45 protein-coding genes and 1 pseudogene (1 of these 46 running past the window's edge) are annotated in these 57,671 nt (G+C 42.4%); 37 read left to right on the plus strand and 9 right to left on the minus strand.

Going from position 1 to position 57,671, the window contains the following annotated elements; all coding sequences use genetic code 11:
- From R2Q85_RS18380 to R2Q85_RS18445, 14 genes and pseudogenes are all read left to right on the plus strand, one after another.
- Positions 1–481 (plus strand): annotated as a pseudogene (locus R2Q85_RS18380) (gfo/Idh/MocA family oxidoreductase); the annotation flags it as partial.
- 79 nt (positions 482–560) lie between these two features.
- Positions 561–2,108, plus strand: a complete 1,548-nt coding sequence (locus R2Q85_RS18385) for a sulfatase (protein ID WP_316813250.1) — start codon at positions 561–563, stop codon at positions 2,106–2,108.
- A 120-nt stretch (positions 2,109–2,228) separates the two neighbouring features.
- Positions 2,229–3,257, plus strand: a complete 1,029-nt coding sequence (locus R2Q85_RS18390) for a LacI family DNA-binding transcriptional regulator (protein ID WP_316813251.1) — start codon at positions 2,229–2,231, stop codon at positions 3,255–3,257.
- Between the two features lie 77 nt (positions 3,258–3,334).
- A complete protein-coding gene (locus R2Q85_RS18395) occupies positions 3,335–4,189 on the plus strand; it encodes a sugar phosphate isomerase/epimerase family protein (protein WP_316813252.1) in 855 nt (284 codons plus the stop codon).
- A 17-nt stretch (positions 4,190–4,206) separates the two neighbouring features.
- Complete coding sequence (locus tag R2Q85_RS18400) at positions 4,207–5,100, plus strand: glycerophosphodiester phosphodiesterase family protein (RefSeq protein ID WP_316813253.1); 894 nt, start codon at positions 4,207–4,209, stop codon at positions 5,098–5,100.
- A 4-nt stretch (positions 5,101–5,104) separates the two neighbouring features.
- Entirely contained in the window at positions 5,105–7,579 is a 2,475-nt protein-coding gene (locus tag R2Q85_RS18405) for a phosphocholine-specific phospholipase C (RefSeq protein ID WP_316813254.1), read from the plus strand.
- Between the two features lie 23 nt (positions 7,580–7,602).
- Positions 7,603–8,628, plus strand: a complete 1,026-nt coding sequence (locus tag R2Q85_RS18410) for a zinc-dependent alcohol dehydrogenase (RefSeq protein WP_316813255.1) — start codon at positions 7,603–7,605, stop codon at positions 8,626–8,628.
- A 29-nt stretch (positions 8,629–8,657) separates the two neighbouring features.
- Positions 8,658–9,713, plus strand: a complete 1,056-nt coding sequence (locus tag R2Q85_RS18415) for a substrate-binding domain-containing protein (protein WP_316813256.1) — start codon at positions 8,658–8,660, stop codon at positions 9,711–9,713.
- A gap of 28 nt (positions 9,714–9,741) precedes the next feature.
- Positions 9,742–11,250: a sugar ABC transporter ATP-binding protein gene (locus R2Q85_RS18420; RefSeq protein ID WP_316813257.1), complete on the plus strand. Its 1,509-nt coding sequence runs from the start codon at positions 9,742–9,744 to the stop codon at positions 11,248–11,250.
- 36 nt (positions 11,251–11,286) lie between these two features.
- Positions 11,287–12,231: an ABC transporter permease gene (locus R2Q85_RS18425; RefSeq protein WP_316813258.1), complete on the plus strand. Its 945-nt coding sequence runs from the start codon at positions 11,287–11,289 to the stop codon at positions 12,229–12,231.
- A gap of 12 nt (positions 12,232–12,243) precedes the next feature.
- Entirely contained in the window at positions 12,244–13,731 is a 1,488-nt protein-coding gene (locus R2Q85_RS18430) for a mannitol dehydrogenase family protein (RefSeq protein ID WP_316813259.1), read from the plus strand.
- 24 nt (positions 13,732–13,755) lie between these two features.
- Positions 13,756–14,664, plus strand: a complete 909-nt coding sequence (locus R2Q85_RS18435) for a carbohydrate kinase (RefSeq protein WP_316813260.1) — start codon at positions 13,756–13,758, stop codon at positions 14,662–14,664.
- 100 nt (positions 14,665–14,764) lie between these two features.
- A complete protein-coding gene (locus R2Q85_RS18440; RefSeq protein ID WP_316813261.1) occupies positions 14,765–18,145 on the plus strand; it encodes a TonB-dependent receptor in 3,381 nt (1,126 codons plus the stop codon).
- Between the two features lie 5 nt (positions 18,146–18,150).
- Positions 18,151–19,902: a RagB/SusD family nutrient uptake outer membrane protein gene (locus R2Q85_RS18445; RefSeq protein WP_316813262.1), complete on the plus strand. Its 1,752-nt coding sequence runs from the start codon at positions 18,151–18,153 to the stop codon at positions 19,900–19,902.
- Positions 19,903–20,005: 103 nt separating this feature from the next.
- Here the strand turns inward: R2Q85_RS18445 and R2Q85_RS18450 are convergent, their stop codons facing one another.
- Positions 20,006–20,707 (minus strand): FadR/GntR family transcriptional regulator, encoded by a 702-nt coding sequence (locus R2Q85_RS18450; protein ID WP_316813263.1) that lies wholly within the window; start codon positions 20,705–20,707, stop codon positions 20,006–20,008.
- Between the two features lie 173 nt (positions 20,708–20,880).
- Here R2Q85_RS18450 and R2Q85_RS18455 point away from each other — a divergent pair, with 173 nt between their 5' ends.
- The 9 genes from R2Q85_RS18455 to R2Q85_RS18495 all read left to right on the plus strand — a co-directional run bounded on the left by R2Q85_RS18455 (position 20,881) and on the right by R2Q85_RS18495 (position 35,487).
- Entirely contained in the window at positions 20,881–24,180 is a 3,300-nt protein-coding gene (locus tag R2Q85_RS18455; RefSeq protein WP_316813264.1) for a TonB-dependent receptor, read from the plus strand.
- Positions 24,181–24,201: 21 nt separating this feature from the next.
- Positions 24,202–25,770, plus strand: coding sequence for a SusD family outer membrane lipoprotein NanU (gene nanU, locus R2Q85_RS18460; RefSeq protein ID WP_316813265.1), 1,569 nt, complete (start codon positions 24,202–24,204; stop codon positions 25,768–25,770).
- 85 nt (positions 25,771–25,855) lie between these two features.
- Positions 25,856–26,800: a dihydrodipicolinate synthase family protein gene (locus R2Q85_RS18465; RefSeq protein ID WP_316813266.1), complete on the plus strand. Its 945-nt coding sequence runs from the start codon at positions 25,856–25,858 to the stop codon at positions 26,798–26,800.
- A gap of 35 nt (positions 26,801–26,835) precedes the next feature.
- Entirely contained in the window at positions 26,836–27,957 is a 1,122-nt protein-coding gene (locus R2Q85_RS18470; protein ID WP_316813267.1) for a kelch repeat-containing protein, read from the plus strand.
- 21 nt (positions 27,958–27,978) lie between these two features.
- Positions 27,979–29,229, plus strand: a complete 1,251-nt coding sequence (locus R2Q85_RS18475) for an MFS transporter (protein WP_316813268.1) — start codon at positions 27,979–27,981, stop codon at positions 29,227–29,229.
- A 10-nt stretch (positions 29,230–29,239) separates the two neighbouring features.
- Positions 29,240–30,811, plus strand: a complete 1,572-nt coding sequence (locus tag R2Q85_RS18480; protein ID WP_316813269.1) for a sialidase family protein — start codon at positions 29,240–29,242, stop codon at positions 30,809–30,811.
- A 14-nt stretch (positions 30,812–30,825) separates the two neighbouring features.
- Positions 30,826–32,307, plus strand: coding sequence for a sialate O-acetylesterase (locus tag R2Q85_RS18485; RefSeq protein WP_316813270.1), 1,482 nt, complete (start codon positions 30,826–30,828; stop codon positions 32,305–32,307).
- Positions 32,308–32,316: 9 nt separating this feature from the next.
- Entirely contained in the window at positions 32,317–33,522 is a 1,206-nt protein-coding gene (locus R2Q85_RS18490) for an AGE family epimerase/isomerase (protein WP_316813271.1), read from the plus strand.
- A gap of 6 nt (positions 33,523–33,528) precedes the next feature.
- Positions 33,529–35,487 (plus strand): beta-N-acetylhexosaminidase, encoded by a 1,959-nt coding sequence (locus R2Q85_RS18495; protein WP_316813272.1) that lies wholly within the window; start codon positions 33,529–33,531, stop codon positions 35,485–35,487.
- A 148-nt stretch (positions 35,488–35,635) separates the two neighbouring features.
- Here R2Q85_RS18495 and R2Q85_RS18500 read toward each other — a convergent pair whose 3' ends face one another.
- Together R2Q85_RS18500 and R2Q85_RS18505 are read right to left on the minus strand one after the other, a co-directional pair.
- On the minus strand, positions 35,636–37,123 hold the full coding sequence (locus tag R2Q85_RS18500; protein ID WP_316813273.1) for a glycine--tRNA ligase: 1,488 nt from the start codon (positions 37,121–37,123) through the stop codon (positions 35,636–35,638).
- A 19-nt stretch (positions 37,124–37,142) separates the two neighbouring features.
- Positions 37,143–38,489 (minus strand): peptidoglycan DD-metalloendopeptidase family protein, encoded by a 1,347-nt coding sequence (locus R2Q85_RS18505; RefSeq protein ID WP_316813274.1) that lies wholly within the window; start codon positions 38,487–38,489, stop codon positions 37,143–37,145.
- 111 nt (positions 38,490–38,600) lie between these two features.
- Between R2Q85_RS18505 and R2Q85_RS18510 the strand changes: the two genes are divergently transcribed.
- Both R2Q85_RS18510 and R2Q85_RS18515 read left to right on the plus strand, forming a co-directional pair.
- Complete coding sequence (locus tag R2Q85_RS18510; protein ID WP_316813275.1) at positions 38,601–39,308, plus strand: ATP-binding cassette domain-containing protein; 708 nt, start codon at positions 38,601–38,603, stop codon at positions 39,306–39,308.
- Positions 39,309–39,461: 153 nt separating this feature from the next.
- On the plus strand, positions 39,462–39,989 hold the full coding sequence (locus R2Q85_RS18515) for a hypothetical protein (RefSeq protein WP_316813276.1): 528 nt from the start codon (positions 39,462–39,464) through the stop codon (positions 39,987–39,989).
- A gap of 87 nt (positions 39,990–40,076) precedes the next feature.
- On the opposite strand, the gene R2Q85_RS18520 is transcribed toward R2Q85_RS18515, so the two are convergent.
- The gene (locus R2Q85_RS18520; protein ID WP_316813277.1) at positions 40,077–40,898 is read right to left on the minus strand and encodes a DUF3575 domain-containing protein; all 822 of its coding nucleotides are present in this window, start codon (positions 40,896–40,898) and stop codon (positions 40,077–40,079) included.
- A gap of 137 nt (positions 40,899–41,035) precedes the next feature.
- Here R2Q85_RS18520 and R2Q85_RS18525 point away from each other — a divergent pair, with 137 nt between their 5' ends.
- Positions 41,036–41,827: a LuxR family transcriptional regulator gene (locus R2Q85_RS18525; RefSeq protein WP_316813278.1), complete on the plus strand. Its 792-nt coding sequence runs from the start codon at positions 41,036–41,038 to the stop codon at positions 41,825–41,827.
- 20 nt (positions 41,828–41,847) lie between these two features.
- Here R2Q85_RS18525 and R2Q85_RS18530 read toward each other — a convergent pair whose 3' ends face one another.
- On the minus strand, positions 41,848–42,672 hold the full coding sequence (locus R2Q85_RS18530) for an alpha/beta hydrolase (RefSeq protein ID WP_316813279.1): 825 nt from the start codon (positions 42,670–42,672) through the stop codon (positions 41,848–41,850).
- A 216-nt stretch (positions 42,673–42,888) separates the two neighbouring features.
- Here R2Q85_RS18530 and R2Q85_RS18535 point away from each other — a divergent pair, with 216 nt between their 5' ends.
- The 7 genes from R2Q85_RS18535 (at position 42,889) to R2Q85_RS18565 (ending at position 50,030) form a co-directional block, all read left to right on the plus strand.
- Complete coding sequence (locus R2Q85_RS18535; RefSeq protein WP_316813280.1) at positions 42,889–43,407, plus strand: hypothetical protein; 519 nt, start codon at positions 42,889–42,891, stop codon at positions 43,405–43,407.
- Between the two features lie 56 nt (positions 43,408–43,463).
- Positions 43,464–44,837: a sulfatase gene (locus tag R2Q85_RS18540; protein WP_316813281.1), complete on the plus strand. Its 1,374-nt coding sequence runs from the start codon at positions 43,464–43,466 to the stop codon at positions 44,835–44,837.
- A 68-nt stretch (positions 44,838–44,905) separates the two neighbouring features.
- Positions 44,906–45,634, plus strand: a complete 729-nt coding sequence (gene gldF / locus R2Q85_RS18545) for a gliding motility-associated ABC transporter permease subunit GldF (RefSeq protein WP_316813282.1) — start codon at positions 44,906–44,908, stop codon at positions 45,632–45,634.
- Positions 45,628–47,307 carry a gliding motility-associated ABC transporter substrate-binding protein GldG gene (gene gldG, locus R2Q85_RS18550; RefSeq protein ID WP_316813283.1) on the plus strand — a complete coding sequence of 560 codons (1,680 nt, stop codon included), beginning with the start codon at positions 45,628–45,630 and terminating at the stop codon, positions 47,305–47,307. Before gldF ends, gldG begins: the two co-directional genes overlap by 7 nt.
- 35 nt (positions 47,308–47,342) lie before the next feature.
- The gene (gene dnaN / locus R2Q85_RS18555) at positions 47,343–48,467 is read left to right on the plus strand and encodes a DNA polymerase III subunit beta (protein ID WP_316813284.1); all 1,125 of its coding nucleotides are present in this window, start codon (positions 47,343–47,345) and stop codon (positions 48,465–48,467) included.
- Between the two features lie 81 nt (positions 48,468–48,548).
- On the plus strand, positions 48,549–49,238 hold the full coding sequence (locus R2Q85_RS18560) for a DUF4397 domain-containing protein (RefSeq protein WP_316813285.1): 690 nt from the start codon (positions 48,549–48,551) through the stop codon (positions 49,236–49,238).
- A 99-nt stretch (positions 49,239–49,337) separates the two neighbouring features.
- A complete protein-coding gene (locus R2Q85_RS18565) occupies positions 49,338–50,030 on the plus strand; it encodes a DedA family protein (RefSeq protein WP_316813286.1) in 693 nt (230 codons plus the stop codon).
- Here R2Q85_RS18565 and R2Q85_RS18570 read toward each other — a convergent pair.
- Genes R2Q85_RS18570 through R2Q85_RS18585 form a run of 4 tightly spaced genes read right to left on the minus strand, consistent with a single transcriptional unit; the run spans position 50,027 to position 55,346 of the window.
- Positions 50,027–50,974, minus strand: a complete 948-nt coding sequence (locus R2Q85_RS18570; RefSeq protein ID WP_316813287.1) for a zinc dependent phospholipase C family protein — start codon at positions 50,972–50,974, stop codon at positions 50,027–50,029. The genes R2Q85_RS18565 and R2Q85_RS18570 overlap by 4 nt on opposite strands.
- A gap of 39 nt (positions 50,975–51,013) precedes the next feature.
- Positions 51,014–52,870 carry a Fe-S protein assembly chaperone HscA gene (hscA, locus tag R2Q85_RS18575; RefSeq protein WP_316813288.1) on the minus strand — a complete coding sequence of 619 codons (1,857 nt, stop codon included), beginning with the start codon at positions 52,868–52,870 and terminating at the stop codon, positions 51,014–51,016.
- A gap of 56 nt (positions 52,871–52,926) precedes the next feature.
- Positions 52,927–54,012, minus strand: a complete 1,086-nt coding sequence (locus R2Q85_RS18580) for a DUF3810 domain-containing protein (protein WP_316813289.1) — start codon at positions 54,010–54,012, stop codon at positions 52,927–52,929.
- The gene (locus R2Q85_RS18585) at positions 54,012–55,346 is read right to left on the minus strand and encodes a dihydroorotase (RefSeq protein ID WP_316813290.1); all 1,335 of its coding nucleotides are present in this window, start codon (positions 55,344–55,346) and stop codon (positions 54,012–54,014) included. The genes R2Q85_RS18580 and R2Q85_RS18585 overlap by 1 nt, the downstream gene beginning before the upstream one ends.
- Before the next feature lie 102 nt (positions 55,347–55,448).
- On the opposite strand from R2Q85_RS18585, the gene R2Q85_RS18590 reads away from it, so the two are divergent.
- The 4 genes in view from R2Q85_RS18590 to R2Q85_RS18605 are tightly spaced (at most 43 nt apart) and all read left to right on the plus strand, a layout consistent with a single transcriptional unit that may run on beyond the window.
- Positions 55,449–56,771 carry a DEAD/DEAH box helicase gene (locus R2Q85_RS18590; protein WP_316813291.1) on the plus strand — a complete coding sequence of 441 codons (1,323 nt, stop codon included), beginning with the start codon at positions 55,449–55,451 and terminating at the stop codon, positions 56,769–56,771.
- Positions 56,772–56,790: 19 nt separating this feature from the next.
- Complete coding sequence (locus tag R2Q85_RS18595) at positions 56,791–57,060, plus strand: hypothetical protein (RefSeq protein ID WP_316813292.1); 270 nt, start codon at positions 56,791–56,793, stop codon at positions 57,058–57,060.
- 43 nt (positions 57,061–57,103) lie between these two features.
- Positions 57,104–57,439, plus strand: a complete 336-nt coding sequence (gldC, locus tag R2Q85_RS18600) for a gliding motility protein GldC (RefSeq protein WP_316813293.1) — start codon at positions 57,104–57,106, stop codon at positions 57,437–57,439.
- Positions 57,440–57,442: 3 nt separating this feature from the next.
- Positions 57,443–57,671, plus strand: partial view of a hypothetical protein gene (locus R2Q85_RS18605; RefSeq protein WP_316813294.1) — the 5' portion only. The gene runs 185 nt beyond the window's last position; the window shows 229 of its 414 coding nt (coding positions 1–229); it begins with the start codon at positions 57,443–57,445; its stop codon lies beyond the right edge, outside the window.

Consider the following 57,671-nt stretch of genomic DNA (forward strand, 5'->3'; position numbering starts at 1 on the left):
CGATGTAACCACAACGATGATCAATTGTGCCAATGGGGAGACAGTTTTGTTAAGTCATGATACGCACTTGCCACGGCCTTATTCATTGGGATTTAGAGTACAGGGAACTGGTGGGATCTGGATGGATGTAAACAAATCTATTTATATCGAAAAACAGGCTAAAAACCATGATGCGTGGGAACCGGTGAATGCATGGTTTGAAAAATACGATCACCCGTTATGGAAAAAATATGAAAAAGAAGCTGTTGGTGCCGGACATGGTGGTATGGACTGGTTCGTATTTAATGGTTTTATACAGGCGGTAAAACAGAAAAAACAAACTCCTATTGATGTATATGATTCTGTAACGATGAGCGTAATTACACCGTTATCTACTAAATCTTTAAAAGAAGGCAACATGCCTCAGCAATTTCCTGATTTTACCAAAGGGAAATGGAAGGACAGGAAGCAGACATTTGCCTTAGGTGATAGTGGATTTTAATTCACATTGAACTGATTGCTTTTACCCCTTTTAAAAGCTAAATTAGCTATGGAAATTATACATTCAGAAAAATAATCAAATGAAATTCATAAAGAGGCTGTTTTTCGTGCTGGTCGTACATTTCGGTATTTACGCGACTATACAGGCTCAGCACAAAAAAGCAACGGTAAAAAAGCCGAATATAATTGTTATCGTTTCTGATGATCACGCCTTTCAGGCCATCAGCGCTTATGGAAATAAACTGGTGCAAACACCCAGTATTGACCGTATTGCTAAAGAAGGGGCTATATTTAATAAGGCCTACGTAACCAACTCCATCTGCGGTCCAAGCAGGGCTGTGATCCTTACCGGAAAATACAGTCATATCAATGGATTTAAAGATAATGTTTCTGCTGATTTTGACCACAATCAGGACAATTTTGCAAAGCATCTGCAGGCGGGCGGCTATCAAACCGCCTGGATTGGAAAATTACATCTTGGCAGTAAGCTCCAGGGCTTTGATTATTATAGTGTTGTGCCCGGTCAGGGACAATATTATAATCCTGATTTTATCGGCATAGATGGAAAAACTACCCGTAAAGAAGGATATATTACGAACATCATTGAGGATGATGCTGAACAATGGCTGGATTCAAGGGATACTTCAAAACCATTCTGCCTGGTTGTAGGCCATAAAGCTACCCACCGGACCTGGCTGCCTGATACTACAGATATGGGGAGGTATGATCAGGTTCAGTTTCCATTGCCCGCAAATTTTTACGATGATTATAAAAACAGGGAGGCAGCAAGACTTCAGGACATGAGCATTGATAAAACCATGCTGATGGGCTATGATTTAAAAATGCTTTCTTACAGCAAAAACGGTGAGGGCGCAGTAAATAGGATGAACCCTGCACAACGCGCTAAATTTGATGCGTATTATCAACCAATCGAAGCAGATTTAAAAACAAGAAATCTATCTGGAAAAGCATTGGTGGAATGGAAATACCAACGCTATATGAAAGATTATATGAATACTGCTGCGGCATTGGACCGGAATATTGGCCGGATGCTGAATTATCTTGACCAGCATCATTTAACAGAAAATACCCTGGTAATTTATCTTTCAGACCAGGGTTTCTATCTTGGAGAGCATGGCTGGTTTGACAAGCGATTTATGTACGAGGAGTCATTTAGAACACCAATGGTAATGAGGTACCCGGGAGTGATTAAACCCGGAACCCGATCCGATAATTTTGTAATGAACCTGGATATTGCGCCAACCTTACTGGAGGCTGCAAAGCTGAAAGTGCCATTGGAAATGCAGGGTAAATCAATCCTTAGACCATTTAAAGATAAAACTGTTAAAGGGCGGGATGTCATGTTTTATCATTACTATGAAAATGGAGAACATTCGGTATCGCCCCATTTTGGAATCAGAACCAAAAGATATAAGCTGATCCGTTTCTATAAAAAGGTTGAAGGTTGGGAACTCTACGACTTGCAGAATGACCCCAGGGAAATGAACAACATTTATGGTAAAAAAGGTTATGACGAAATTACCAGGAAGCTTGTTAAAGAACTGGATAGCCAGATCAATAAATTCGGAGATAAGGAAGCCAGGGAAATTTTAGATCACAGGCGTTAAAACAATACCGGATTTAGATGTAATGACAAGTTTTTCGATTATTTTAATATTTATTTTGTTATTTAATCGATTAAACATACCTTAGTCTTCTTATTTATTTTAACTCTAACCAGGTAGCTGATGAAAAGGAAAGTATCAATGAAAGATATCGCTCAAAAACTAGGCGTATCTACTGCATTGGTTTCCTATGTACTAAATAATCAACTTGAAGACAGGATAAATAAAGAAACTGCCGAAAAGATCAGACAACTTGCTGAAGCGCTTAATTATCAGCCAAATCATATCGCGAAAAGTCTGAAAAACAATAAAACCAACACCATTGGTCTTATTGTAGCAGATATATCTAATCCTTTTTCAGCAAATATCGCGAGGATCATTGAGGATGAAGCAAAAAAAAGCAAGTATACGGTGATATTTGGAAGTGCTGATGAGAGTTATAAAAAGTCCCAGGATCTCATCAATGTTTTGTTAAGCAGACAAGTGGATGGCTTTATCATTGCACCAGCTGAAAATTCAGAAAAACAATTGCTTTTATTGAAAAAACAAGGTGTTCCTTTCGTGTTGATAGACAGATATTTCCCTGAACTTGATGTTGATCGTGTCATCTTAAATAATTATAAGGCTGCGTATGATGCAGTTACTCATTTGATCTCAAATGGGTACCGAAGAATTGGAATGATAAACTTTAATACCGGACTTTTCCATTTGCAGGAACGGGTGCGTGGATACAAGGAAGCCTTGGCGCAATTTAAAGCTGAAGACCTGGATGAAAATTTTAGGACGGTCGATGAAAAGGCAATTAAAACTGAAGTTAAATTACGTATAGATGAATTGCTGAATAAAAGCGAAGCCATAGATGCTTTGTTTTTTGGCTCTAATAATCTGGCTATTGAAGGGTTGGCTTATCTGCAAAGCTTAAAAATAAAAGTACCTGATGAGTTGGCTATTGTCTGTTTTGATGAAGATAATGCTTACAATTTATTTCATTGTCCGTTAAGCTATGTTAAGCAACCATTATATGAAATAGGAAGGACCTCGGTTGAAATGTTACTGAAAGCTATCGCTGAGGGAAGTAAAAATACAAATGTGGTTTTGGACGCGGCATTAATGATTCATGAATCATCTATGGCTGTACCTGAAATAAGTTAAAAAAAAATAAACAATTTGTTTAAACGATTAAACCATCGATAAACAATAGAGATAATTAACCATTTATAACTATAAGTATGATTAGGTTTGGAGCTTCCATGCTTTCATGGATTTCGCGATGGACACCGGAAAACGGCCGGTATGCCATACAAAAAACAGCTGCCTGCGGATTTGATCTGCTGGAAATATCACTGCCGGCTACTTTAGAACTGGATGTTAAAATGATAAAGGAAGACCTGATGGCCCATGGACTTGATGCTACCTACTCATTGATACTGCCGGCTGATCATCACCTTCCAATACATCCTGATAAGGCTTTGCGCTTAATTTGCAATTCGATAGATTTTGTTGAGGAAATGGGTGGGAATTACCTTGGAGGCGTGCTTTATTCCGCTATCGGATGTTTTACAGGCGCGCCTCGAAACGCTGGCGAGATTGAAGTGCTGAGGGATGTTTTAAAATCAGTAGGAGGTTATGCGTTTAGCAGGAGAATCACCATTGGAATTGAACCCATCAACAGGTACGAGACGTATCTCTTAACCTCAGCCAGAGAAGTGATAGAATTGATCGCTGAAATTGACTGCCCTGCTCTGGGATTGATGTTAGATACCTTTCACATGAATATCGAAGAAAATGGTTTCTACGATCCCGTAATCGCTGCAGGCGGGCAGCTTAAATATATCCACATGACGGAAAGTGACAGAGGAATGCTCGGCGAAGGAAATGTGCAATGGGATGATTTTTTCAGGGCTCTGGCTAAAATTAATTATTCAGGCGACCTGGTCCTTGAAAATTTTTCTTCGGCAGTACCGGGGATGTCTGCGCTGACATCACTTTGGCGTCCTTCAAAATATAATGCAGAATCTCTGGCTGTGGGCAGCCTTAAATTCATGAAAAGTAAGATAGCAGCACATTTTTCACAAAACCATTAAACTAATCATCTGTAACAATGAATGTAAAAAATATTTTTTCAGCAATCCTGTTCACGGCTTTATCGCTAGGTATTTCGCAGGTTTCAACAGCTCAAAAATTAAATAAGGTTGTAGTCAAAAATTTAAAGGAACTGCAACAATACTTTACCTATAAAAAAGACAATCCGATAATAATTAGCGGGCACCGTGGGGGTATGATGCCTGGTTTTCCCGAAAACTGTATCGAGTCTTGCGAAAAAACGCTCTCATTAATGCCGTCTTTTTTTGAGATTGACCCACGTTTAACAAAAGATAGCGTAATTGTACTGATGCATGATGAAACAATTGACAGAACTACAAATGGGAAAGGAAAGGTTGCTGATCATACCTATGCCGAACTTCAGACCTTTTTCCTGAAAGACAGAGATAAGAAAATGACCAGTTATAAGATACCAACCCTTATGGCGATGCTGAAATGGGGAAAAGATAAGACCATTTTTAATTTTGACAACAAGCAGATACCATGGGAAATCTATTCAAAGCTGCTTAAGGAAACAAATTATGCAAACATCATACTAAGTGTACGGAGTTTGAAAGAGGCGTTGTTTTATTTTGAACGAAATGATAACGTTATGTTTTGCGTCGGCATTAACAATATGGATGATTACAATGCTTATCAAAATTCTGGCATTCCATGGAACAGGATTATGGCTTATGTGGGTTATTCCATGGAACCCGATCAACAGGAAGTGTACAAATTGCTGCACAATAATGGAGTGATGTGTATGATTGCTGTGGGTCCAACAAAGGACAGGGCAAAAACAGATCAACAGCGAAAAAAAGGTTACCTTGAAGAGCTGGCAAAGAAACCGGATATTGTAGAGACAGATTATCCGTCTTTATTTCTGGGATTGAACTTGTCCAAAAATTAGAAAGATGAATTCCAGAAGAGATTTTTTAAAAAAAGCAATGCTTTTGTCTGGCGGCGCTGGTTTAGCAATGGTGCTTCCGTCTTCTATTGAACGTGCTTTAGCCATTAATCCTACTTTAGGGAGCACCTTTTTGGATGCAGAACATATTGTTATTCTGATGCAGGAAAACAGATCTTTCGATCATTGTTTCGGAACTTTAAGTGGCGTAAGGGGGCTTAACGATCCCAGGGCGATTTTCCTTCCAGATAAAAAGCCTGTATGGATGCAGACCAATGCCATCGGAGAAACTCATGTTCCTTTTCGTTTAAACCTTCAGGAAACTAAAGTAACCTGGATAGGTGACTTGCCCCATTCCAGGTCAAATCAGGTAGACGCCTATAATGCAGGTAAATATGATAAATGGCTGGATGTAAAAAAATCCAGTAACAAAAAATATGAAAATATACCTTTAACGCTCGGACAGTACACACGGGAGGATCTTCCTTTTCATTACGCAATGGCTGATGCCTTTACCATTTGCGACCAGAATTACAGTTCTGCGATGACCAGCACAACACCTAACAGATCTTTTTTCTGGACTGGTAAAGTTACGCATGCAGTAGATGGAACAGACAAGGCCCATATTCGGAATACTGATTTTAGCCTCGCCGGAAATCCCTGGACTACTTTTCCTGAATTGCTGGAAGAAAACAATATCTCCTGGAAGTTTTATCAGAACGCTTTAAGCTGCGGAGGCGGTTTTGCCAATACAGAAAGAGCCTGGCTGGCTAACTTTGGGGGGAATGTGCTGGAATTTTTTGCTGCGTATCAGGTAAAATTTACAGCTAAATACGTGGAAGGCCTGCAAAAAAGAATGATTGAACTACCGGAATTGATTGCTAAACTACAGCAGGAAAAGGTTTCCAGCACCGTAGTTCAGAAAAGAATTTTAGCGAATATCCAAAATAAACAGGCTGCTCTGGACAGTGCGAAATCCGAATACACAAGGTGGAGCAAAGAAAGTTTTGATCAGTTACCTGATAAAACCAAAGAACTGTATGTTAAAGCCTTTGTGGTGAACGATGGGGATCCGGATTACCGTTCCATAACAACCCTGCAATATAATTATCAGGGCAGTGAGAATGAAACGGAACTGCCGAAAGGGGACATTCTGCATCGTTTCCGGGCAGATGTAAAGGCAAATCAATTACCTACAGTTTCCTGGCTCGCAAGCCCTCAGAATTTTTCTGACCATCCCAGCGCTCCCTGGTATGGTGCATGGTATGTATCTGAGGTGATGGATATTTTAACAGAAAATCCAGAGGTCTGGAAAAAGACCATTTTCATTTTAACCTACGATGAAAATGATGGTTATTTTGATCATATTCCTCCATTTTCCATTCCAGATAACCGTAAACCGGAAACCGGAAAATGTTCTGCGGGTATAGATACAGAATCAGAGCATGTACGGCTCAACAATGAATTAAAACAAGGCGTATCTGTTAAAGAAGCTAGAGAAGCGCCAATAGGCTTGGGCTTTAGGGTTCCAATGCTCATTGCCTCTCCATGGACAAGGGGTGGGAAGGTATGCTCTGAAGTATTTGATCACACCTCAACTTTGCAATTCCTGGAAACTTTTATGAACCTAAAGTTTGGAAAGAAAATCCATTTGGACAATATCAGTAAGTGGAGAAGAACCATTTGCGGCGATCTGACATCCGTATTTACGCCTTACAATGACAAACCACTCGAAAAATTGCCATTTATAAACAGAAATATCTTTGTAGAGAACATATACAATGCAAAGTTTAAACAAGACCCTGCAGCGGCCAAGGCGATGCTCAAACAGGAGCCGGGAGTCCGAAAGTCCTGCGCATTGCCGTATGAACTTAACGTAAATGGTCAGTTAAGTGAAAATAAAAAGGAATTCGTGATAGATTTTGGTGCTGGAAAAGAATTTTTTAAAGCACGCGCTGCGGGAAGTCCGTTTACGGTCTACGCACCAGTCGCTTATCAGAACGAACTGGGAAATGGTTATGAAGTTTGTCGCAACTGGTGGTTCGCGGTGATACCTGGAGATCAGATTAAATATTCATGGCCCATCAATGCCTTTGCAAATCAGCAATATCATCTTCGGGTAAACGGACCCAATGGATTTTACAGGGAATTTTTGGGGAATGCTAAAAATCCGGAACTGCATATCACTTGCAAACCTGAAGTGAATGATAAAAATATGCCATCAGGCAACCTGGTGCTGGAAATGGCCAATCTTTCATCAGAAATCTATTCTCTTCATATTGAAGATCAGGGTTACGACAAGAACTCCTACAGGATTGATTTAAAACCCAAGGCTGGAAAGAAACTGGTTTTAGAACTCAAAAATAGTTGCAACTGGTACGATTTTACAGTTAAAACTTTGGGTTTTCCTGACTTTATGCAAGGTTTTGCTGGACGGATCGAGAGCGGAGAAGAAGGTTACAGCGATCCAAGAATGGCTTAATATATAGAAATTAAATGATCGAAATGAAACAATACTTAATGACAGAGCCCGGAAAGATTGAAACTCTGGATGTGGCAGTTCCCGGAGATTTAAAAGATAATGAGGTTTTATTGGAAATACAAAGAATAGGCATCTGTGGGTCGGATATTCATGTTTATCATGGCAAACATCCTTTTACTTCCTATCCTGTGGTTCAGGGGCATGAATATAGTGGCAAAGTGATTAAAGTTGGCAATGCCGTTACAAAGGTAAAACCGGGGATGAAGGCGACCGCAAGGCCGCAATTGGTTTGTGGCCAATGTAATCCTTGCAAAAGGGGGCAGTACAATGTATGTCAGCAACTTAAAGTACAAGGCTTTCAGGCACCCGGTTGTGCGTCAGAATATTTTATTGTTACAGAAGAGCGAATTCTGCCCCTGCCTGAGGAGCTGAGCTATGAACAGGGAGCCCTGGTTGAGCCCGCAGCTGTTGCAGCCCATGCTACAAACAGAGTAGCTGATCTGACTGGTAAAAACGTTGTGGTTTCAGGTGCTGGTACCATTGGCAACCTTGTGGCCCAATTTGCAGTAGCAAGAGGTGCTGCTAAAGTATTAATTACTGATTTTAGTGATTTTAGATTAGGTATTGCCGGTATATGTGGTGTCCATGAGGTCGCTAATTTAAAAACCGAAAAGTTTTCGGATGCCGTTTCGCGTACTTTCGGTGCAGCCGGTTTTCAGATAGGCTTTGAGGCCGTTGGCGCACAAAGTGCATTAAACGCCCTTGTTGGAAATATAGAAAATGGCGGATCTATAGTAATTATTGGTGTGTATGAACAGCATCCGGTTGTAGATATGGGATTTGTAGGAGAACACGAGCTGAACCTTTTTGGAAGCATGATGTATAAACAGGAAGATTACGTAGAAGCTATTAAATACATCGCTGAAAACAGGATCAATACATCAGCACTGATCACCAATCATTTCCCGGCTGAGGGATTTTTAGCTGCTTACAAAATGATTGATCAGGAAGCCGACAAAGTTTTGAAAGTGATGATTGACATGAAATAATAAAATAAACAATACTAAACAAAACCATTATGAATACGAACAAATTTAAAAAATGCAGTAAAAATCATACTTACAATTGTATGTTTTTAGCGGTTCTGGTGATGCTGCTTACTGTAACCGGCTGCAACTCTAAGAAGGCCGAAACTAATGGACAACAAAACCAAACAGCCGATGTTGAAAGTAAAACTGACTTATCAAACATCAAAGTTGGTTATTGTACACCGTCACTCAATGCGCCGTTTTATGTTGCTTTATCACAATCCATTCAAAAAAATGCAGAAGGTTACGGCATGAAATTCATCTCCGTTGATGGACAGGGCGATATCGCAAAACAAGTAACAGCAGTAGAAGACCTTATTGCCAAGGGGGTGCAGGTATTGATCATTAATCCATTAGATCCAAAGGCACTTATACCAGCTATTAATGCTGCAGCAAAATCAGGTATTCCAGTATTTGTGGTAGACAGCTTTATTGAGGATAAGGCAGATTATATTACTTCTGTTTTAGCTAATAACCAAGGTAACGGAGATTTAGTAGGTGAGTGGGTAGTCAATAAGATAGGCAATACCAAAATCAAAGCAGCCATAATTTCTGGTGCACAAGGCAATCCGGTAGGTATGGAAAAACGCCTTGGATTTATCCGTGGTTTAGCAGAGACCCAATTGAGAAAACAAGGAAATACAGATTTTCAGATCGTTGCACAAGGCTGGGGCAACTGGTCCAATAGCGGGGGCTTGAAAGCAATGGAGGATATTCTGGTAGCACACCCGGATGTTAATGTACTGCTGGCAGAAAATGATGCCATGGCTATGGGTGCACAAAAAGCCATTAACGAAGCAGGAAAATCTGCAAATATACTTGTTGCGGCATTCGATGGACAAAAAGAAGCACTTGAACTGATCAGGGATGGGAAATTTGGTGCCACTGCGTTGAATAGCCCATCAGAACTTGGAAAACTGGTAGTGCAGTCAGCAGTAAAACATTTAAATGGAGAAAAACACCAGGCGAAAACCATATATACACCAGCTAAATTGATTACTAAAGAAAGTGTTGGGCAGTTTTATGATCCAAAAGCGATATTTTAAAGATGATGGCATTCAAATTTAGTTGGTTATGATGGGGAATCAAAGCGCTATAAAAAGTGTTGAATTGAAGAATATTTCCAAATCATTTGGAGGAATCACTGCTTTAAAAGACGTGACTTTGAAAGCTTTGCCAGGAGAAATCCATGCATTGATGGGGGAGAATGGTGCCGGGAAATCTACCTTGATGAAAATTCTTTCCGGTGCCTATCAGATGGATAATGGAAAAATTCTGATAAACGGCGAAGAAGCGTTAATCAGGAATACGCATGACAGCAAACAGCTGGGCATTGGGATTATATATCAGGAGTTTTCTTTGGTCCCTGAACTTTCAGTGGCCGAGAATGTATTTTTAAACCAGTTGAATAGAAATGGGTCCTGGCTAAAGTTGAGCAAAATGAAGCGTGAAGCTTTGGCTTTAATTGAAGGTATTGGGTTCAGCATTGATCCGGGCCTTAAAGTCTTTAACCTGAGCATTGCCCAGCAACAAATTGTAGAGATTGCCAAAGCCCTTTCCGATAATGTAAAGGTGCTGATACTGGACGAGCCTTCAGCGGTATTGGGGCTGGCGGAAGTTCAAAAATTATTTGAGACCTTACAAAAGCTAAAAAAAGAAGGCGTTGCTATCATTTACATCTCACATCACTTGAGTGAAATATTTCAGATTGCAGATAGGGTGACTGTATTAAAAGACGGTACTTCCAGTGAAAGCCTACTGGTGTCACAAACGGATAAAGCGACCATTATTAATATGATGCTTGGCCGCTCCTTAAATGCCATGTTCCCGGTCCGGAACCATTCCATTGGAGCGGAAATTCTCCAGGTAAAATCCGTTTGCAGTGCTGAAAAAGTAAATAATGTATCTTTTGTGGTCCGTAAAGGAGAAGTGCTGGGCATAGCCGGCCTGGTAGGTAGCGGAAGAACGGAGACGGTCAGGGCCATATTTGCTGCGGACAAAAAAAAATCAGGCTCAGTATATGTTGCTGATCGTAAAACTACATTTAAATCACCCAGGGATGCCGTAAAGCAAGGTTTGGGGATGGTACCTGAAGACAGAAAACAGCATGGGGTCATTCTTTCCCTTTCCATTAAGGATAACATCAACTTAACAAATTTATCGGCAGTGTCTAATGCATTTGGCTTTATTCATCAAGGAAAAGAAAATTCGGTTGCTGATGAAATGATTCAAAAACTAAAAATTAAAGCGCCGGGAAGTAACGTGCAAACCGGGAAGTTAAGCGGAGGGAATCAGCAAAAAGTGGCCCTGGCCAAATGGCTCAATCGTGATTGCACTATTATGATTATTGACGAGCCTACCCGCGGTGTTGATGTTGGTGCCAAAGTTGAAATCTACAACATCATCAATGAACTCTCTGCCGATGGTGTAGCCAGCATAATTATATCTTCTGAAACGGCTGAGCTCATGGGAATTTGTGACCGGATCCTGGTGATGAGAGAAGGACAAATCCAGGGGCTGCTGGATAAGGAAGATTTCAGCGAAGAAGTTATACTTCGGCTCTCCATCGGAGCATCACATTGAGCAATTCATATAACCGAAATATAAAAACATTATAAAATGAGCACCAGTTTAAAAAATCCACTTCATCTAATCATAAAATATAATACACTCGTCATCTTTCTCCTCATGCTGATTGTTTCTGCATTGGTGTCAGATGCGTTTTTTACCGCGAACAATCTAGCAAATTTAATCCGTCAGGTTGCACCAGTCGGCATCATCAGCATGGGCATGTTACTTGTCATCTTAACGGGAGGAATAGATCTTTCGGTGGGCTCGGTTGTAGCCATGGTAGGCGTATTGAGCGCTTTATTTACCCACATGATGCCATTGCCGCTGGCCATTGTTGCGTCTTTAGCTTGCGGGATAATGGTGGGTAGCCTATCCGGCTATCTGGTTTCCTTCCAAAAGATGGCTCCATTCATAGCTACACTTGCTTTAATGACGATTGTGAGGGGGCTTGGTTTTATTTTTTCAAAAGGAGCACCGGTTATGGTTGCTGAAAATGCAACGGCATTAACAGATTTTGGAAGTGAAAACCTACTGGGCATCCCCAATCCTGCAGTAATTCTTTTTGTCGTTTTTGCAGCTACATCTGTTCTGTTAAAATACAATGTATTTGGCCGTGTGCTCATCGCACTTGGCAGTAACGAAGAAGCTGTACGTTTGTCAGGTTTGAAAGTTTCTGTCTATAAATTCTCAGTATATGCCATCACCGGAGGCCTGGCTGCTATTGCAGGCCTCATCAGTACCGCAAGAACATCAGTAGGTTCACCAAATTTAGGTGTCGGGCTGGAGTTAGATGTGATCGCTACTGTTGTTATAGGTGGTACCAGTCTTGCAGGTGGCAGAGGATCAGCAATTAATACTTTTCTTGGCGTGCTCATCGTAGGAATGATGGGAAATGTCATGAATCTTTTAGATATCGCAGCATATTCACAGCAGGTGATCAAAGGTCTGATCATCATCTTCGCCGTACTGCTGCAAAGATTTCAGGATAAATAAACAGGAATGAATATGGATAATATTATAGAATTAAATGCATTAAATCTTTCTTCAGTCCCTGAAAATGTAAAAATCCCTACGTATGACCGTTCCAAGGTAAAAACCGGAATTGTACACGTTGGAATAGGAGGATTTCACAGGGCACACCAGGCTTATTATACGGATGAGCTGCTTCAAAGTCATGGGGCTGATGACTGGGGTATTTGCGGGATTGCCCTGCTCGAAACCGATAAGAAAATATATGATGTACTGGCCAGGCAAGATGGTTTATATACCTTAATGATAACCGAACAAGACGGTCGCAAGCATGCAAGGGTGATAGGGTCTATCGTGGAGTATCTGTTTGCCCCCCTCAACCCAGCTGCTGTGATCAAAAAGATGGCAGACCCGGGGGTCAGGATCATTACGCTTACCATTACAGAAGGAGGGTATAATTTCCATCCCGACAGCGGCGAATTTATGGCTGATACTGCAGGAATTCAGTGGGATCTTTATAATCCTGAACAGCCAAAAACCATTTTCGGATACCTTACCCAGGCTTTAAAGTTGCGGAAAGAAAATGGAACAGGAGTACTAACGCTTCAGTCATGCGACAACATACAACACAATGGTGCCGTCTTAAAAAAAATGCTCATGGCCTATATCGCGCTGGCCGAGCCCGAACTCAGTGGCTGGGTACAAAAGCATGTTTCATTTCCGAACAGCATGGTAGACAGGATCACACCTGTAACAGCAATTGCTGATATAGCAAGTCTTAGCGAAAATTTTTCGATCGCTGACGAATGGCCGGTGGTTTGTGAACCCTTTTGTCAATGGATCATAGCAGACGATTTTATTGCCGGCAGACCTGCATGGGAAAAGGTCGGTGCACAATTTGTAGATGAAGTTGATCCCTATGAGAAAATGAAAATCAGATTGGTGAACGGCGGACATGTCTCACTGGGCTTTACCGGCTATTTAAATGGTTATCGTTTTGTAAATGAAACCATTTCAGATGATTTGTATTATAATTTTGTGCGCGGTTTTTTAGATAAGGAAGCAAGTCCGGTTTTAGATCCGGTTCCAGGTATTGATATCGAAGTATACAAAACCATACTTATGCAAAGATTTGCCAATCCACATATCCAGGATCAACTGACGCGTATTTTCTCGGAAAGCTCAGCAAAGATTCCCAAATTTATCATTCCTACACTACTTGAACAACTCGAAAATGGAGGTGAAATCAGGAAGTGCGTATTGATGATTGCCTCCTGGTGCAGGTACCTGGAACTGGCGGATACTGAAGGTTATGCTGATGAGGTACAGGATGAAATGCGTTCCACTTTGATCGCGAACGCAAAAGCATCCTTGGAATCCGACGAACTCGCCTTTATTAAAATGGATAATATTTTTGGAAATCTGGTCAGTTATACACGTTTCACCGAATTGTATCTTTCCGTTATCAGGGGCTTGCGGTCTTCCGGTATAGTAAAGATGATAGAGACACTGGATAAATACTAAACGCTCAAATCACCATTTGTAAACATGAACAATAATCAGAAAAAAGATATTAATGTAATTTGCTTCGGAGAAGTTTTATGGGATAACCTTCCATCCGGAAGGAAACCGGGAGGAGCTCCGATGAATGTCGCTTATCACCTCAATAAACTGGGTATTAAAGGCACGCTGATCAGCCGGGTTGGAGATGATCAGGACGGACGGGATTTAATTGATGTATTAGCCGGTTTAGCAATTGATGTGCAGTACTGTCAGGTTGACCGGTTGAACAAAACTTCTACAGTTGAGGTTAACATTACGGCTACGCATGAAGCAGAATATGATATTGTGTTTCCGGTAGCCTGGGATTTTATGGAACACCATGCATCATTTGATGTATTGGTGGAGCAGTCAGATGCCATCGTATTTGGCAGTTTAGCCAGCCGGAATGAAGTCACGAGAAATACTTTATTACAACTGATCGATCGTTCCCGATACCGTGTTTTGGATGTCAATCTCAGAGCACCACATTATAACAAGAACATTATGGAGCCCTTGCTGGGCATGGCAAATCTGCTTAAACTGAATACTCAGGAACTGTTTCTGCTCACTGATTGGTATCATAGTGGCCCGCTTACTGAAAAAGAGCGGGTTAAATTACTGCAGTCAAAATTTAAGATTGACGAAATACTGGTAACAAAAGGGGGGGAAGGTTCAGTATTCTATCATCAAAATGAAGTTTACCATCAATCTGCTTTTGCTGTAGAAGTTAAAGATACAGTTGGCAGTGGAGATTCATTTCTGGCTGCTTTTCTTGCAAAACGTCTGAGCGGATTTTCTATAGTGGAAAGTTTAAGTTTTGCTTCCTGTGTTGCTGGATTTATCACCACCAAAAATGGCGCATGCCCAAATTATCAGGTCGCTGAACTGGAAAGTTTCAATTACCTGCCCGGATGAGCTCATTCAACATAGCCATAAGCACCTAGTTAAGGCTTTCTTTTGAATAAATGTTTAAACGATTAAACAAATAGTTAACCATTATAAACCAAATAAAATTATGAAGTTAAGTGTACTGACAAACATTTGGAATCCAGGGATTAACCGGCCTCCTAAATGTAAAAACTCGTTCGCTTTCCGCGGACCACTCTTTCAAAGCAAAAAGACCAAGCTGTACCTGGCTATTCTTGTACTTGCAATTCCTAATGATGTTTTCGCAAGTCCGGATTGGTCTTTACGAATGGAAAGCAGTTCTGTAATTATTGAATTGCAGCAACAAACCATTTCGGGGCAGGTGGTAGATGCAGAAAACAAACCCTTACCTGGTGCGACAATCCGGGTATTAAACACCAATATCGGTGCAGTTGCCGATGGTAACGGACGTTTTTCCATAGCTGCAAAAGCCGGCCAGACCCTGGTCATCAGTTATTCTGGTTTTGAAAGCCAGAATATTATAGTTGGCAACACTTCAACATTAAAAGTTACATTGGCCGTTTCCTCTTCTAAATTAGACGAGGTTGTAGTGGTCGGTTATGGCTCACAAAAAAGAGCTAATATTACAGGTGCAGTGAGCACGGTATCCGCAAAAGACCTTGAAGGTCGTGTCACGCCTAATGCCGTAAAATCATTACAAGGTATGATGCCTGGTGTGAATGTGTTGCCTGGTGATGGTAAACCCTCCAGAGGTGCTGTTCCGGTTATTCGTGGTGTTTCCAACAGTATAGGTTCTGGTGGTAGTGCACTGGTGTTGATCGATGGTGCTGAAGGTAGTCTGGATGCAGTGAATCCGGCAGATATCGAAACCATTTCCGTATTGAAAGATGCATCCTCAGCAGCAGTATATGGTGCCAGAGGCGCGTTTGGGGTAATTTTGGTTACCACAAAAAAAGCTGGCCAGTCAGATATACGGATCAATTATAATGGCAGTATGTCCAGCAATTCAAGAACAGTAGTTCCCGATGTGGTGACAGATGGATTAACCTGGACAAATGCCTTTTTGAAATCCTACAGGGGTGCACTTGGTGTTGATCCGAATGGCATCAACAATGTGTTTAGATTTAACAATGCCTGGTATGAAGAATTGCAGCGCAGGGCAGCAGATCCTACTTTAGACCGGGTAAGAGTAAATTCTTCAGGTCAGTATGAATATTTTGGAAATACAGACTGGGATAAAATCATTTACAAAAAGAACAATGGCTCGCAACAGCATAACCTCAATGTTTCAGGTGGTAATGATAAAGCAAACTTCTATTTATCGGGGAGGTTATTTGACCAGGATGGGATTTATAATGCAGGTAATGAAAACTTCAGGCAGTATAACATCAGGGCCAAGGGCGAGCTGAAAGTAAAACCGTGGCTTACCATAGGCAATAACCTGGATGTATCCAAAGAAAAGTTCCATCAGCCAATGGTGATGTACGACAGGCAGCTGATCCCAAGACAGGTAGAGCAGCAGGCCTATCCGGTAACCCTTGAAAAAAATCCTGATGGGACCTGGACGGAAGCTTCTGTATATATCGGTTGGGCAGGTTTTGTAGAAGGCACTTCTTACCAGTTAAATAATGAGAATACCATTCGAAACCGTACCAATGTAGATGTACGCATACTTCCTGATGTATTGACATTAAGGGGTGATTTTACTTATGCCATGACCAGGGCAGATCGTGACCGTGTAGAAAATATGTACCAGTTTAATAACGGTCCGGCTATTACCGGTACCCGCAATACTTATAGCTCACTTGAGAACTGGAGGTACGATACGGATTATATCGCTACGAACTTGACTTTAGACTACACTCCTAATATTGGTGCCGACCATTATATGAAAGTAATGGTGGGTGGTAACATGGAGGATAAGACCTATAAGACTCAGCAAACCTACAGAAGGGGGTTATTGTATCCTGAGCTGCCTAGCTTCTCGCTAATGGACGGGACATTTTATACCACTGCTGGTGGAGGATATGAGTGGGGCTTTCTGGGTGCTTTCTTTCGTGCCAATTACAGTTACAAAAGCAAATATTTATTGGAGCTTAGCGGACGTTATGATGGAACTTCGAAATTCCCAACTGATCAGCAATGGGGCTTTTTCCCTTCTGCATCACTGGGTTGGAACATCTCAAAAGAAAATTTCCTGAAAGATGCTACATGGATCAACCAGCTTAAACTGAGGGGCTCCATTGGAAGTCTTGGTAATGGATTGGTAGATCCATATTCTTATCTTTCTACATTGGACATCAAAAAAACCACGGTTGTTATCAATGGATCTCAGCAAAGTTATACAGGAGTGCCAAACCTGGTTCCTACCGGCCTTACCTGGGAAAAATCAACTACCTATAATGCAGGGCTGGATTTCAATGCCTTCAATAACAGACTGGAATTTGTTTTCGAATACTACCAGAAATATACGACAGATATGTATACTGTTGGACCAAACCTACCGGCCGCTTTGGGCTCGGCTTCTCCTAAAGGAAATAACGCCGACATGAAAACTAAGGGATGGGAATTGACCTTGGGTTGGTCAGATTCGTTTGATGTAGGAGGTAAACCATTCAGATGGGGGGTTAAAGGTCTCCTTTGGGATAATGAAACGACCATCACCAAGTTTTATAACCAAACGGGGCTGATCAATGGTACAGCAGCTGCGCCAGTTTATTATGAAGGACAAAAGTTAGGCGAAATCTGGGGTTTCAGAGTATTGGGCTTATTTAAAGACCAGGCTGATATCAACAGTCATGTAGATCAAACCTTCTTTAACTTGTCAAATACCCGTATTTCTATGCCTGGAGATTTGAAATTTGCAGATATCAATGGTGATGGTAAGATAGATCGTGGTAATCAAACCCTAAATAACCATGGTGACCTCGAAATCATAGGAAATACTACTCCGCGTTTCCAGTATGGTATCAACCTGAATGCAAACTGGAACAATTTTGGCATCAGTGCATTTTTACAAGGCGTTGGTAAGCGCAATTGGTATCCGGCAGTTGAATCAGGGTATTTCTGGGGCCAATACAACCGTCCTTATGCATTCTTGCTTAAGGAGCATACCGGTGATAATATCTGGACAGAAGAAAACCAAAATTCCAATGCTTACTGGCCAAGATACCGGGCTTATTTAGCCAACAGGACCGTAGGTCCGATGTCACTGCCCAATGATCGGTTTATGCAGGACATTTCTTATCTAAGGGTAAAGAACATCACTGTTAATTATAGTATGCCTCAAACAGTGAGTAAAAAACTCGGTTTACAGGTCATTAAGTTGTACGTCACAGGAGAAAATCTATTTACTTTCTCTAATTTATTTAAAGTAAATAAAAACTTTGATCCGGAAGTCATCGGAGCCGGGGATGCCGATTTCAGGACCGAGTCCGGCGTTGATGGTGATGGCTATGGCTATCCTATGCTTAAAACAATAACTTTTGGTCTTAACTTAACTCTATAACGAAAATGAAGACATTTAAATATTTATTATTGTTATCGATTACGGTAATGGTAACCAGTTCTTGTAAAAAGGTGCTGGAAAAAGACCCCTTTGACAAGATCAATGCGGACAACTTCTTTAAAACCGAAAAAGATCTGGAGTTGTATAGCAATGGCTTTATCCAAAATAATATTCCTGCAAATGACGACATCACCTTTGGGGATAACTTTGCTGATAATGTGGCCACTACGGCTTCAACTACATTTTTAGCAGGCGCGTTTACTCCTGACGATCAGGGTGGGTGGTCCATTACCGTTTGGCAACGTTTAAGAAATATCAATTATTTCTTAGAAAACTTTTCTAAAGCAAAAGTAAACGATGCCGTTAAAAATCATTATGAAGGTGTAGGCCGTTTCTGGCGTGCATGGTTCTATTTTGATATGGTGAAAACTTTTGGTGATGTTCCCTGGTATGATAAAACGATAGATCCTACCAATCCGGACCTCTACAAAGGACGTGATAAACGAGAAGTCGTCATTGATAATATTTTAGCCGACCTGACCTTTGCTGCTGCCAATTGCAATGCTACAAAAAGCCCTAGCTCCAGTACCGTTACCAAATGGGTAGCACTGGCATTTAAAAGCAGGGTAGCGTTATTTGAAGGAACCTATAGAAAATACCATACTGAATTGGGTTTACAAAGCAGTGCAACAGCTTTATTGAATGAAGCAGCAACATCTGCCAGGGCTGTAATGGACCAGAACCAGTATTCTCTGGTAAACGTCACTGCAGATGTACAAACGCAATACAGGAACCTGTTCATCAGTGAGGCACCTAAAACCCAGGAAGTCATCTTGTCCAATGTGTTTAGCGATGCCTTATCGAGATGGCACAATGCTACCTGGATTTTTAATTCTGCATCTGCGGGAGTACGGACTTCATTAACTAAACAGTTTATCAATACCTATTTGAAGCTGGATGGCAGCAGGTTTACCGATCAGGCAAATTATAACCAGATTATCTTTAGCGATGAAGTTCAAAACAGGGATTACAGACTCAAGCAAACTATCAAAACTCCCGGCCATACCCGTACCGTATCTGGTGTTGCCAATACCCCAAGTGCGCCTAATTTTGCTGTTACACTTACCGGATACCAGATCATTAAATGGAGTTTAGATAATGATAGGCATGATGGAAGTGCCAACAGCTACAACTCCATTTCGGTAATCCGCTATGGCGAAGTTTTACTGAATTATGCAGAAGCAAAAGCTGAACTGGGTCAAATGGATGAAACGGTATGGAATGCAACCATTCGGTTGTTAAGGCAGAGGGCAGGTGTAAATGGTGCTTCACCTGCTACATATGATCCATATCTGGCTGCCTTATATTTAAACCAGACCACTGATAAATGGATTCTTGAGGTGAGACGCGAACGTGGAATTGAGCTGGTGATGGAAGATTTTCGTTATGACGACATCATGCGTTGGAAACTTGGTGAAATGTTAACCAAACCATGGCTGGGTATTTATATACCGCAACTGGATCAGCAAATGGACCTGAACCTGGATAGTAAACCTGACTTGGTGGTAACCAATAATGCTGCTTATCCTTCAGGTGCTTATTATAAAATTGTACTGAGTAATACCTATCGCTTAAACCCCGATAAAAATTTAGAATGGGTAGTAAATAGGACTTGGGCTGATAAAAAATATCTGAGACCAATACCAAGAGCTGCGAATGTGGAGAACCCTGCTTTGGGACAAAATAAAGACTGGTAAAGAAAAAGGGAGTGGTATTTAAATATCACTCCCTTTTTTCTTCATGATCGTTAAATCATTATAATATAAAAATTAGACTATCGACGATTTAGTTAACCATGTGCTAATCAAACAACCTGGCAAAATGGTTTTCCAGGTGGTTTCGCATGGCATTCCTGAAGAGTTCCGGAGAACCATTTTCAAGGATATCCACCAAACCTTTATGCGACACAAATTTGTGTATCTGTGTCTGTTTTTTAAGTAAGCCGCTGTTATGAACATAGTCAAATACCGGTAACAACATTTTTTGAAATGTCTTTAGTGTTTCATTGCCAGTAATTTCATAAAGTTTTCCATGAAATTCGATTTCATGGTCAGTATGAAAAATATAGTTCTGCGAAGTATCAGGTTCGTTTTTTACAATTTCCTTAAGTTCTTCTATATCTTCTTTTGTAATCCGTTGGAAAAGGAAATCGGCCATTCCAATTTCAAGGGCAAGCCTGATCTCAAATATTCCTTTCAGCGTATCCTGATCAAGCACATGAGGATTCATGGTTTTACTCATGATGCCAAAAATATCAGGACTGGTGATGACAGACCCTTTTTTCTTCTTGGTTTCTATCAGTCCCATCATTCTTAAACGCAATATGGCCTCCCTGGTAACGGTTCTGCTTACACCCAATGTTTTAGACAAATCCAATTCGGTAGGGATGACATCTCCTACTTTAAGTTTTCTATCCTGAAGAAGCTGTACCAGGTTTGCTTCTACTTTGTCAACCAGAGAGCTCGTATCTAGTGGCTGAAATGGTTCGGTAATGCTTTCCATTATTATGTATGATAATATATTTGTGTGTCGGAAATTGTTTATACAAACAAATATAATGGTATATAAGTAAATAGGCTAAAAAAAATGTAAAAATTTCTTGCATTATAGAAATAAAAGTTAGTACCTTAGATTTATTATGTTATACATAATACTTAACCTAACCAATAAAAAATATGAAACAATTTTATCTTAAAGTAATTGTTTTGCTATTATCGCTGCTAACAACAGGGGCATATGCACAAAACAAAAGGGTAACCGGAACAGTTTCCGGCGAAGATGATGGACTTTCCATTCCCAGCGTAAGCGTGGTGCTGAAAGGAACCAAATTGGGAACACAAACCGATATCAACGGTAAGTTCAGTTTAGATGTTAGCGCAAATGATGTGCTTGTTTTTACCTATGTAGGTTATTTAACACAGGAGGTCAAAATAGGAAACAACACGAATTTAAAGGTAGTGCTAAGATCCTCAGCTGCTAATCTTGATGAAGTAGTTGTAATAGGTTATGGCACACAAAATCGACGTAACGTCACCAGTTCTATTGCCAAATTAGATAAGGAAGTGCTTGCCAATGCACCAAGAGCCAATCTTGGTACCGCCTTACAAGGGTCAATCCCTGGTGTACAGGTGTCAACCAGAAGCGGGCAGCCAGGAGCAGGGCCTGCAATTACCTTGCGGGGAGGAGCGAGTATCAACAGTCCTGGAGGACCACTTGTTATCGTTGATGGGGTAATTCGTGATTATAATGATATTTCTTCCGAGAATATCGAATCCATCGAAGTATTAAAAGATGCTTCTGCCACAGCTATTTATGGTGCAAGGGCAAATAACGGGGTAATTTTAATTACCACAAAAACCGGTAAGGCGGGGATTGCCCAGATTTCTTACAAGTTTACGGGCGGGTACAATCAAAGACGGGAAGGTTATCAATACATGGGGGCAAAAGATTATATCTACTACACGCGTTTAGGCTACCTCAATGCCGCAAGGACACTTGCCCAGGTAAACAGTTCCAGAGGGCTGGGCTTGTTAACTGGGGCGGCTGATCTGGCTAGCTTTGACATCAGATCATACATTTCTGGAACTACTCAGCTTCCCGTGGGCTGGGACATTTTAGATGATCCTTACGGAGGACAAATCATGTTTAAAGATCACGGGGGTGAGGTGGAAGATGTAGTGTTCAGAAATACATATACCAAAGACCATTACATTAATGCGAGTGGAGGAAACGAAAAAGGAAAATATTTTGCCGCTTTTGATGCTTATAACGAGGATGGGGTGATTGTCGGCTCTAAATATAAACGCTATACCGGCGACATCAACGGTTCTTATAAAGTAAAGCCAAGTGTAGAAGTAGCTGGTGGGGTAACCCTTTCTACTTCATCCCAGATTGGAGTAATCGGATCTGAAGTAAATTCCATATACAGAAGTCTGGCCATCTGGCCTACTTTCAACCCCTGGCTTGATGAAGCAAAAACACAGCCTAATCCTGGAAATGGTACAAATGACGGTAATCCTTTGTATTGGCTGGGCAGGTTAGACAGAACGAATGAGGTTAATAAAGTGGTCGTAAATGGATCCGTTAAATGGGATATTATTCCCGGACTCTATTTCAAGGGTACAGGGAATGCTTATCTTTTTGACAGGTTGGACCAGTCTTTTCAAAAATCTACGCAATTGTATACCAATATTTTTGCGAATCCCCAAACCATTAGCAGTAGTACCAGGGATGCCATTAATCTTAGGAGAAGGGAGTTTCAAACTCAATTTAATGGTATCCTGAACTACAATAAAGAATTTGGGAAACACAATTTGAATGCTATGGTGGGCGCCGAAACGTTTACGAACAAAATGTTAAATGCGCAACTGTATGGTCAGAATGCACCAACAGATGAAATCCCGACTATAAATGCTTCTACTGTTTTTCCAGTAACCGTTGCTGGTAATAGAGCTAATTATAGTGACAGGTCTCAATTCCGCATCAATTCTGTATTGAGCAGGCTGGCCTACGATTATGAGCAGAGATATTTATTTACGGCAGTTTTTAGGGCGGATGGTGTTTCCAGTTTACCCCAGGGAAACCAATGGGGTTATTTCCCGGGTGTTTCTGCAGGATGGAATGTGCATAGGGAAGAGTTTTTTCAAAAATCAGGTTTAAAAAATTACATATCAACGTTAAAACCGAGAATAAGTTATGGTGTAAACGGAAATATTGCTGGTTTAGGCAGGTATGATGTTCAGGGAGTTTACAGCTCGCCGGCAAATTACGACGGAGTTGGTGGATTCAACCACGCCCAACTTCCCAATGAGGATTTAAGGTGGGAAAAAAGTGCAACCATTGATCTGGGTCTGGATATGGGTTTATTAAATGATCGGATCACGGTATTGTTTGATTACTACAGCCGTAAAACCTCAGACCTGTTAACAAATCTTGATTTACCTGCCTACATTGGCTATCCGCCATTAAAAACAAATCTTGGTACCTTACAAAACAGAGGTTATGAAATGGCTGTGAATGCCCGGGTGCTAAACACTGCCGGGGGATTTACCCTTAACCTGGGAGCCAATGCCAGTTTTGTAAAGAGTAAAGTGCTCAAACTTCCATTTAATGGCAATGAAAATAACAGACAGGGTGGCCTTCAGGTATTTGATCCGGCTACGGGTCAAGTCGTCTGGGTTGGAGGTATTCAGGAAGGTAAACCTCTGGGTGATATTTATGGATTTAGACAAGTATCTATTTTCAGAGATGCCGATGAAGTATCGAGAGTTGCCGGTAATAGGACCGATTTAATCGCCAACATTACAGGTCCAAATCTACCAATCGGAAGTGGTGGACGGATTACCCCCGGAGATGTGAACTGGCAAGATGTAAACGGCGATAACATCATTGATTCCAGAGATCAGGTTTACCTGGGTAGTATGGTTCCTAAATGGACAGGAGGCTTTAATGCAAATGCATCTTATAAAGGGATTTCTCTGTATACGAGGTTTGAATTTGCAACAGGACATACCATTTATAATGATTTGGTAGCAAGAACCATGGGTAACTACCAGGGAACATTTAACTATATCGAATTAATGAAACAATCCTGGACACCTCAAAACCCTGATACAGATATTCCAAAAGTATATTTTGCCGATCAGGTTGTAGGTTCAAAACAAAATTACACCAGGGCAAACAATGCTGCAACGGTTGTTAATGGTAACAATTCAAGGTTCTATGAAAAAGGAGATTACCTGGCTTTAAGGGAAATTACCCTTTCCTACACTTTACCCAAAAACCTGATAGCGAAGAGCAAGATCCTTTCAAATACAAGGGTATATGCTACCGGAAGCAATTTGCTTTACCTGAGCAAGTTTAGTGGCCCATCTCCGGAGGCCCCAACGGATGCCAATAACAATATTACTGGTGTATATCTCGGAGCATATCCAACTCCAAGAACATTTGTATTCGGTCTCGAGGTTTCATTTTAACAAAACAAAGGCTAAAGAATCATGAAAAAGAATTATAAAAACTTTATAGCAATGTCACTATTGCTTGCAGTAGCCATGGGTTCCTGCAAAAAAGATCTGGCGCTAACGCCTATCAGTACCCTTAGCGATGACAGTTACTGGAAAAATACGGATCAGTATGATGCGTTCGTGTCTGGTATACACAGCCGGTTTCGTAGTCATAACGGAAACTTTATATTCCTGGGGGAGCTGCGCTCGGATATCTATGGCAATGACCCTGGTACAACTGGTTCCTTTACAGGAGAAGCTTCACAAGGGCTGGAAAGGATGTGGCTGCATACTTTAAACCTGGATATTCCCGGAGTAAGTACTTATGGAACATTTTATACAAATATCAATCAGCTTAACCTTTTGATCAATAAACTTAATACAGGAAGCGTTGTGCCGGAGGCTACCAAAAAATACTATCTGGGCATTGCTTATGGCATGCGTGCTTACTATTATTTTCAGCTCTATGAAAGCTGGGGTAAAACAGTAATACAGTCAGATTTTATTGATGCTGGAAATCTGGACTTGTTTAACCTGGCCAAAGCATCTTCATCAGCAGATGAAGTGATTAAATTTGTAAAAGACGATATTGACAAATCAGTTGAAAATTTTGGTACGGATTATTCGATAAGGAGAAATAAAGCCTATTGGTCAAAATCAGCAACTTTAATGCTGAAGGCAGAAGTTTATTTATGGACTGCTCACCGCACAGGGGGCGCTGCCGATGCAAATATTGCCAAAACCGCATTGAACGATATCAAAACCAATGTTCCTGCATTGGGTTTGGTTACCACATCCTCCAATCCTTTAAACACGCCCTATGCCGATGTTTTTGGTACAACGAAAGGTAATAAGGAAATGATTATGGCTTGCCGGTATCAGCTCAACGAAGCGGAAATGTCTTTTATTCCGAGTTCGTTTACGCCACAGACAGGTTTAATTGCTAACTTTTATGATTCCTTAGCAAACAGGAAATTTAATGTGGTTTCTGAAAACTACGGAGGACTGTTACGTGCGCCGGTAAAAATTGCCACCTACCGAAAATTTAATGAAAAAGATACCCGAAGGGATGCTTCGATACAAGCTGCATATTCGCTTCCAAGCCCGGGTACCTATAAAATTGCAGGCTGTTTTCTGAAAAAATATCAGGGACAGCAGGATGCAGGAGTTAGAAGGTATACTAATGATTATCCCATCTATCGTTATGCGGATTTATTGCTTCTGCTGGCAGAAGCAAAAGAAATTTTAGGAGAAAGTCCGGCTGCTGAGATTAATGACGTAAGGGCAAGAGCCTATGGTGTCAATTACAGTTTAGCCCTGCAGGGATTTCCAAACCAGGCGGGTGACGGAAACATTAAAGCTGCAATTTTGAGGGAACGTTTGTTTGAGTTTATTGGCGAAGGTAAGCGTTGGAACGACCTGAGAAGAATGGGGGACAGTTTCGTATACGCAAATACTGCACTTCCTTCTTCAGAAGCCTATAAATTGCTTTGGCCGGTTGACAGGACTACATTGACCAATAACCGGGCTTTGACGCAAACAGACGGCTATCCGCAATTCTAACTATTTTTTGATTAATCAGTGGCGGTGAAAAACTGCTGCTGATTAAAATTCCAAACTGGATTTTACCAGTAATTATATACACAACATGACAATACAAAAACTAGAAGGCTTAATTGCCGCACCATTTACACCGATGGATGAAAATGGGGAATTAAATACATCCTTAATACCAGCTTACTACCAGTTTTTAAAATCAAACCGCGTTACAGGCGCCTTCATCTGTGGTTCTACCGGCGAAGGCGTATCCATGACTAATGCAGAAAAGAAGAAAGTAGCTGCGAAATGGGCAGAATGTACATCGGAAGATCAGGACTTTAAAGTAATGATGTTACTGGGGGGTACAAGTATTGCCGATTGTAAAGACCTTGCCCTGTATGCCAGCGAGATTGGCTTATATGCGGTATCTTTTACCTCTCCTTTTTACTTTAAGCCGGCCAATGCAGAGGTACTGGCGTATGCTTGCGCCGAGGTCGCTGCAGTAGTACCTCATATGCCTTTTTACTATTATCACATTCCGGTTTTAACAGGTGGCAACTATGCCATGTATGACCTGCTGAAAGCTGTTGATGATAAAATTATGAATTTTGCAGGTATTAAATATACGCATGAAGATTTTATGGATTTTCAAAGCTGCATGAGCTTTAAAGACGGTAAATATGATATGCTTTGGGGGCGTGACGAAAATATGCTCTCTGCATTGGTATTGGGAGCAAAAGGTGCAGTAGGCAGCACCTTCAATTATGCTGCACCACTTTATTACGAGATGATTGATGCTTTTCACAAAAACAATCTTCCAGAAGCGCGTGCACTGCAGCAAAAAGCAATAGATATGATCCGGCTTTTAGGTAAATATGGCGGTATCTCTGTAGGCAAGGGATACATGAAACTGGTCAACCTGGATTGTGGCGAATTCAGACTGCCGGTAAAAAATATGAATGTATCACAGTTTGAATTGTTTAAAAAAGACGTGGAAGCCCTGGGTTTTCATAACTTTAAGTCGATCGCCGCTGGCGTCAGCACTTCACAATAAATAAAATGTACAGACCTTTCCTATTCTTTTATATCATGTTAATTACAAACCCTGTTTTTGCGCAAAGAACTGAAGTTACCCGTGTGGAGTGGGCCGAGATCGCCCGGCTGGAGGATGTGAATGGGAAACCTTCTTTAGGTTTTGCAGGAGCAGTTAATGCCGTTAATAATCAGGTGTTGATTGTGGCAGGAGGGGCAAATTTTCCGGATAAAAAGCCATGGGATGGTGGGAAAAAGCAATATTCGAACGAGATCCATGTACTCCAGCGCGCCGGAAAGAACTTTGTTTGGAACAAGAATAATGTGGCCCATTTAACGGAGCCGATTGCCTACTGTGGCAATACTTCAACTCCTGCCGGAATTGTTTATGCCGGCGGAGAAAATGATAAGGGATTGTCTAACAAAGCCTATCTTTTAAATTGGGATGTAGTTATGAACCAAGTGCTGATAAAGCAATTGCCGGACCTGCCGGTTGCACTTACCAATATTGCCTTAACGAGTATAGGAAATGTGGTATATGCAGTCGGAGGAGACAGCAAACAGGAATCTTCGGCTTCTTTTTTTAGCCTGGACCTGGACGATCAGCATCCCAAATGGCTGGCTTTACCTAAACTACCTGTTCCTTTGGCCAACGCCGTTGTCGTGGCACAAAATGCCGGTATTTATGTAATTGGTGGAAGATCAAAAACTGCATCAGGCATCAGCGAGCTGCGGAACAGTACTTTTTTCTACAACCTGGACAAAAAGTCCTGGAAATCCTGTGCAGCGATAAACGATGGAAAAAATACGACCAATTTCTCTGCAGGAGCAGGTGTTGCCATAGCTGATCATTTCATTTTAATCACAGGTGGTGATAACGGGAAGGTATTCCATCAAATAGAACAATATATTCTGCAAATTTCCCAGACCAGAACGGCGGAAGAAAAATCCAGACTGATTAAGGCGAAGAACAAACTGAGCACCCATCACAAGGGTTTTTACAGAGGGATGCTGTTGTACCATACACTGGAAAACACCTGGACTAAAATTGGCGACCTGCCTTTTGCAGCACAGGTAACCACCACTGCAACCCTCTGGGATGGGAAGATTATCCTTTCCAGCGGAGAAGTAAAACCTGGTGTTCGTACATCCGCTATCAGATCAGGCAGAATTGAGTAATTTTATTAGAAAGAAAAAGAGATGATGAATACTAAAAGATATGCCTGGGTTGTTGTAGGATTACTTTGGGGGGTAGCCTTGCTGAATTACATGGACCGGCAAATGCTGTCTACCATGAAACCTGCAATGCAGATAGACATTGCAGAATTGCAATCGGCTACCAATTTTGGATACCTGATGGCCATCTTTTTGTGGATCTACGGTTTCATGAGCCCTGTTTCGGGCATCATCGCCGATAAGTTTAACCGGAAATGGCTCATTGTGGGCAGTTTGTTTGTATGGTCGGTAGTCACCTACCTGATGGGCTATGCCACCACTTTTAACCAGCTCTACTGGCTGCGGGCTTTAATGGGCGTAAGCGAGGCCTTGTATATTCCGGCTGGTCTGTCTTTAATTGCCGATTTTCACTCCCCAAAAACCAGGTCGCTCGCCATTGGTGTCCACATGACCGGATTGTATATGGGACAGGCCCTGGGCGGTTTCGGCGCCACTATTGCCGATCAGTTTTCCTGGCAGGCTACCTTTCATTCTTTTGGTATTGTAGGTGTTGTTTATGCCCTGGTACTGATCGTTTTTCTCCGCGAAAAAAAGGGATCGGATCAAGATCGCTTAAATACTGATAGCTTTGTGGTAAAGCCTTCTGTACTTAAGGGATTGGGCTTATTGTTTACCAATATATCTTTCTGGATCATCCTGCTTTATTTCGCGGTACCCAGCTTGCCGGGATGGGCGGCAAAAAACTGGTTGCCTACCTTATTTGCAGAAAATTTAAAGATCCCCATGGCTACCGCCGGCCCCCTTTCTACCATTACCATAGCCGCATCTTCTTTTTTAGGAGTGATCACCGGAGGTATTTTATCAGACAAATGGGTCCAGAAAAACATCAAGGGGCGGATTTACACTAGTGCAATAGGCCTGGCCCTAACCATTCCATCCCTGCTGTTGCTGGGTTTTGGACATTCGCTTTTACATGTGGTAGGTGCTGCCGTATGTTTTGGTGTAGGCTTTGGTATGTTCGATGCCAACAATATGCCCATCCTGTGTCAGTTTGTTTCTGCAAAGTACAGGGCTACGGCTTATGGACTGATGAACATGACCGGTGTGTTTTCCGGGGCCTATATTACCAATCTGCTCGGAAAATCATCTGATGCAGGCCACCTTGGAAAAGATTTTGCCATGCTGGCGGGCATTGTCCTGGTTGCCTTAATTATCCAGCTTTATTTCCTGCGTCCCAAAGTGAATGACTTTGTCGATGCCGGTTCAACACATTAATTTAAAGAAAATGAATAACAGAAAAATATTTAACCATTTTATCCTGTTCATCTTTATAGCAGCTGCGTTAGCCTGCTCAGATAAAATTTACAAAGCCCGAGGCACTGGCGGCATAAGCATTACTGCCGAACCAACCGTTAATCCTATCTTTAAAAGAATGGAAGTTAATCCGTATCTGCGTCTGGCAATTGATATCCCACCAGGCAGCGAGGCGATAGCATTCCGGCAATTTAAAGGCAATATAGAAACAACAGGATTACAAGATATCGCAAAGCTGGAACTTTACCAGGGAGACGATCAGCAGGAACTTTCAAAAAATAAATTGCTGGGGAGTACAATACCCTCAGCAAATCAGTTTAGCATTACGCTTGGCACGACTTTAACACCAGGAAAACACAGCTTATGGCTAAGTGTAACTTTAAAAGACAATGCTGATATTGATCATCAGCTGCGAATCAAAGCTGATCAATTGACCGACGCATCAGGCCTGATCTATAAAGTCGCGCAAAACCAGGTCAGTTCAAGATACCTGGGCATTGCACTGCGCAAGCCCAATGACGAAAATGTACATACTTACCGCATCCCGGGTATGGTCACCACAGACAAAGGAACTTTAATTTCCGTTTACGATATCCGTTATGACAATGACAGAGATCTCCCGGGCAATATTGATGTCGGAATGAGTAGAAGTACCGACGGAGGTAAAACCTGGGATGCCATGAGAAATATTATGGATATGGGTGGACCGGCAGATAACAGTGGTTCCGGTGATCCTTCGATTTTATTTGACCCTGTCACTAAAACCATATGGGTTTCAGCTCTATGGAGTAAAGGGAACCGGTCTATTGCAGGCTCAGGGCCTGGTTTAAGTCCTGAAGAAACCGGGCAGTTCCTGGTTAGCAGCAGTAAGGATGACGGACTAACCTGGACCAAACCCTACAGCATCACCAACCAGGTTAAAAATCCGGAATGGCGCTTGTTTTTCCCTGGTCCGGGCAATGGAATAGCCATGACAGACGGGAAAATTGTTTTCCCGGCCCAATACTGGGATGCCGCAAAAATGCCGCATTCCACTTTAATCTATAGCGATGACCATGGTAAAAGCTGGAGAGGCGCTGTTGGTGCAAAATCAAATACCACAGAGGCCCAGCTTGTAGAAACAACTCCAGGAACTTTAATGCTGAACATGAGAGACAACAGGGGTAAGTTCAGGAGCGTAGCCACCACAAAAGATATGGGACAAAGCTGGATGGAACATGTAACGTCCTATAGCGCCTTAGCCGACCCGGTTTGTATGGCCAGTTTAATAAAGGCCAATGTAAAATTTAAGGGTGTATCAAAGGATGTCCTGTTTTTCAGCAATTTGAATATTTCAACGCCACCCAGGGCACATACTACCATTAAAGCTAGTCTGGATTTAGGAGAAACCTGGCAACCTTTAAATCTATTATACCTTGACGAACGTAAATCATACGGCTATTCCGCACTTACTAAAATAGATGACCAAACCCTGGGCTTGCTATATGAAGGCGTCAGGAGTTTGCTGTTTGTTAAAATTCCGGTTAAAGATATCATCAAGTAAATTTGTTATAAGCCATGTTTAAAAGGGTTGTCCTTATTTTTTTGTTGGTATTTGTACAACAGTTTACATTTGCCCAATCTGTAAAACTTGCAGCTGTATTTACAGATCATATGGTACTGCAAAGGGATAAGCCTGTAACCATTTACGGAAGGGCGAACGCAAATGCTGCTGTTGAAGCAACTTTTAACCAGATAACACTGCACACTACAGCCAATCCGGAAGGAAAATGGGCTTTGGTTTTTCCAAAAATGCCTCATGGTGGGCCATACCAGCTCCAGGTACAATCCAGGCAATCTGATATCATTTTAAAAGACATCCTGATTGGTGATGTCTGGTTATGTTCCGGACAGTCTAACATGGAATTTCCATTAAACCAGTCTGCAACCGGTATGGCAGAACTGGCGCAGCTGAAAGAGAACCCCCTGCTCCGGATCATGAAATTTAAAAACGCCGCAGAAACCAACAATCAGGGATGGGATTCATTAACACTGGCCAGGGTTAACAATTTTGACTATTTTGAAGGGGAATGGTTGCCTGTCAACAGCCATACAGCAAAAACATTTTCCGCTGTAGCTTATTATTTTGGTAAAAACATAACTGCAGAAACACAGGTTCCGGTTGGATTGATCCAGATGGCTGTAGGCGGCTCGCCCATAGAATCCTGGATAGACGGGGCTGTGCTGCTGCAAGATCCGCAAGTTTCAGGTATATTAACCGGCTGGCGCACATCAGCCATGCTTCAGGATTGGGTAAGGGACCGTACCGATGTTAATTTAAAGCATGCCAGGAGCCCTGACCAGCACCATCCTTTCGAACCCGGTTACAATTACCAGGCAGGAATTGCTGCACTCACAGCCTTTCCGATAAAGGGAGTAATCTGGTACCAGGGCGAGAGCAACGCACAGGATGCAGCGCAATATGAAAAGACTTTCCCGGTACTGGTAAATAGCTGGAGAAAACAATGGGCTGATGATTTCCCTTTTTATTACGTGCAGTTGTCCAGTCTCGACAGGCCATTGTGGCCGGAATTCAGGGATGCACAGCGCAGGCTTCAGTTAAACATTCCAAATACAGGTATGGCGGTAAGTCTGGACCTTGGAGATTCCCTGGACGTTCATCCGAAGCGGAAAAAAGAAGTTGGCGAACGCCTTGCCTTATTGGCATTAAAAGATACTTACCATCAAGCGGTAAAGGCTAACGGCCCTATGGTGTCAACAGCAACACTAAAGCACAATGAGATTGTCATTAGTTTTAAAGAAAACGACAAGCTCTTTACCAGGGATCAAATGTCATTGAAGGGTTTTGAACTGCTTACCGCAAAAGGAAAACGTTTAAAACCAGTAAACGCTACAATTGTGAATAACCAGGTTTTATTAAGCATCCCCAAAGGGCAGCAAATAAAAAAAGTATGGTATGCCTGGCAGCCCTTTACCCGTGCCAATCTGGTTAATAAAGCTGGACTGCCCGCTTCGACATTTTCCATTTCCTTACCATAAAAAATTAAAATGAGCTATACATCACAAGATTTAGAACAACTTAAGGCCTATTACAGCAATCAGTTATTAAATGATACCGTCCCATTTTGGTTCCCAAGATCTATAGATAAGGAATATGGAGGGTATTTACTCATGCGTGACCAGGATGGAAGCCTGATAGATGACGACAAGGCGGTCTGGATACAAGGCCGTGCGGCCTGGCTCTTGTCAACTTTATACAACACTGTTGAAAAAAAACAAGAATGGCTGGACGGCGCCAGATCAGGCATAGATTTTTTAAATAAATATTGTTTTGATACCGACGGGCAGATGTTTTTCCATGTTACCCGTGATGGTCAACCCATCCGTAAGCGCCGCTATTATTTTTCAGAAACCTTTGCGGTAATTGCCAATGCAGCATATGCCAAAGCCAGCGGGGATGAGGCTGCGGCTAAACAAGCCCGTTACCTCTTTGGCAAATGTATTGAATATTCCACCAATCCGGGATTATTACCTCCTAAATATACCGGTACCAGGCCCGCTAAAGGGATTGGGGTGCCCATGATCATGATGAATACGGCACAGCAACTCCGGGAAACAATAGGTGATCCGCGTTGTGATGAATGGATCGATAAATGGATCAATGAAATTGAAACCTATTTTGTAAAGGATGATATCAGGTGTGTAATGGAACAGGTTGCTCCCGATGGGAGTATCATTGACCACATCGATGGCCGTACCTTAAACCCCGGACATGCCATTGAAGGGGCCTGGTTTATCCTTCACGAAGCAAAATACAGGAACGATGATCCCAGGTTAATTAAACTCGGCTGCAAAATGCTGGATTACATGTGGGAACGCGGCTGGGATAAAGAGCATGGCGGGATTTTATATTTCCGGGATGTGTACAACAAGCCTGTGCAGGAATACTGGCAGGATATGAAATTCTGGTGGCCGCATAATGAAGTCATTATCGCAACGCTACTGGCTTATACCATAACAGGAGAGGAGAAGTATGCACAATGGCACAAACTGGTACACGAGTATGCTTATCAGCATTTTCACGACGCGGCAAACGGAGAGTGGTTCGGCTACCTGCACAAAGATGGAAGTCTCGCACAACGTGCAAAAGGCAATTTATTTAAAGGGCCTTTTCATTTACCCAGACAGGAGTGGTATTGTATGACTTTGTTAAATGAATATTTACAGCAATCTGCTGCCGATACAGCTCAATAAGCAAAGATGATGATTAAAAAACTGCTTGTCCTTTTCTTGCTTTATACTGTTGTGGTAAAAGCGCAATTGCCTTCAAAGGGATACAACAATATCATCCCTTTGCCACAAGAACTGCAGTTTAATACCGGACAGTTTAACCTTAAAAACTGTAAGGCAATTGTTGTTGAAGATAAAAGCTTAGCTAAGGAAGCACTGTGGTTACAATTGTACCTGAAAAATTTAGGGTTTAATGTGCCTGTAAAGAACTACAGGGGAGCTGATGCTATCGTATTGCAATTGGGTAAAATAAAGGCAGCCGTAAATTCAAATGAGGCTTATGATTTAGGGGTAACTACAAAGAAGATAACTTTAACCGCGCAGTGTGATATAGGTATACATTACGGGATAGAAACCTTAAAGCTGTTGGCAGGTAAAAGCCATCATGTAAATGCCTGCCAAATTACCGATTGGCCTGCTTTTGCCTGGAGAGGCTATATGATTGATGCCGGCCGGAACTTCATGCCAATGCACTTGTTAAAACAACAGATTGATGTCATGTCCAGATACAAACTGAATGTTTTTCATTTTCATTTTACCGAAGACATTGCATGGCGTCTGGAAAGTAAATTATATCCTCAGTTGACCAGTCCGGAAACCATGCTGCGCAACAAAGGCAGGTTTTATACAGAAGCAGATCTGAAAGAACTGATCAGTTACTGCAAAGACAGGCACATCACCCTGGTACCTGAAATAGATATGCCCGGGCATAGTGCAGCTTTTAAAAGGGCCATGAAAACAGACATGCAAAGCGATAGCGGACTGGCCATCGTAAAAAATATCATCAGGGAATTTTGCAGCACTTATGATGTGCCTTATCTGCATATCGGGGCCGATGAAGTCAAAATCACCAATAAGAACTTTTTGCCGGAGGTAACCAGTCTGATAGAAAGTTTAGGGAAACAGGTAATCGGATGGGAACCGGGAGGTAATTTTACAGAAAGTACCGTCCGGCAGTTGTGGATGGAGGGCGCTACTAAAATAAGCAGCAATAAAAATATCAAATATATCGATTCCAGGCATCTTTATTTAAACCATATGGATCCTTTGGAAAGTGTGGCCAGCATCTTTAACAGAAAGATCTGTAATCTGGATATAGGCAATGACGCCGCATTGGGTGGCATTATTTGTACCTGGCCCGACAGAAGGGTGAATCAACCCGAAGATGTATTGTTACAGAACCCTGTTTATCCCGCGATGCTGGCTTTTGCTGAAAGAAGCTGGAAGGGTGGAGGTACAGCGGGCTGGCTCGCAAACATTGGTGCACCGGATACCAAAGCAGCAAAGTCATTTGCGGAATTCGAAAACAGGCTGCTCCAGCACAAAGCTTTATACTTTGCCAGACTGCCCTTCCCTTATGTAAAGCAATCAGATTTGCAATGGAAGCTTTACGGACCTTTCAAAAACGGGGGCGTGTTAACCAAAGTTTTTGCACCGGAAAATCAAAATTTTAATATACAAAAGGAGCCTGGTAATTTAAATGCGCTTGGCGGAACGCTAATTTTAAGGCATTGGTGGACACCCCTGGTGAAAGGTTTGCTGGACAGTCCTGAGGAAAATACCACCTGGTATGCCACAACCCGCATTTGGAGCGATAAGGATCAACAACAGGATTTCTGGATCGGTTTCAATAACCTTTCCCGTTCTTACTCCTCAGATTCGCCTAAGGCCGGAACCTGGGATAACCGGAACAGTCAGGTATTTGTGAATGGCCAGCTGATTCCAGCCCCAGTCTGGAAACAGGCAGGATTAAAAGGTGATATGGAGGAGCCTTTAACTGATGAAGGGTATGAGTACCGTGAGCCTACAAAGATCCTGCTAAAAAAGGGATGGAACAAGGTGATCGTTAAACTGCCCATTGGCTCATTTAAAGGAGCCGACTGGAAAAATCCTGATAAATGGATGTTTACTTTTGTTCCATATCTGTAATCAAGATCCACTGCATTTTGCATCCCTGCTTAATCAATCCCCCTCTGCACCCGGCTTGACAGAAAAATTACCTTCTCAGAGAAGACATAGGAATAATTTGCGCTTCTTCAGCGCAACTTTTTCCAGTCTTCGACGAGAACGGTTATTTTTACTCTTTACGAAGCAAATTCTTCCAGCTCGTTTTACTCGCAATAATTTCATCAAGGTGTTTGATCTCAATGCGTTGCTGCTCCATCGTATCCCGGTGGCGGATGGTAACCGTATCGTCCTCTAAGGTCTGATGATCTATCGTCACACAAAATGGCGTACCAATTGCATCCTGGCGGCGGTAACGCTTGCCAATCGCATCTTTTTCTTCATAAATGCAGTTGAAATCCAGTTTCATGTTATCCATTATGGTTTGTGCTTTTTCAGGCAAGCCATCTTTTTTCGTCAGCGGAAAAATGGCCACTTTATAAGGAGCCAGGCAAGGATGTAAACGCAACAAAGTCCTGCTGTCCTGTTTATCGGCAGTACTCAGGTCTTCCTCTTCAAATGCATTGATCATCGTCAAAAGGAACATGCGGTCCAAACCTATGGAAGTCTCAATCACATACGGAACATAGTTGCCATAAGGTTTACCAGTTTCATCCAGATCATTGTCAAAATACTGCATTTTCTTGCCAGAGTATTCCTGGTGCTGGGAAAGATCGAAATCCGTGCGGCTATGGATGCCCTCTACCTCTTTGAATCCAAACGGGAACTCAAACTCTATATCCGTAGCAGCATTGGCATAATGTGCCAGTTTCACATGGTCATGGTAACGGTATTTTTCGGCCGGGGTACCCAGGGCCTTGTGCCATTTCAGGCGTGCTTCTTTCCAGTAAGCAAACCATTTCTGGTCTTCACCCGGACGCACAAAGAACTGCATCTCCATCTGTTCAAACTCGCGCATGCGCATGATGAACTGACGGGCAATCACCTCATTTCTAAAAGCTTTACCAATCTGTGCAATCCCGAAGGGAATTTTCATCCGTCCAGATTTTTGTACATTCAGAAAGTTGACGAAAATACCCTGTGCCGTTTCCGGACGCAGGTAAACGGCTTCAGAACCCTCAGCCATGGCTCCAAACTGGGTACTGAACATCAGGTTAAACTGGCGTACCTCTGTCCAGTTTTTTGTACCACTAACAGGACAGGCAATCTCATGCTGTTCTATCAGCGTTTTCAATGTCTGCAGATCTTCTGCTTTCAGTGCCTCGTCCATATCCACCTGCAACTTCGCCGCTTTCTCTGTTTTGCCGTCTTTTTCGTAACGGGCTATTTTGTCTTCCAATAACTGATCAGCACGATAACGTTTTTTAGAATCTTTATTATCGATCATCGGATCATTAAAGCCATCCACATGGCCACTGGCTTTCCATACCTTAGGATGCATAAATATAGCAGAATCGATGCCCACAATGTTTTCATGCATCTGGACCATGGATTTCCACCAATAAGTTTTCAGGTTGTTTTTCAGTTCAGCACCCAACTGCCCGTAATCGTATACAGCACTCAGTCCATCATATATTTCGCTGCTTTGAAATACAAAACCATATTCCTTAGCATGTGATATTACATTTTTAAATTGCTCGTCGTTAGTATTCTTTGCCATAATGATGCAAAGATATAAGTTAACGGCTTAAATTCAACTCCTTTATCCAGCCAGTTTGTTTATCCCCATCGGCAATCAGCAGGTAATTTTCAAAATGGCCTAATATATCAACCATTTTGCCCATTGAAAGTGCAGTTTTAATCGCTGCAAGGCTGTCTGGTCTGTCGTAAACATTTTGCGCAGGACTTGTTATTTTCAGTTTGCGCAGCGGACTGGCCAGGCTGGAAATTTGTTTGCCAGGTATAAAGCCAGTATACCCATTGGGCAATTGCACGGTATACCAACTGCTGTTAACCGCAGTCACCTGTATTATGGTGCCGGCTTTTACTATTGCCGATTCTGATGAATTACTTTCAGGCCCTGCGAAAACGGAGGTTTTACCTATACTTCGCACCGTGTCATTAAGATAATTTATAGAAGCAGTTATTGCGGGGAGCGGCCTGATAGCGGTATTAACGAAAGGGTATGGGTCAATTGCGCCATCCGATGTATAGATTCCAAAATGCAGGTGTGGTGGCGTGCTGTGGGCATTGCCGGTATTCCCCATTAAACCCAGCGTATCACCCGGCAGCACCTGCTGGCCCTCAATAGCCAGTTGTTCATCCAGATGTGCGTAGTATAAAGTGTAATCTTTTCCGATGGGTCGGAGCCATACCACCTTTCCGCCAAGGTTGTTTTCATTAACGCGTTGCACTGTCCCTGCTGCTGCTGCAACGACCGGTGTGCGAAAGGCCGCAAATATATCTATTCCTTCATGCTTTCTGCTGCCGGCGTCCCGGCCATCACCAAAATAGCTTTGAACAGATGCCTTTCCAGAGTATTTTACCGGAAACCCCAAAGACGGCCCGCTGCTGATTTCCAAAGTATACTGGCCGCTGCTCAACAGCTCCGGTTGCAGGCGGACCAGGTAGATGCCGCTTGATTTGATATCCAGTTCCAGGGGCTGTCCGGTGGTATCTGCCCAGGCAATCAACTTCTGACGGCCGTTTTCGGGTATCTCCCAGACATCTGTGTAGATCACAAAATTATTATCCGGTTTTTTTACCAGGTTAATTTTGAGTTTTTGCCCCCTGCTAGCGGTAAACCGATAAACTGAAACAGGAATTCTTTCCGCGGCAAAGTATCCGGTTTCTTTATAAGGAATGCTGATGTTTAATGATTTCTTCAAACTTTCATCTGCATTGCTGATCCAGGAACTGCCCATAGCACTCCGGTCCAGCCCCGCGTTGATGAGTTTTTGACGGTAGGCCTGATGGGGAGAAGCCGGTTTGAACAGGTTAACAGAGCCGGATCTGCAGGAAAGCAATGTAGCAAGCAAAACCAGCATACCATAGTTGTAGCGGTGAAAAACAAAAGATCTATACATAAATGGGATGGTGTTTTTAGCTAAACAATTTTAAGGTATGGATGTTTGCTGCCGTTTACTTAATTTGCGCTTTACTATTCAGCGTTAAGCAATATTAAATAAATAAAGAAATTGAGCATTAAAGTAACGGCATTGGCCAAGCATTTCGATAAGCAAAAAGCAGTTGATGGAATCAGCTTTGAAGCCAAACCCGGAAGGATACTGGGCTTTTTAGGGCCAAACGGAGCAGGGAAATCAACTACCATGCGCATGTTGACAGGATATATGATACCTACTTCGGGAACGGCCAGTTTATGCGGATATGATACCCAGACCCAGGGCATCGAACTGAAACGCATCATGGGCTATCTGCCGGAAAACACCCCTTTGTACCTGGATATGTATGTAAAGGAATTTCTGTTGTTTGTGGCCAATACCTACCAATTAAAAAATGCAGTTTTAAAAGTAAATGAAATCATTAAAAAGGTAGGTTTAACTGCCGAACAGCATAAAAAGATCGCCATGTTGTCCAAAGGATACAAGCAGCGGGTAGGGCTGGCCCAGGCCATCATTCACGACCCTGAAGTACTGATCCTGGACGAACCAACTTCAGGCCTCGACCCCAATCAGCTTAGCGAAATCAGGGAACTGATCAAAAGCCTGGGCAAAGATAAAACCGTGATCCTTTCTACACATATCATGCAGGAGGTAGAAGCCGTTTGCGACGATGTCATCATTATCCATAAAGGCTGTATTGTAGCCAATGCCGCTATTGCTGAGTTAAAAAAGAAACATGAACTGGCTTCCCTCGAGGAAATTTTTAAAAAACTGACTTCCTGATAAAAAAGGTCAACTCATTGATTTTGTTGGTTTTTGCTATTGAAATCCTCTTTTTTTACAAAAAAGTGTTAAAATGTTTATAAGTTTCTGTAACGATTGGCAGCGTATTTGCATCAAAGGGATAAATCAAATTAAAAATTAAATAGTAAAAACATGAAAAAATTATTACTTCTAACAGCAGTTGCAGGTTTATTTGCATTTTCTAGTGTTAATGCACAAACTAAAGCCCCTAAATTAAGTGTAGGCGCTGAATTCGCTTTCCCAATGGGAGATTTTGGTGATGCAGCAGATTTCGGTTTTGGCGGTTCATTACAGTATCAACACCCTGTTGCAGCAAATTTATTGGTAACTGGTAGTGCCGGTTATACAAGTTTTAAATTTAAGGATATTGACTTTGGTGGGGTAACCATTAAAGGCGGAAATGCTGGATATATTCCGGTTAAAGCTGGTGCAAGATATTACTTTGGAGAAAATTTCTTCGCAGCGGGCGAACTTGGTGCAGCATTTTCTACTGAAGACGGAGGTTCAACAGCATTTGTTTATACTCCAGGTATCGGTGTTGACTTTCCTGTAGCTGACAAAGGTTCAATCGAGCTGGGCGCACGTTATGAAGCTTGGTCAGCTGATTCTTCAACCAGTGGTTTCATTGGCTTAAGATTAGCTTATAACTTCGGCTTGTAACCACAACGCATTTAATTAAAAGGCCCTTCTGGATCATTCCAGGAGGGCCTTTTTTTGTTCTTATAAAGCCGGTTTTTTTTGTTCATTTTAAAAAGCTATTCCCAAACTGAACCCAGCCCTAAGCCCAATTAACGGTCCATTTACTTTGCCATGTACACCATCATTGCTTACTGTTGCGGTTAGGTATTGCTTGTCATTTATTGTAGCAATTGATTCCAGATCATCTTTTAACTCGCTTTTTTCCTGTGCGCTCATGCTGCTCAGGTCAACCAGTCCGTCTGCATCACCTTTTGTTTTTCCATAGTGGCCTCCAAAATAGACATCAATAACCACCCTCCTGGAGATGATATACTGTGTCCCCATTAAAATACCTCCTGCAAACCCTTTAAAGTTGCCTTTTATCGGGATATCATAGGTTTTGGTATTGCCTTCAAATTGGTACTGATAATTAATTTTTGTATCTACGTACCTGCCATATATGGCGAAATAAGCCCCTCTTGCTCCTGGTTGTCTACCCAGGTAAAAGCGAAATTCTCCGTTATAGGCAGTGTTAGCAACCTTGATCCGGTCAAGATCATTTTTGACCTCATCATCCTCGTCGAATGCCTGATCAATTACCTTTTTCATCAGTGGCAGTTCAGATACCTTATTTTCAGACATGGTATTGTATCCGCCAACAAAACTAATTTTCCGGCTCAGCAAACGCTCATAACTGAAATTATAGCTTTTCAATGCCAGTGCTGCCCCAAGATTTATCTTTATTATATTCTTTCTATAAGGTGCCTTTGCATCATCGTTTTTTGTACTGTCTGTTTGTGCATTTAATGCTGATAATGAAATCAGGATAAGTGATGCAGTCCAGGACATCATCAAGATGCCTGAAGTTTTTAGAATTGAGGTTGTTTTCATCTGAAAAGAAAATTTAATTAAAATTAAGTTTACTTAACCGATCGATATATAGTTATTTGTTGTCATTTTTTAATTGAAATTTGTATATTTAGGTTGTCAATCCCTGGTTTTTTAACTGTACATTAAATTATACCCGTATGAAACCTAAAGGGAGGCCAACCTGGCTGGATTATCTGGACACCATGCATGGTAAGCTATGCGAATCCGAACAGTTGTATCTGACTGATTTCGATAAATTTATACATGCCAATAGTTTTGCGCATTCCTTTTTTCAGCACAGTATCCCTTTTATTTATTTGTTAAATTACAGAACGGGCTTGTATGTCAACATGTCCGAGAACTTTGCAGGGTATGAATCCGGGTGTTTTTTAAACGAAGGAGTTAACCATACCTTACAGATACAACAGCGTGATCATTTAAGGCTGTTTAACCAGGAGATTTTTCCGGATAGACTGGATTTTTTGAAAAGCATACCGGCGGCAACACATAAGGATTATGTGTTTTCTTATAACACTGCAGTTAAAAACAGGAAAGGTGAAGAGGAGCATTACCTGCAGCGCAATTCCTTTTTGTCTGATGAAATGGGCAATCCCATATTTAGCATGGGGATTCTGATCAATGTAACCCATTACAATAGTAAAAGTACTGTTTTTCAGACCATAGATAAAATTGATGTCAGTGGATTAAGCAGTTGCGAAACCATTTATAAAAAGGCTTACTATTTAAATGAGGAAGACAAATTGTTTTCTAAGCGGGAAAAAGAGGTGTTGTTGTGGATGGCTGATGGTTTGAGCAGTAAAATGATCGCAGACAAATTATTTGTCAGCGAATATACTATAGTTAATCACCGCAGACATATGCAGGATAAGACCAATACACCTAATGCAATTGCATTGGTGGGTTTTGCCATTAAAACCGGGGTGATATAAAATCTTCCTGTTACAGGAAATTAAACAAAAGCCGCTGCTACATAATCAGCCAGCAATTTATTGAATTCTTCCGGACGATCCGACTGTACCAGGTGGCTGGCACTGGGAATCTTAAAAACGGTGTTTTGCCATAGCTTAAACGGTGCATCATCTAAATAATCAGGATTGATAACCTGTTCGTCTTTTCCAAAAATAACCAATGCGGGTTTGTCAACCGCATGGATCAATGCAATCTGATCGTTGTATTTTTGTTCCTGGATACTGCCGCTCAATGATGATCTGAAGAGCAACTTCACCTGATAATAATCTGTCACAAATTCTTCCACTACCAATGCATCACTGTTGCTCATAACCTGGGAGGCATATAGCCTGACTTCGTTTTGCGGAGCTTGTTCTGTAAAAACTACGGCAACATTTGTATCAGGATAAACAAAACTATCGAGTGTATGTTTTTCTCCGATAAGGCAGCTTCCGGCAAGTACAATTCCGGCAGGATGGAGACCGAAGGCAAGAGATTCAGCCATTATATTCGTTCCCAGCGACAAAGCAACCAAAATGTATGCACGGTCCGCGGTTAAGGCTTTTACGGCAGCGGCGATAATTGCACCCAAACCCGGTATACTGTAATCTTTGGCAGGATCTGGCGAAGCTTCAGAATCACCGTGTGCAGGTAAGTCTATGGCGATTAACCGGTAATCCTGTAATTCCTTACTAATTAATTGTGCTTTCCAGGAACGGGAAGAAAGTGAATTTCCATGGATAAAAAAGATGGTATTTTGAACTGTGCTGTTTTTTTCAAGATAGGCCAGTTTACAACCGGCAATTGTAATGAATTTTTGTGTCATTGATCAAAAGAAAATTAGTTAGTTCTTTACAGATGTAATTATTGAATTATTTGCATATCAATGTTAATTAAAAAATTCTTATTAATTATTTCCTGTCATTTCTCTATGATTTATAAATATCCATTGTTTTAATTGAAAACATGGATGCGGAATATATATGGACTTTGTTATGCTGGCTATATTTTATAATATTGCATCATTCAAAAAAGATCATTTGTGAAGAAAATATTATCAATGGCCATTGCCTGCTTTTTTACATGGAATTATAGCCTGGCTCAAACAAACGGCAACGAATCGAAAATTGGTTTGGGCTTAGAGGCTGCTTTCCCGGCAGGAGATTTTAAAGATGTTGCCGATTATGGCATTGGGGTATCACTGCTATATCAGAAACCTGTTGCCAAAAACTTAAACATTACTGGTAGCGTAGGATATCTCAGGTTCCATGGGCCTGCTGTATTTTCCAATATCAAATATAAACAGGGTTTTGTACCCATAAAAGCTGGGGCAAGGTATTTTATTGTCCCGCATGTTTATGGCGCCGGAGAATTTGGTGTATCTATTTCAACAGCCAATGGGTACGGTTCAGGTACTTCCTTTAGCTATGCCCCCAGCTTGGGTACAGAATTTCCGGTATCCAAAACCGGAACAGTTGATGTTGGATTACGTTACGAAAATTGGTCCAGAAGCACCGGGACCTTATCTTTTCTTGGCCTGAGGGCCGGTTATAATTTTTAACCTGCCGCACCAAAATATATGGTGGTTTTTAAGGTTAAAGCTATTAACTTAGGTTAATGATAAACAGAGCATCCATCGCAGCAATTGTATTTTTTTTATTTTTTAGTGGAAAAGCCATACATCCTCCGTTACAACTGCCAAATATTATTTTCATCCTTACCGACGACCATCGCTGGGACGCACTTGGTGCTGCCGGAAATAAAATTATCAAAACACCAAATCTCGACAAACTGGCCGGAGAGGGTATCCTGTTTAACAATGCCTACGTAACCACTTCAATTTGTTGTGTAAGTCGTGCCAGTATATTAACAGGGCAATATGAGTCGAGACATAAGATAAACGATTTTAAAACTGACCTGAGCCAGGCTCAGCTGAAGGATAGCTATCCCATGGTCTTAAAAGATGCAGGTTATCGGCTGGGTTTTGTGGGTAAATATGGTGTAGGCGATCATCCGCCAGCTGAAAGTTTTGATTATTGGTCTTGCAACAGGAGTGGACAACCACCTTATATGCTGAAAAATGCGGAAGGCAGGCCTGTACATCATACAGACAGTGTTGGGCACGATGTTGAAATCTTTCTGAATAAATTTGCAGATAAGGAGCCGTTTTGTCTCTCTGTAAGTTTTAAGGCCCCTCATGAACTAGACGGCAAGCCGGCAACTTATGTGGTGCAAGAACGGTTTAAGAACATGTATAGGAATGTTAGTGTGCCGGTGCCCGAAACGGCCGATGCCAGGTATTGGGACAGTTTCCCGGATTTTTTCAGGACGGAACAGAATGAAGCCCGCAAACGCTGGCACGACCTGTTTGATACAACTGAAAAATACCAGGAAAATGTTAAAAATTATTACCGGCTGGTTTCAGGTGTGGACGATGTGATAGGGAAAATGATGCTGCAGCTAAAAAATCTTGGTATCGACAAAAATACGGTGGTCATTTTTATGGGCGATAATGGGTTTTATCAGGCAGAACATGGTCTGGAAGGTAAATGGTATGGCCATGAAGAGTCTGTCCGGATCCCTTTAATTTATTATGATCCAAGGATGCCTGCTGCGCAAACCGGTAAAAAGAACCAGCAGATGGTGCTGAACATTGATATTGCGCCAACGATCATTTCACTGGCCTCCGGTCGTATACCGGCAGGTGTGCAGGGTAAAAGCCTGTTGGAGGCCATAGCAGGTAAAACACCTTACCGGTCTGAATTTTTTTACGAACATACGTTTAATAAAAGTCCACGAATACCTAATGTGGAGGGTGTTGTAACCAAAGACTTTAAATACATGAAATTCATTGAGCATGGATACGAAGAATTGTACAGCATCAAAGCCGATCCGAAGGAACGGGAGAATTTAGCTTTGGATAAAAATTACCGCAAACAACTGGAGCGTATGAGGAAAGATTATATCCGGTTAAAACAATCGGTAAAATAGTTTTGAAGGAATTAATATTGGTGCATTTATCTATATTTCGTTAACTTCGGCCTCATTAATCCGGAGTCATGTACGCAGTTTTTAAACGGGAATTATTTAGCTTATTAAATTCGCTGATGGCCTATATCACCATTGGCATATTCCTGCTGGTTTCGGGGCTGCTGTTATGGTTTTTTCCGGACACTTCCATTTTGGAGTACGGTTACGCGGAACTGACGGGTTTTTTTAGCCTGGCGCCATTCTTATTCCTGTTCTTAATCCCTGCGCTCACGATGCGTTCCTTTGCAGAAGAAAGAAGAGAAGGTACTTATATTTTACTGGCTACCCGGCCAATAACAGACTGGGAGATTATCCTGGCCAAATATTTTGCCTGCCTGGTATTGCTTCTTTTTGCCCTGATCCCAACACTGATCTATTGTTTTTCAGTATCGGCCCTTGGAATGCCCAAGGGAAACCTTGATACCGGGGCTGTGACCGGTTCGTACATTGGCTTATTGTTACTGGGGGCTGCATTTACCAGCATTGGCATTTTTGCTTCTTCCATCACCAAAAACCAGGTTATTGCCTTTGCCCTGGCCGCATTTCTGTGTTTTATTGCCTGCAATGGTTTTGATGCCCTGAGCCAGCTGTTCACTTTAAGCTATCTGGAAGGTGTATTTCTGGTATTAAGTGTAAACCAACATTACCAGTCTATGAGCAGGGGAGTTCTCGATACCCGGGACCTGGTCTATTTCATCAGTTTTGTACTGTTGTTTTTGGGTGCTGCAAAAATAGTGATAGGAGGACGGAAATGGTAAAGCATAAAAAGACCTGGTTGGGTGCCATCGGTTTTTTACTATTGCTCCTGCTGGTCAATATGATCTCACAATATGCGTATACCCGTATAGATTTTACGAAGGAACAGCGTTTTACGTTAAACCAAAAAACGAGATCAATTTTAAAAAACACGAAAAAACCGGTCATCATTACGGTCTTTCTGGATGGTGAGCTCCCTGCTGCTTTTAAAAGACTGCAGCGCGCAACCAAAGACCTCCTGACCGATTACCGCGCCTATGCCGGAACAGATATTACAATCGTATTTGCGGATCCGATTGCCGGTTTATCGGCGGCAGAACAGGATACGGCCATCCATAACCTGTACCAGGTGGGCATTGAGCCAACCAATCTGAACATCAAAAATGACAATGGCTTTGCCCAGAAAATCATTTTTCCGATGGCCATGGTGAGCAGCGGGGACAAACAGTTTCCAGTGAAATTGCTGCAAAACTTTAACGCTGCCGGCAGTTATGAAGAAAGCATCAACAATTCCATACAGAACCTGGAGTATGTATTCACTTCTGCCATACAGCAGGTACTGAAGGGGGAGCATCCGAGAATAGGCTTTACAGAAGGCAATGGGGAATTGTCCGATCTGCAGCTCCATGATGCAATCAAAAGCCTTTCTGATAGTTATGAGGTGGGTAGGGTAAACCTGGACCTGATGGACAGAAGAGGCCTCGATAAACTGAAAATGTTGATTATTGCCAAGCCACAGCAAGAATTTACGGAAGCCCAGAAATACAAGCTCAATTATTTTGTCAGGAACGGTGGCCGGGTGGTCTGGTGTATAGATCAGGTAGGGGCTGATCTGGACAGTTTAAAAGGTTCTGGCGAGCAGCTGGCCTTTAATCGCAGGCTGAACCTGGATGATATGCTGTTTATATATGGGGCAAGGGTAAATTATAACCTGGTTGCGGATGCCAACTGCGTGGAAATCCCTTTGGCTATGGGGGGCGGGCAAGGTCAGATCCAATTGGCCCCCTGGGTATATTATCCATTGCTGATGCCAGATACGGCCAGTGCCATTGTAAAAAACATAGACGGAGTTAAAAGTGAATTTGTCAGTACAGTGGATACCATTGGTGTGAAAGGCATCCGCAAAACAGCGATTTTGCATACTTCTCCTTTCAATAAGGTTTTCAATACGCCTAAACTACTTTCCCTGCAAATGGTGGCCGAACAGCCTGATCCAAGGGATTATGCCAGTGTTCCGAAAGCCGTTGGAGTATTGCTCGAGGGGAGTTTTCCTTCTGTATTTTTAAACCGGGCAATACCTGCAGGAATTACGGAACCTTATCCATCAGCCCTGGCTGGTAAAGCCAGCAAAATGATCGTGATTGGCGACGGGGATGTTTTTAAAAACCAGGTGAGTACAAGTGATGGTTCGGCTTTTCCATTGGGTTTTGACAGGTATTCCGAAAGGAATTATGGAAATAAGGCATTGTTATTAAATATTGCTGATTATTTGACTAATGCTGAAAATCTGATCACCCTGCGCAATAAAGAGGTTAAAATCAGGTTATTGGATAAGACCCGTTTGCGTACCGAAAAGTTGCAATGGCAGCTGATCAATGTGGCAGGGCCTTTATTATTGTTAATATCATTCGCAATTTTTCAACATTATTACCGTAAGCACAAGTATGCAAGGTAATTTTTATATTTTTGAGAACTGACTAGATCATAACTATGAGATTTATTGTATCCACATCAACGCTTTTAAAACATTTGCAAACAGTTAACGGTGCATCAAGCAGCAGCACTGTTTTGCCTATACTGGAAAATTTCCTGTTTGAGATTAAAGATGGAAATTTAACGATATCTGCTACCGATCTGCAAACCAGCATGACCACTTCTTTGCCTGTTGAATCCAAAGAAGGAGGGAAAGTTGCGGTACCAGCCAGAATATTACTGGACACCTTGAAAACGCTGCCTGATCAGCCCATTTCTTTTAACATTGACGACAGTACTTTTTCTATCGAGATCAGTGCGGGCGATGGTAAATACAAATTAAGCGGAGAAAATGGTGATGATTTTCCTAAAATCCCTGTTGTAGAAAATGCTTCATCTGTAAACCTGCCGGCTTCAGTGTTAACCGAGGCCATTACCAAGACCATTTTTGCAGTCAGTAACGATGAGCTTCGCCCGGCTATGACCGGAGTTTTTTGCCAGTTGTCTGAAGAGCACATTACTTTTGTGGCTACCGACGCGCACAAGCTGGTGCGGTACAGACGTATGGACAGCAAGGCAGACAAAAGCTCTTCTTTTATTTTGCCTAAAAAAGCATTGACCCTGTTGAAAGCTGCCTTGCCTTCTACCGATATCAATGTTTCCGTTGATTACAATGCAACCAGTGCCTTCTTTAAATTTGAGAACATTAACCTGGTTTGCCGTTTAATTGATGAGCGTTATCCTGATTATGAAGCTGTTATTCCGGCCAATAACCCTAATAAACTGGTGATCGACCGGGCACTATTCTTGAATACCCTACGCAGGGTGGTTATTTTTGCCAACAAAACCACACACCAGGTAAGGCTAAAGATCAATGGCAGCGAACTGAATATCTCTTCAGAAGACCTTGATTTTGCCAACGAAGCACATGAGCGCCTGAGCTGTCAATACGAGGGTGAAGATCTGGAAATTGGCTTTAATGCCAAGTTCTTAATAGAGATGCTGAGCAACTTAAGTGGTGAGGAAGTGACTTTAGAACTCTCTACGCCAAACAGGGCAGGCTTGCTGATTCCGCAGACCAATGATGAGAACGAAGACGTACTGATGTTGGTGATGCCGGTTATGTTAAACAATTACAATTAATTTTATAAACAAAACAAACATAAATGGCTTGGTTTTTGACCGAGCCATTTTGTTTTTGACCGATTTTTTAAAAATATAGATATGAAGAGAAAATTTTTATTATCATCGAAGGCCTGGGTAGCCTTTGTGATAGCTGGCGCGAGTTTAACGATTTTATTGGCTTCCTGTAAAAAAAATGACCCTGTACCTGAACCGGTAGGAGAAGCAAGGGTGAAACATGTGAATGCTGTAGAGGGATCTGCGGCGCAGGAATTATATGTAAATAATGCTAAGTTAACAACAAGCGCTGTAGCTTACGGCAGCAATTCAGATTACCTTGTTTTCACTTCAGGGATAAGTACGTTTGCATCTGCTGATGCTGGTGCTACTACGGCAAATGCCAGTGCACAGGGAAATGTACAGATCGGGTCTAACCTGACCGCCATTTATTACATTAATGGCGATGGAACCAAAGTTTTAGCTGTATTAGGAGATGATATGACCACTGCTTCAGGGAAAGCCAAAGTCAGGTTTATCAACATCAACAGTTTTTTAAAGGCCAATATTGCGGTGGCCCTTACTGGTGGTAGCAATCTGATCCCATCTGTTGGTTATGAAACTGCTTCGAATTATATTCAGGTTGATGCAGGAACTAAATTTACCTTATCAGCTGCTGGTGTGATCACTGCCCCTGTTGTTGATGGTACACTTCAGGCCGGTAAGAATTATACCATCTGGATCGATGGAAGCTCTGCCACTGAACTGAGAGGCCACGTTATCCTGCAAAACTAATTTTTATAAACCTGTTATAAGCAATTATGACAATTCTATTCTTAAAAATATCATGGTTATTGCCATGATATTTTTATTTTTGGGCTTAATTTACGAGACTTGGAATTTTTCACCTTTTTAGTAGACTTCCTGCTGCACATTGATAAGCACCTGGAAGAGATCATCAGAGATTACCAGAACTGGACTTATGCCATTCTTTTTCTCATTATTTTTGCCGAAACAGGCTTCGTGGTTACTCCATTTTTACCGGGCGATTCCCTGCTGTTTGCTATGGGTGCGCTCATTGCGGGAGGAAATACCGGATTGAGCGTCTGGGTAATGATGTTATTGCTGATTGTTGCTGCCATACTGGGCAACTCTTTAAATTATAAACTGGGCGGTTTTTTTGGGGTCAAGGTATTCAAGGAAAACAATAAGATCCTTAAACTCGAGTATTACAACCAATCGCATGAGTTTTTTGAAAAGCATGGTGGTAAAGCCATTATATTCAGCCGTTTTCTGCCAATTTTCAGAACTATAGCACCTTTTGTGGCCGGAATTGCTAAAATGCCTTTTGGCAGGTTCACCTTGTTTAATGTAATAGGTGGGGTAGCCTGGATCGCAAGCTTGCTGCTGGCTGGCTATTTATTAGGACAGATCCCTGTGGTTAAAAAGAATTTTGACATTGTCATTGTACTGATTGCCGTAGTTACCTTTTTCCCGGCCGTATTTGCGGCAGTTAAATCCAGGTTCAAGAAAAAAGCTTTACCGCTTGTTGAAGAAAGTCTAACAGAGGAAGAAAACATCCGTTAATTTTCCCGGCCTATAATTCTACCTTTCCGGTAAGCCTTTTCGATGGTTTGCCGGGCTGGATTTCGGGTTTTGCTGTTAACCAGGTTTTTCAATACCGGCTGTCCTGCATCAATCCATGCCGAATACCAGTAAGAGCCTGTACTCAGAATGGCCGAACGCATTTGCTGCTCTACCATATGGTTCAGCATCTCGTGAAATGCTTTGGAATAAGCCAGCGAGTATTGCCTGCTGACCTGGTTATTTCTTTCTGAAAAGCCGTATTTAAGATGCCCGGGAAAACGTGCATTCAGCTTTGCTTCTGCAAGCAGTACCGTATCTACCAGCTGATGGCTGTGCGTAATGATTTTCCAGGCTTCTTTTAGGGGATTTTCGATGTAAACTGCCTGCCCCACTACATAATTGTATTTTTTTTCAAAGAGTTCCGGCAAACGGCTTTCCCAGAAAGCATGTATACCCAGCTGATTGCTCAGCTGACCATTGTGGTTTTGCGTGGTATGCAGGGGCACATGTGCATCAGCAAGGTAATGGCCTAAATAGGCAGAATAAATAAGTATTCTGAGTGAATCCCTGTCCTTAAAGGCATTGACCAGCTGGTAATAGCTTTTCTGGATCTGCCAGGGTAAAATGCCATCCTGGCCCAGTTTAGCCAGGCCATAGCGTTTAACTGCGTCCTCCCATTTGCGGGGGATGCTGTCGATATGGTTTGCATACAATTCCACGTCCAGGTAATGTCGGGCGGCTTCGGCTGTATCTGCATACCTCCGCTTATCGGGGTCTACGGCATGATCGCTCAGGTATTTGATGTGGGCTTTGTAAAAAGGATTGATATCCGCCGGAAGTGTAAAAACCGCCAGCCGGTTGATGCGCATATGTGCGTAAAAGCCCCAGGAGCTGCACAGCGTCACAACTGCAAACAGGCCTGCAATAAGAAATGGATGTTTCATTATTGTAAACCTATGTACAATGTGGTATTCGCTGGTTATTTATTCGATACTTTTTCCCTTCATTGCCGAAGAAACGGCTATATCCATCACCCGTTCTGCAAAAGGGCGTGTAAATTCATTCAGTTCATCTGCCTTTTTAAGGATCTCATCTTTTTGGCCAGTGTTCAAAGCTGCTTTTAAGGCTTCGATATGGGTTTTGGTATCCTTGATTTCTACTTCTGTCAGGTAAGCAGCGTGTTTTTCAATAAAACGCTCGGCAGTATATACCAATTGCTCTCCTTCGCTGCGGGCTTCGATCAGCATGCGTTTGGCCACATCACTTTCAGCATGGGCAATGCTGTCTGTCAGCATTTTCTCTACAGTATCGTCTGTCAGTCCGTAACTTGGCTTGATGTCTATTTCCTGTTTTACCCCTGAACGTAGTTCTACGGCCTGTACAGTCAGGATACCATCGGCGTTGAGCAGGAAATTGATGTCTACTTTAGGTAAGCCAGCCGGCATGGCCGGTATGCCTTTCAGGTCAAATTCGGCCAGTTTCCGGTTTTCCTGTACCAGATCGCGTTCGCCCTGGAAAACAGAGATCTTCATGTTCACCTGCCCGTCAAGGGATGTGGTGTATTGCCTGCCTGCCTTGGTGGGCACTTTTGCATTTCTTGGAATGATCACGTCCATTAAACCGCCCATGGTTTCTATACCCAGGGAGAGCGGGGTTACATCCAGCAGGAGAATGTCAGAGCGGTTACCTGCAAGTATGTCGGCTTGTATGGCTGCCCCAAGGGCAACTACTTCATCCGGGTTGATCTGGTCATGCGGCTGCCGGTTAAAAAAGCCGGCTACCTGTTGTTTAACATAAGGGGTACGGGTAGAACCGCCAACCAATACCACTTCATCAATTTCATCCACGGTTAATTTGGCATCGCTCAATGCCTGTTTACAGGAGGTGATGGTTTCTGTAACTTTAGTGGCAATCAGCTGCTCAAAGGTTTGTTTGTCAATGCTGCACCAGATTTCACCCAACTTTTCATTATACAGGTTTTGTGTGGTTAAAGCTTTTTTAGCCGCTTCTGCCTGTAACCTTAAGCTTTGCATCAACCCGGCATTGGCGCTCAGCTCAGTGGCATCAAGTTTGTTTTTTTCTATCCAGTAGTGTACTATGGCCCGGTCAAAATCGTCACCGCCTAAAAAGGTATTGCCATTGGTGGACAGTACTTCAAAGATGCCATTTTGTATGGAGAGGATAGAGACGTCAAAAGTTCCGCCGCCTAAATCGTATACGGCAATTGTTTTTTGCTGTGTGGGGTCAAGCCCCAGCCCATAGGCCAGACTGGCTGCAGTTGGCTCGTTTACGATCCTTAAAACATCCAGTCCTGCCAAGCGGCCGGCATCGCGGGTAGCCTGGCGCTGACTGTCGTTAAAATAGGCAGGCACAGTAATTACTGCCCTGTTTACCGGGGTTTTCAGGGCATGTTCTGCCCGGGCCTTCAATTCTTTTAATATTTCAGCGGATAATTCAATGGGTGTGTAAAATTTATCTGCTGCTTTGATCTTCACCAGGGAATCGTTCTCATCATCGATAATCTTATAGGAAAAAGTATCCTGATGGCTGGCTACATCTTTATAAGAACGGCCCAACAGGCGTTTTACGGAGAATATGGTGTTTTCGGGGTCACTGATCAGAAATGCTTTGGCCTCATTGCCAACAAGCGCATCGCCCTGCTGGTTAAAATGTACCACTGAAGGAACCAGTAATCCCTTACCAGTGTCATTGATCACCACAGGATTTTTATCCGGATTGATAAAGGCAACCAGGCTATTGGTGGTCCCGAGGTCAATGCCCACAATGATTTCTTCTTTTTGCAATGAACCTGTTGCCAGGTTAATGGATATCTTTGCCATAGTCCGGCAAATTTAGCAATTGTTTCGGGGCTTTTTTGTTGGATTGTTGCAATGTTTTAGGGCTGCTGCATTTTATGCAGGGCTGTTTTGTGCAGGTTATAGAGCCACAGTACGATATCCTGGTAACTGTCGGTTCCTTTTGGCTGGTTGTTGAGCTTTAAGAACCGGTCGAAGGCCAGGCCAAAGTACAGGTACATGTCACTGTTGTATTTTTGCCAGAAATCCCTGTCGTTCTGAATGTCTTTCAGCGTTACCGGATTCAGGGTTTTATAAAGCTGTTCATAATCTTCCGGTGATTTGATCCTGATCTCAAAGAGGATGCTTTTGAGCATATTGTACGCTGCGGAATACCTGAAGTCGGGGTTTTCACTGTTGATGGCCACCAGGTAACCGACCAGATTGGCTTCATCTTCCCTGGCTACACCCAACTGATGGGCGATTTCGTGACAGGTTACAAAAGGCAGGGAAGTTTCCGGTAGGCGCATGTTGATATTCGCTTCGCCCGAAAGCGGGTTGTAGTAACCTTCTATGCCTATTTTGGTAACTACCCAACTGTTCAATACCGGCTTAACTGCCGGAGAAGGGTAATGGAAAAAAGGGTTTTTCCTGCGCATTTTATCGTAGGCCAGTTTGGCTTCAGTTTCCAGCTGGGCTGTAGTATAAGTGCCTCTTTTGAGGTGTTGGAGCTGGTTTAACTGCGCAATAAAATACCTGCCAAGTAATGCCAGTTCTTTGGTGTCGTATTTTTCATTGCTGATGCCCAATTGCCGGGCAATAGGGATGCGGGAGTAATTTAACCCCCATAAAATTTTAAAAAGCAGGTAAAGCAGGAGGAGGAAATTCAATACCTGTATGGGAATATGGAACCTGTCGTTCTGTTTTAAACGTTTTTGTGCAATCTTTTTATAAAAGCGGTACAAGGCCAGGATTACATAAAGGATCAGCAGCAGGTATAGGAAATCGCCCAGGGCAAAGGGAACTAAACTGCTGATGAAACGCTGTACCACTGAACTGAGGCGATAAAAGCCTTCGGAATACACAGCCTCTGCCAGCCGGGGAAAAAATCCGAAAACATAAACCAATGCCGATGAGCCGAGCAATAGCAAAAGCCGCCTGAGCAGGGGTTTATGTATAGGGTTCATCAGCGGTTAAATACCAGGCGTTTTCCTGTCTCCTGTGTGGTAAACTTTCCTTGCTGATAGGCCAGGTTACCGGATACAAAAGTATGGGTGATTTCGGCCTGGAAAGTTTGACCTTCAAAAGGTGACCAGCCGCATTTGTACAGCACGTTGATTTTCGTTACGGTAAAAGGATCGTTCAGGTTTACCAGCACCAGGTCGGCCCAGTATCCTTCCCTGATAAAGCCCCTTTTGTCGATGTTGAAACATACCGCCACATTGTGCGCCGTTTTTTCGGCAATCTGTACCAATGATATTTTGCCCTGGTGGTACATTTCGAATAGGGCCGGCAGGGCATGCTGCACCAGAGGGCCGCCCGAGGGGGCCTGTAAATAGGGCTGTTCTTTTTCAGCTATGGTATGCGGGGCATGGTCGGTGGCAATGATGTCGATATGGCCATCCAGCACCCCCTGTAAGATCCCTGCTTTATCTGCGGGCGTTTTTACGGCCGGGTTCCATTTAATCCAGTTTCCTTTCACCGCATAATCGTGGTCGTCAAACCAGAGGTGGTGAACGCAGGCTTCTGCAGTTATTTTTTTGTCCTTAAGTGGGGTGATGTTGTCAAAAAGGGCTACCTCACGCGCGGTAGAAATGTGCAGGATGTGCAGTCGGGTCTGGTATCTTTTTGCCAGTTCCACCGCCAGGGAGGAGGAGGTGTAACAAGCCTCCGCACTGCGGATCAGCGGGTGCATCTCTATGGTAATGTTGTCTCCGTATTTTTCTTTATAAGCAGCAAGGTTATGCCGTATGGTCTGTTCATCTTCGCAATGCGTAGCCACCAGCATGGGCGCATGTTTAAAGATATTCTCCAATACCTTTTCATTGTCTACGAGCATATTACCCGTAGATGAACCCATAAAGACCTTAATGCCGCAAACATTTTTAGGATCTGTTTTCAATACTTCGTCCAGGTTATCGTTGGAAGCACCCATGAAAAAGGAGTAATTGGCCAGCGACATTTCTGAGGCAATGGCATATTTATCGGCTAACAGCTCCTGTGTTAAGGTATTGGGTACCGTATTTGGCATTTCCATAAAGGAGGTAATGCCGCCGGCAACAGCCGCCATGCTTTCCGAAAAAATATCGGCTTTATGGGTAAGGCCTGGTTCGCGGAAATGCACCTGGTCGTCAATCATCCCCGGAAAAAGATGCAGGCCTTCGGCGTTGATCTCCTGATCGGCAGTAAAAGCAATATCCGGAGCTATTTTTTCAATAAACCCGTCCTTAATTAATACATCGGCTATCATAATCCGGCCTTCGTTTACTACAGAGGCCCCTTTTATCAGAATGGTATTCATGCGCTCAAAATTAGAAAAAACTTATCCAAATATTCCATTTAGCGTAAAAGTAATCAAAGCCGGGGCAGGCCGCACTAAATAAATTTTGCCTATTTTTGCAAAATGGCCAAGAAATTCGAGGAATTCAACCTTAACCGACAGATCTTAAATGCTGTAGCTGATGCCGGGTTTACCGAGGCTACGCCCATACAGGAAAAAGCAATTGCACCTGTATTGTCCGGACAGGATATTTTTGGTATTGCCCAAACCGGTACCGGTAAAACAGCAGCTTATGTGTTGCCGATTTTAATGCAGTTAAAGTATGCGCAAGGCGATTCAGCACGTGCGCTCATCCTGGCCCCAACAAGGGAACTGGCCATGCAGATTGCCGAACATGTCAAAATGTTTTCTACTTACACAGATTTACGTTCCGTAGTGGTATTTGGCGGTATAGGACCCAAAACACAGATAGAACAAATAAATGCCGGGGTAGACCTCATCATCGCTACACCCGGAAGGTTCCTGGATATTTACCTGGCGGGGCACATCAACACCCAATATTTAAAATTCCTGGTGTTGGATGAGGCCGATAAAATGATGGATATGGGTTTTATCGGTTCCATACACCGGATTTTAGAGATTGTACCGCGGAAAAGACAAAACCTGCTTTTCTCCGCTACGATGAGTAACCTGGTACAGAAAATAGCAGGGGATTTCCTGAAAAATCCGACCATTATAGAGGTAGCCGAGCAAGCTACGCCGGCTGCAACGGTGACACAGACACTTTACGAAGTGCCCAATTTTAAGACCAAGATCAACCTGCTGCAGCACCTGATGAAAAATGATGAGGAGTTTAAGCGGCTGATCATTTTTTGTAAAACCAAGACCGTTGCAGACAATATCTTTAGTTTTATTACGCGTCGTTTCGGCGAAGATGCGGTACGGGTAATCCATGCCAACAAAGGACAGAATACCCGCATCAATTCGATCAATAATTTTAAAGAGGGCAATATCAGGGTATTGGTGGCAACAGATGTGGCCTCCAGGGGCATCGATGTTTCGGAAGTCAGCCATGTGATCAATTTTGATGTGCCGATCATTATTGAAGATTATGTGCACAGAATCGGGCGTACAGGGCGTGCCTATGCCAAGGGGGATGCCCTTACTTTTTGCAGTCCGGCAGAGAAATATTACATTCAGAAAATAGAAAAACTGATCAGACAACAAATTCCTGTTGTACCTTTGCCCGCTGAAGTTTTTGTAGAAGAAACGCCTTATGACGAAAAACAGGCCATCGCACGTGCGATCGATGATCAGAAGCGTAAAGATGACCCGGATTTTAAAGGTGCCTTTCACGAAAAAAAACATGCAGCCGCTATTGCAGCTGCTGCCAGGAATAAGACCAATAAACAGCCAGCCTGGAAAAAGAAGAAGTTTAAAAAGTAATTTTTAAAAGTTAGAGGAATTGAAAGTAAAGTTAACCCCGTTAAATATTGTTTCGGCACTTGCCCTGGTCACTGCCCTGCTGTATTTATGGTATAGAAAACCACCACAGCATGTGGATGTGTCCGGTATTTTGGCGGGATTCTCTTTTTTAATAGCCATTATTGCTTTTATCTCCGATCAGGTTTTCAGGAAATTTATTCCCGGCCTTAAAAAGCTATGGATCATTGAAGGGGTATTAATCGTTTTTATTATCCTTTTAATATTTATTATAAAAGTAAGTATGGACTAGTATCAAAAGCTCCATTTTATAAAAGAAAGCAATACATAAACAAATGAAACAAGCAGAGATTAAAATTACCGTTCAGTTAGACGACAACAACGTGCCTGACAATATCCTTTGGGAATCTACAGATGCCGAGACCCAGGAGCAGGTACCTGTTAAATCGATGATGCTGGCCCTTTGGGACCACAACTATAAAAACTCTATGCGTATAGATCTGTGGACTAAAGACATGCCTGTTGATGAGATGAAAAGGTTTTTCTATGAAACTTTACAGACCATGGGTGACAGCTTTTTAAAGGCTACAGGCGAAAACCTGATTGTAGAAGATCTGCGTGACTATTGTGCGCACTTCGCTGATAAAATGGGGATCAATACCAAAGGTTAGATCATGAGGACCCAGGGAATTATAGGTGCTGCAATTATGGCTGTTGGCGGAATGTGCCCTTTGGTGCGTGTGCCAATTTTAGGCAACTGGAATTATTTTGACCTCGACCAGACGCTGGCCATAACTTTTTATGTAATGGTGCTTGTGGCTTTGATTGGTGCATTTACAGCTAAGGCCGGCCTGGTTAAATTTGCAGGCTGGGCGGGTTTGGTGTTGGTGGGCATTACCCTTG

The organism is Pedobacter heparinus (assembly GCF_032678725.1).
Taxonomy (GTDB): domain Bacteria; phylum Bacteroidota; class Bacteroidia; order Sphingobacteriales; family Sphingobacteriaceae; genus Pedobacter; species Pedobacter heparinus_A.

Bases quoted from the DNA above. Each gene is read 5' to 3' on its own strand.
- R2Q85_RS18385 (WP_316813250.1), top strand. From the start codon at position 561: ATGAAATTCATAAAGAGGCTGTTTTTCGTGCTGGTCGTACATTTCGGT.
- R2Q85_RS18390 (WP_316813251.1), top strand. From the start codon at position 2,229: ATGAAAAGGAAAGTATCAATGAAAGATATCGCTCAAAAACTAGGCGTA.
- R2Q85_RS18395 (WP_316813252.1), top strand. From the start codon at position 3,335: ATGATTAGGTTTGGAGCTTCCATGCTTTCATGGATTTCGCGATGGACA.
- R2Q85_RS18400 (WP_316813253.1), top strand. From the start codon at position 4,207: ATGAATGTAAAAAATATTTTTTCAGCAATCCTGTTCACGGCTTTATCG.
- R2Q85_RS18405 (WP_316813254.1), top strand. From the start codon at position 5,105: ATGAATTCCAGAAGAGATTTTTTAAAAAAAGCAATGCTTTTGTCTGGC.
- R2Q85_RS18410 (WP_316813255.1), top strand. From the start codon at position 7,603: ATGAAACAATACTTAATGACAGAGCCCGGAAAGATTGAAACTCTGGAT.
- R2Q85_RS18415 (WP_316813256.1), top strand. From the start codon at position 8,658: ATGAATACGAACAAATTTAAAAAATGCAGTAAAAATCATACTTACAAT.
- R2Q85_RS18420 (WP_316813257.1), top strand. From the start codon at position 9,742: ATGATGGGGAATCAAAGCGCTATAAAAAGTGTTGAATTGAAGAATATT.
- R2Q85_RS18425 (WP_316813258.1), top strand. From the start codon at position 11,287: ATGAGCACCAGTTTAAAAAATCCACTTCATCTAATCATAAAATATAAT.
- R2Q85_RS18430 (WP_316813259.1), top strand. From the start codon at position 12,244: ATGGATAATATTATAGAATTAAATGCATTAAATCTTTCTTCAGTCCCT.
- R2Q85_RS18435 (WP_316813260.1), top strand. From the start codon at position 13,756: ATGAACAATAATCAGAAAAAAGATATTAATGTAATTTGCTTCGGAGAA.
- R2Q85_RS18440 (WP_316813261.1), top strand. From the start codon at position 14,765: ATGAAGTTAAGTGTACTGACAAACATTTGGAATCCAGGGATTAACCGG.
- R2Q85_RS18445 (WP_316813262.1), top strand. From the start codon at position 18,151: ATGAAGACATTTAAATATTTATTATTGTTATCGATTACGGTAATGGTA.
- R2Q85_RS18450 (WP_316813263.1), bottom strand. From the start codon at position 20,707: ATGGAAAGCATTACCGAACCATTTCAGCCACTAGATACGAGCTCTCTG.
- R2Q85_RS18455 (WP_316813264.1), top strand. From the start codon at position 20,881: ATGAAACAATTTTATCTTAAAGTAATTGTTTTGCTATTATCGCTGCTA.
- nanU (WP_316813265.1), top strand. From the start codon at position 24,202: ATGAAAAAGAATTATAAAAACTTTATAGCAATGTCACTATTGCTTGCA.
- R2Q85_RS18465 (WP_316813266.1), top strand. From the start codon at position 25,856: ATGACAATACAAAAACTAGAAGGCTTAATTGCCGCACCATTTACACCG.
- R2Q85_RS18470 (WP_316813267.1), top strand. From the start codon at position 26,836: ATGTTAATTACAAACCCTGTTTTTGCGCAAAGAACTGAAGTTACCCGT.
- R2Q85_RS18475 (WP_316813268.1), top strand. From the start codon at position 27,979: ATGATGAATACTAAAAGATATGCCTGGGTTGTTGTAGGATTACTTTGG.
- R2Q85_RS18480 (WP_316813269.1), top strand. From the start codon at position 29,240: ATGAATAACAGAAAAATATTTAACCATTTTATCCTGTTCATCTTTATA.
- R2Q85_RS18485 (WP_316813270.1), top strand. From the start codon at position 30,826: ATGTTTAAAAGGGTTGTCCTTATTTTTTTGTTGGTATTTGTACAACAG.
- R2Q85_RS18490 (WP_316813271.1), top strand. From the start codon at position 32,317: ATGAGCTATACATCACAAGATTTAGAACAACTTAAGGCCTATTACAGC.
- R2Q85_RS18495 (WP_316813272.1), top strand. From the start codon at position 33,529: ATGATGATTAAAAAACTGCTTGTCCTTTTCTTGCTTTATACTGTTGTG.
- R2Q85_RS18500 (WP_316813273.1), bottom strand. From the start codon at position 37,123: ATGGCAAAGAATACTAACGACGAGCAATTTAAAAATGTAATATCACAT.
- R2Q85_RS18505 (WP_316813274.1), bottom strand. From the start codon at position 38,489: ATGTATAGATCTTTTGTTTTTCACCGCTACAACTATGGTATGCTGGTT.
- R2Q85_RS18515 (WP_316813276.1), top strand. From the start codon at position 39,462: ATGAAAAAATTATTACTTCTAACAGCAGTTGCAGGTTTATTTGCATTT.
- R2Q85_RS18520 (WP_316813277.1), bottom strand. From the start codon at position 40,898: ATGAAAACAACCTCAATTCTAAAAACTTCAGGCATCTTGATGATGTCC.
- R2Q85_RS18525 (WP_316813278.1), top strand. From the start codon at position 41,036: ATGAAACCTAAAGGGAGGCCAACCTGGCTGGATTATCTGGACACCATG.
- R2Q85_RS18530 (WP_316813279.1), bottom strand. From the start codon at position 42,672: ATGACACAAAAATTCATTACAATTGCCGGTTGTAAACTGGCCTATCTT.
- R2Q85_RS18540 (WP_316813281.1), top strand. From the start codon at position 43,464: ATGATAAACAGAGCATCCATCGCAGCAATTGTATTTTTTTTATTTTTT.
- gldF (WP_316813282.1), top strand. From the start codon at position 44,906: ATGTACGCAGTTTTTAAACGGGAATTATTTAGCTTATTAAATTCGCTG.
- gldG (WP_316813283.1), top strand. From the start codon at position 45,628: ATGGTAAAGCATAAAAAGACCTGGTTGGGTGCCATCGGTTTTTTACTA.
- dnaN (WP_316813284.1), top strand. From the start codon at position 47,343: ATGAGATTTATTGTATCCACATCAACGCTTTTAAAACATTTGCAAACA.
- R2Q85_RS18560 (WP_316813285.1), top strand. From the start codon at position 48,549: ATGAAGAGAAAATTTTTATTATCATCGAAGGCCTGGGTAGCCTTTGTG.
- R2Q85_RS18570 (WP_316813287.1), bottom strand. From the start codon at position 50,974: ATGAAACATCCATTTCTTATTGCAGGCCTGTTTGCAGTTGTGACGCTG.
- hscA (WP_316813288.1), bottom strand. From the start codon at position 52,870: ATGGCAAAGATATCCATTAACCTGGCAACAGGTTCATTGCAAAAAGAA.
- R2Q85_RS18580 (WP_316813289.1), bottom strand. From the start codon at position 54,012: ATGAACCCTATACATAAACCCCTGCTCAGGCGGCTTTTGCTATTGCTC.
- R2Q85_RS18585 (WP_316813290.1), bottom strand. From the start codon at position 55,346: ATGAATACCATTCTGATAAAAGGGGCCTCTGTAGTAAACGAAGGCCGG.
- R2Q85_RS18590 (WP_316813291.1), top strand. From the start codon at position 55,449: ATGGCCAAGAAATTCGAGGAATTCAACCTTAACCGACAGATCTTAAAT.
- gldC (WP_316813293.1), top strand. From the start codon at position 57,104: ATGAAACAAGCAGAGATTAAAATTACCGTTCAGTTAGACGACAACAAC.